This is a genomic window from Streptomyces sp. NA04227 (assembly GCF_013364195.1).
Classification (GTDB): domain Bacteria; phylum Actinomycetota; class Actinomycetes; order Streptomycetales; family Streptomycetaceae; genus Streptomyces.
The window spans coordinates 5,458,322-5,515,992 of record NZ_CP054918.1; the positions used below are offsets into that span (position 1 = coordinate 5,458,322).

At 67.8% G+C, this 57,671-nt stretch carries 43 protein-coding genes (1 of these 43 cut by a window edge); 22 read left to right on the forward strand and 21 right to left on the reverse strand.

Going from position 1 to position 57,671, the window contains the following annotated elements:
* Together HUT18_RS23405 and HUT18_RS23410 are read left to right on the forward strand one after the other, a co-directional pair.
* Positions 1 to 366, forward strand: the final stretch of a protein-coding gene (locus HUT18_RS23405) for a transglycosylase SLT domain-containing protein (RefSeq protein WP_176102525.1). It extends 369 nt beyond the left edge of the window; only the last 366 of its 735 coding nucleotides appear in the window; the start codon falls outside the window, past its left edge; it ends in the stop codon at positions 364 to 366.
* Positions 367 to 539: 173 nt separating this feature from the next.
* Positions 540 to 1,961: an AI-2E family transporter gene (locus tag HUT18_RS23410; protein ID WP_176102526.1), complete on the forward strand. Its 1,422-nt coding sequence runs from the start codon at positions 540 to 542 to the stop codon at positions 1,959 to 1,961.
* A 174-nt stretch (positions 1,962 to 2,135) separates the two neighbouring features.
* On the opposite strand, the gene HUT18_RS23415 is transcribed toward HUT18_RS23410, so the two are convergent.
* Positions 2,136 to 2,669: an alkyl hydroperoxide reductase gene (locus HUT18_RS23415; protein ID WP_176102527.1), complete on the reverse strand. Its 534-nt coding sequence runs from the start codon at positions 2,667 to 2,669 to the stop codon at positions 2,136 to 2,138.
* 17 nt (positions 2,670 to 2,686) lie between these two features.
* On the reverse strand, positions 2,687 to 3,241 hold the full coding sequence (locus tag HUT18_RS23420) for a peroxiredoxin (RefSeq protein ID WP_176102528.1): 555 nt from the start codon (positions 3,239 to 3,241) through the stop codon (positions 2,687 to 2,689).
* Between the two features lie 198 nt (positions 3,242 to 3,439).
* On the opposite strand from HUT18_RS23420, the gene HUT18_RS23425 reads away from it, so the two are divergent.
* Positions 3,440 to 4,342: a LysR substrate-binding domain-containing protein gene (locus HUT18_RS23425; protein WP_254878770.1), complete on the forward strand. Its 903-nt coding sequence runs from the start codon at positions 3,440 to 3,442 to the stop codon at positions 4,340 to 4,342.
* Positions 4,343 to 4,399: 57 nt separating this feature from the next.
* Here the strand turns inward: HUT18_RS23425 and HUT18_RS23430 are convergent, their stop codons facing one another.
* Together HUT18_RS23430 and HUT18_RS23435 are read right to left on the reverse strand one after the other, a co-directional pair.
* The gene (locus HUT18_RS23430) at positions 4,400 to 4,696 is read right to left on the reverse strand and encodes a hypothetical protein (RefSeq protein ID WP_176102530.1); all 297 of its coding nucleotides are present in this window, start codon (positions 4,694 to 4,696) and stop codon (positions 4,400 to 4,402) included.
* Complete coding sequence (locus HUT18_RS23435) at positions 4,693 to 5,583, reverse strand: SPFH domain-containing protein (RefSeq protein ID WP_254879080.1); 891 nt, start codon at positions 5,581 to 5,583, stop codon at positions 4,693 to 4,695. Before HUT18_RS23435 ends, HUT18_RS23430 begins: the two co-directional genes overlap by 4 nt.
* Before the next feature lie 552 nt (positions 5,584 to 6,135).
* Here HUT18_RS23435 and HUT18_RS23440 point away from each other — a divergent pair.
* Positions 6,136 to 8,391, forward strand: a complete 2,256-nt coding sequence (locus HUT18_RS23440) for a transglycosylase domain-containing protein (RefSeq protein WP_176102532.1) — start codon at positions 6,136 to 6,138, stop codon at positions 8,389 to 8,391.
* A 129-nt stretch (positions 8,392 to 8,520) separates the two neighbouring features.
* On the opposite strand, the gene HUT18_RS23445 is transcribed toward HUT18_RS23440, so the two are convergent.
* The 5 genes from HUT18_RS23445 to HUT18_RS23465 all read right to left on the reverse strand — a co-directional run bounded on the left by HUT18_RS23445 (position 8,521) and on the right by HUT18_RS23465 (position 15,630).
* Positions 8,521 to 9,984: a catalase gene (locus tag HUT18_RS23445; RefSeq protein WP_176102533.1), complete on the reverse strand. Its 1,464-nt coding sequence runs from the start codon at positions 9,982 to 9,984 to the stop codon at positions 8,521 to 8,523.
* 454 nt (positions 9,985 to 10,438) lie between these two features.
* A complete protein-coding gene (locus HUT18_RS23450; RefSeq protein WP_176102534.1) occupies positions 10,439 to 12,436 on the reverse strand; it encodes an ATP-binding SpoIIE family protein phosphatase in 1,998 nt (665 codons plus the stop codon).
* 59 nt (positions 12,437 to 12,495) lie between these two features.
* On the reverse strand, positions 12,496 to 13,170 hold the full coding sequence (locus tag HUT18_RS23455; protein WP_176102535.1) for a class I SAM-dependent methyltransferase: 675 nt from the start codon (positions 13,168 to 13,170) through the stop codon (positions 12,496 to 12,498).
* A 119-nt stretch (positions 13,171 to 13,289) separates the two neighbouring features.
* The gene (locus tag HUT18_RS23460; RefSeq protein ID WP_176102536.1) at positions 13,290 to 14,018 is read right to left on the reverse strand and encodes a DUF402 domain-containing protein; all 729 of its coding nucleotides are present in this window, start codon (positions 14,016 to 14,018) and stop codon (positions 13,290 to 13,292) included.
* Between the two features lie 184 nt (positions 14,019 to 14,202).
* Entirely contained in the window at positions 14,203 to 15,630 is a 1,428-nt protein-coding gene (locus HUT18_RS23465) for an aspartate ammonia-lyase (RefSeq protein WP_176102537.1), read from the reverse strand.
* A gap of 509 nt (positions 15,631 to 16,139) precedes the next feature.
* On the opposite strand from HUT18_RS23465, the gene HUT18_RS23470 reads away from it, so the two are divergent.
* The 5 genes from HUT18_RS23470 to HUT18_RS23490 all read left to right on the forward strand — a co-directional run bounded on the left by HUT18_RS23470 (position 16,140) and on the right by HUT18_RS23490 (position 20,400).
* A complete protein-coding gene (locus tag HUT18_RS23470) occupies positions 16,140 to 16,457 on the forward strand; it encodes a hypothetical protein (protein ID WP_176102538.1) in 318 nt (105 codons plus the stop codon).
* A 1-nt stretch (position 16,458) separates the two neighbouring features.
* A complete protein-coding gene (locus tag HUT18_RS23475; protein WP_176102539.1) occupies positions 16,459 to 17,757 on the forward strand; it encodes an enoyl-CoA hydratase/isomerase family protein in 1,299 nt (432 codons plus the stop codon).
* A gap of 21 nt (positions 17,758 to 17,778) precedes the next feature.
* Positions 17,779 to 18,669, forward strand: a complete 891-nt coding sequence (locus HUT18_RS23480) for a hypothetical protein (protein ID WP_176102540.1) — start codon at positions 17,779 to 17,781, stop codon at positions 18,667 to 18,669.
* A 30-nt stretch (positions 18,670 to 18,699) separates the two neighbouring features.
* Positions 18,700 to 19,389: a hypothetical protein gene (locus HUT18_RS23485; protein ID WP_176102541.1), complete on the forward strand. Its 690-nt coding sequence runs from the start codon at positions 18,700 to 18,702 to the stop codon at positions 19,387 to 19,389.
* A 468-nt stretch (positions 19,390 to 19,857) separates the two neighbouring features.
* Positions 19,858 to 20,400 (forward strand): hypothetical protein, encoded by a 543-nt coding sequence (locus HUT18_RS23490; RefSeq protein WP_176102542.1) that lies wholly within the window; start codon positions 19,858 to 19,860, stop codon positions 20,398 to 20,400.
* Between the two features lie 202 nt (positions 20,401 to 20,602).
* On the opposite strand, the gene HUT18_RS23495 is transcribed toward HUT18_RS23490, so the two are convergent.
* Positions 20,603 to 22,264, reverse strand: coding sequence for a fumarate hydratase (locus HUT18_RS23495; protein WP_176102543.1), 1,662 nt, complete (start codon positions 22,262 to 22,264; stop codon positions 20,603 to 20,605).
* A 375-nt stretch (positions 22,265 to 22,639) separates the two neighbouring features.
* On the opposite strand from HUT18_RS23495, the gene HUT18_RS23500 reads away from it, so the two are divergent.
* On the forward strand, positions 22,640 to 23,290 hold the full coding sequence (locus tag HUT18_RS23500) for a DUF1707 domain-containing protein (protein ID WP_176104755.1): 651 nt from the start codon (positions 22,640 to 22,642) through the stop codon (positions 23,288 to 23,290).
* 339 nt (positions 23,291 to 23,629) lie between these two features.
* Entirely contained in the window at positions 23,630 to 24,007 is a 378-nt protein-coding gene (locus HUT18_RS23505; protein WP_176102544.1) for a WhiB family transcriptional regulator, read from the forward strand.
* A gap of 217 nt (positions 24,008 to 24,224) precedes the next feature.
* On the opposite strand, the gene glpX is transcribed toward HUT18_RS23505, so the two are convergent.
* On the reverse strand, positions 24,225 to 25,256 hold the full coding sequence (glpX, locus tag HUT18_RS23510) for a class II fructose-bisphosphatase (RefSeq protein ID WP_176102545.1): 1,032 nt from the start codon (positions 25,254 to 25,256) through the stop codon (positions 24,225 to 24,227).
* Between the two features lie 264 nt (positions 25,257 to 25,520).
* Here glpX and HUT18_RS23515 point away from each other — a divergent pair, with 264 nt between their 5' ends.
* A complete protein-coding gene (locus HUT18_RS23515; RefSeq protein WP_176102546.1) occupies positions 25,521 to 26,048 on the forward strand; it encodes a DUF4245 domain-containing protein in 528 nt (175 codons plus the stop codon).
* Between the two features lie 122 nt (positions 26,049 to 26,170).
* On the opposite strand, the gene HUT18_RS23520 is transcribed toward HUT18_RS23515, so the two are convergent.
* The 3 genes from HUT18_RS23520 to xseA form a co-directional block, all read right to left on the reverse strand.
* The gene (locus tag HUT18_RS23520) at positions 26,171 to 26,761 is read right to left on the reverse strand and encodes a malonic semialdehyde reductase (protein ID WP_176102547.1); all 591 of its coding nucleotides are present in this window, start codon (positions 26,759 to 26,761) and stop codon (positions 26,171 to 26,173) included.
* A 161-nt stretch (positions 26,762 to 26,922) separates the two neighbouring features.
* Complete coding sequence (locus HUT18_RS23525; RefSeq protein ID WP_176102548.1) at positions 26,923 to 27,201, reverse strand: exodeoxyribonuclease VII small subunit; 279 nt, start codon at positions 27,199 to 27,201, stop codon at positions 26,923 to 26,925.
* A 61-nt stretch (positions 27,202 to 27,262) separates the two neighbouring features.
* Positions 27,263 to 28,525 carry an exodeoxyribonuclease VII large subunit gene (xseA, locus tag HUT18_RS23530; RefSeq protein ID WP_176102549.1) on the reverse strand — a complete coding sequence of 421 codons (1,263 nt, stop codon included), beginning with the start codon at positions 28,523 to 28,525 and terminating at the stop codon, positions 27,263 to 27,265.
* Positions 28,526 to 28,672: 147 nt separating this feature from the next.
* On the opposite strand from xseA, the gene HUT18_RS23535 reads away from it, so the two are divergent.
* Positions 28,673 to 29,752 carry a 4-hydroxy-3-methylbut-2-enyl diphosphate reductase gene (locus HUT18_RS23535; RefSeq protein WP_176102550.1) on the forward strand — a complete coding sequence of 360 codons (1,080 nt, stop codon included), beginning with the start codon at positions 28,673 to 28,675 and terminating at the stop codon, positions 29,750 to 29,752.
* Between the two features lie 54 nt (positions 29,753 to 29,806).
* Positions 29,807 to 30,571, forward strand: coding sequence for a polyphosphate--glucose phosphotransferase (gene ppgK / locus HUT18_RS23540; protein WP_176102551.1), 765 nt, complete (start codon positions 29,807 to 29,809; stop codon positions 30,569 to 30,571).
* Between the two features lie 55 nt (positions 30,572 to 30,626).
* Here ppgK and HUT18_RS23545 read toward each other — a convergent pair whose 3' ends face one another.
* The gene (locus tag HUT18_RS23545) at positions 30,627 to 31,289 is read right to left on the reverse strand and encodes a DUF6542 domain-containing protein (RefSeq protein ID WP_254878772.1); all 663 of its coding nucleotides are present in this window, start codon (positions 31,287 to 31,289) and stop codon (positions 30,627 to 30,629) included.
* 699 nt (positions 31,290 to 31,988) lie between these two features.
* Between HUT18_RS23545 and HUT18_RS23550 the strand changes: the two genes are divergently transcribed.
* Complete coding sequence (locus HUT18_RS23550; RefSeq protein ID WP_176102552.1) at positions 31,989 to 32,882, forward strand: extensin family protein; 894 nt, start codon at positions 31,989 to 31,991, stop codon at positions 32,880 to 32,882.
* Between the two features lie 164 nt (positions 32,883 to 33,046).
* Here HUT18_RS23550 and HUT18_RS23555 read toward each other — a convergent pair whose 3' ends face one another.
* Positions 33,047 to 36,310, reverse strand: coding sequence for a BTAD domain-containing putative transcriptional regulator (locus tag HUT18_RS23555; RefSeq protein WP_176102553.1), 3,264 nt, complete (start codon positions 36,308 to 36,310; stop codon positions 33,047 to 33,049).
* Positions 36,311 to 36,771: 461 nt separating this feature from the next.
* On the opposite strand from HUT18_RS23555, the gene ychF reads away from it, so the two are divergent.
* Positions 36,772 to 37,860, forward strand: coding sequence for a redox-regulated ATPase YchF (ychF, locus tag HUT18_RS23560; protein WP_176102554.1), 1,089 nt, complete (start codon positions 36,772 to 36,774; stop codon positions 37,858 to 37,860).
* 116 nt (positions 37,861 to 37,976) lie between these two features.
* Here the strand turns inward: ychF and HUT18_RS23565 are convergent, their stop codons facing one another.
* A complete protein-coding gene (locus tag HUT18_RS23565) occupies positions 37,977 to 39,008 on the reverse strand; it encodes a polyprenyl synthetase family protein (protein WP_217710517.1) in 1,032 nt (343 codons plus the stop codon).
* Between the two features lie 10 nt (positions 39,009 to 39,018).
* Positions 39,019 to 40,326: an MFS transporter gene (locus tag HUT18_RS23570; RefSeq protein ID WP_176102555.1), complete on the reverse strand. Its 1,308-nt coding sequence runs from the start codon at positions 40,324 to 40,326 to the stop codon at positions 39,019 to 39,021.
* Between the two features lie 368 nt (positions 40,327 to 40,694).
* Here HUT18_RS23570 and HUT18_RS23575 point away from each other — a divergent pair, with 368 nt between their 5' ends.
* The 6 genes from HUT18_RS23575 (at position 40,695) to HUT18_RS23600 (ending at position 54,337) form a co-directional block, all read left to right on the forward strand.
* On the forward strand, positions 40,695 to 45,134 hold the full coding sequence (locus tag HUT18_RS23575) for a non-ribosomal peptide synthetase (RefSeq protein WP_176102556.1): 4,440 nt from the start codon (positions 40,695 to 40,697) through the stop codon (positions 45,132 to 45,134).
* A gap of 11 nt (positions 45,135 to 45,145) precedes the next feature.
* Positions 45,146 to 46,465, forward strand: coding sequence for a carbamoyltransferase C-terminal domain-containing protein (locus HUT18_RS23580; protein WP_176102557.1), 1,320 nt, complete (start codon positions 45,146 to 45,148; stop codon positions 46,463 to 46,465).
* 196 nt (positions 46,466 to 46,661) lie between these two features.
* Positions 46,662 to 47,750: an amidinotransferase gene (locus HUT18_RS23585; RefSeq protein ID WP_176102558.1), complete on the forward strand. Its 1,089-nt coding sequence runs from the start codon at positions 46,662 to 46,664 to the stop codon at positions 47,748 to 47,750.
* The gene (locus tag HUT18_RS23590) at positions 47,740 to 48,498 is read left to right on the forward strand and encodes a thioesterase II family protein (protein WP_176102559.1); all 759 of its coding nucleotides are present in this window, start codon (positions 47,740 to 47,742) and stop codon (positions 48,496 to 48,498) included. Before HUT18_RS23585 ends, HUT18_RS23590 begins: the two co-directional genes overlap by 11 nt.
* Before the next feature lie 35 nt (positions 48,499 to 48,533).
* A complete protein-coding gene (locus tag HUT18_RS23595) occupies positions 48,534 to 53,546 on the forward strand; it encodes a non-ribosomal peptide synthetase (RefSeq protein ID WP_176102560.1) in 5,013 nt (1,670 codons plus the stop codon).
* 59 nt (positions 53,547 to 53,605) lie between these two features.
* Positions 53,606 to 54,337 (forward strand): GNAT family N-acetyltransferase, encoded by a 732-nt coding sequence (locus HUT18_RS23600; RefSeq protein WP_254878773.1) that lies wholly within the window; start codon positions 53,606 to 53,608, stop codon positions 54,335 to 54,337.
* Positions 54,338 to 54,690: 353 nt separating this feature from the next.
* Here the strand turns inward: HUT18_RS23600 and HUT18_RS23605 are convergent, their stop codons facing one another.
* The 3 genes from HUT18_RS23605 to HUT18_RS23615 all read right to left on the reverse strand — a co-directional run bounded on the left by HUT18_RS23605 (position 54,691) and on the right by HUT18_RS23615 (position 57,670).
* On the reverse strand, positions 54,691 to 55,665 hold the full coding sequence (locus tag HUT18_RS23605; protein WP_176102561.1) for a class I SAM-dependent methyltransferase: 975 nt from the start codon (positions 55,663 to 55,665) through the stop codon (positions 54,691 to 54,693).
* Positions 55,666 to 55,758: 93 nt separating this feature from the next.
* A complete protein-coding gene (locus tag HUT18_RS23610) occupies positions 55,759 to 56,811 on the reverse strand; it encodes a TauD/TfdA family dioxygenase (protein WP_176102562.1) in 1,053 nt (350 codons plus the stop codon).
* Positions 56,812 to 56,839: 28 nt separating this feature from the next.
* Positions 56,840 to 57,670, reverse strand: coding sequence for a DUF6071 family protein (locus HUT18_RS23615; RefSeq protein WP_176102563.1), 831 nt, complete (start codon positions 57,668 to 57,670; stop codon positions 56,840 to 56,842).
* Position 57,671: the final 1 nt, after the last annotated feature.

Below are 57,671 nucleotides of genomic sequence, written 5' to 3' on the forward strand. Positions count from 1 at the left end.
GCGAAGGCGGCCGAAGAAGCGGCCAGCCGTTCCGCCTCCCGGGACTCCTCCGACTTCCCCGTCCAGGGTTCCTACAGCATCGCCGAGGTTCAGGCGATGGCCCGGCAGATGGTCCCGGCCGACCAGTTCCAGTGCTTCAGCAACATCGTGGACCACGAGTCGAGCTGGAACTACCGGGCGTCGAACCCGTCTTCGGGCGCGTACGGCCTCGTCCAGGCCCTGCCCGGATCCAAGATGTCCTCCGCGGGCGCCGACTGGCAGACCAACCCGGCGACCCAGATCAAGTGGGGCCTCAACTACATGGAGGACCGCTACGGCGGTCCGTGTGGAGCCTGGAGCTTCTGGCAGGCCAACAACTGGTACTAGAGGGCCGGTCGGGCCCCGGCCCGCAAGCGCACCGTTTACCCAATCGAAGCCCCTCGCCGTTCGACGGCGGGGGGCTTCGTGCGTGTAGGTTCGTCTGGTCAACGGCGACCGGGGGATCACGGGCCACACGACGAGCGGGGGCCGACGGGACCCCAGGGGGAAGAGGACCAACGATGTCGCGACTGCCAGCGTGGCTCGGCAAGGTCGGCGGCGGGCTCACCGATCTCGGCGAACGCCTCGGTGAACGCCGCGCCGAGGCCGAACGCCGCGCCGCGGACGACAGTTTGCCCACCACCGCGGGCGCCACCGCCGAATCGGCGCAGCCGCCGCCTCCGCCACCGCCGCCCGCTCCGCCCAAACCCGATCCGGTGGCCGCCGTGCCCTGGGGCCTGCGGGTCGCCGCAGAGGCGGGCTGGCGACTGCTCGTCCTCGCGGGAACGCTGTGGATCCTGATGCGGATCATCAGCGCCGTACAGCTCGTCGTACTCGCCTTCGTGGCCGCGCTGTTGGTGACCGCCCTGCTCCAGCCGACCGTCGCCCGGCTCACCCGGCTCGGGCTGCCGCGCGGGGTGGCCACCACCGTCACGGCGGTGCTCGGCTTCGTGGTGATGGGCCTGGTCGGCTGGTTCGTGGCCTGGCAGGTGATGGAGAACCTCGACGACCTGTCCACCCAAGTCCAGGACGGCATCGACGAGTTGAGGCGCTGGCTGCTCGACAGCCCGTTCCATGTCACCGAGGACCAGATCAACGACATCGCCAAGACGCTGCGCGAGTCGATCGGGGACAACACCGAGGAGATCACCTCGGCCGGTCTCGAAGGCGTCACCGTCATAGTGGAGACCCTCACCGGGATACTCCTGGCGATGTTCTGCACCCTGTTCCTGCTCTACGACGGACCGCGCATCTGGCAGTGGGTGCTCAAACTCGTGCCCGCGCAGGCCCGTCCGGGCATCGCCGGAGCGGGGCCGCGGGCCTGGCGGACGCTGACCGCCTATGTGCGCGGCACGGTGATAGTCGCCCTCATCGACGCCATCTTCATCGGCCTCGGGATCTACTTCCTCGGGGTGCCGATGGCGGTGCCGCTGGCCGTGTTCATCTTCCTGTTCGCGTTCATCCCGCTGGTCGGCGCGGTCGTCTCCGGCGCGCTCGCGGTGGTCGTCGCACTCGTCACCCAGGGCGTGTTCACGGCCGTGATGACGCTGGTCGTGGTCCTCGCGGTGCAGCAGATCGAGGGGCACATCCTGCAGCCCTTCATCCTGGGCCGCGCGGTACGTGTGCACCCGCTCGCGGTGGTCCTCTCGGTCGCCGCGGGCGGCCTGGTCGCGGGCATCGGCGGTGCCGTGGTCGCCGTACCGCTGGTCGCCGTGACCAATACGGTGGTCGGCTATCTGCGCGCGTACGCGCGCGAGAGCGCACTGCGGCAGTCACCCGCCCCGCACGGCTCGTCGGCACTCGACGTGGCTCCGGCGGCGGCGCCCGTGGGCGGCGGCGGTGCCGGTGCCGGTGAGCCCGGGACCAAGAGCGCGGCGGACAAGGAGAGTTCGGACAGCGGTGTGCGGGGTGCCGAGCCGCCCAAGGACTCCCCGGAGAGCTGAACCCGCACCGCCAGGAGAGCTGAACCAGCCCTGCGCACAGACGACTTCGGCCCTTCCCGGATCAACTCCCGGGAAGGGCCGAAGCTTTGGTGCTGTATTGCCAGGCGGTTTCGCAACTCCACTGCTGAATCTGTGGAGTTACGGTCCCGCCTCCTCAGCGACCGGCTCGTGGGCTCAGTCGGTGAGGGACTTTTCCGCGTCCAGGGTGACGGCGACCGCCTGGATCACCGAGGCGATCTTGAACGCCTCCTGGATGGTCTCGCGGTCGACACCCGCCTTGCGGAGTACCTGCTCGTGCGAGTCGAGGCACTGACCGCAGCCGTTGACCGCGGAGACCGCGAGCGACCAGAGCTCGAAGTCGACCTTCTCCACGCCCGGGTTGCCGATGACGTTCATCCGCAGACCGGCGCGCAGCGTCCCGTACTCCGGGTCGGAGAGCAGGTGGCGCGTGCGGTAGAAGACGTTGTTCATCGCCATGATCGCGGCGGCGGACTTGGCCGCCGTGTACGCCTCGGGCGACAGGTTCGTCTTGGCCTCCGGCTCCAGCTCGCGCAGCACGATCTCGGAGCGCGAGGCGATGGCGACGGCGAGCACCGTGCCCCACAGCTGCTGCTGCGGGAGGTCGGAGTTGCCGATCACCGAACCGAGGTTCAGGCGAAGGTCCTTGGCGTAGTCCGGTACCGCGGACTTCAGTTCGTCGAGTGCCATGAAGTAATCAGCTCAGATCATTCGCCGGAGAGAAGCTTGACCGGGTCCAGGGTGTCCTCGCCCTTGCTCCAGTTGCAGGGGCACAGCTCGTCCGTCTGGAGAGCGTCGAGGACCCGCAGGACCTCCTTGGGGTTACGGCCGACGGAGCCGGCGGTCACCATGGTGAACTGGATCTCGTTGTTCGGGTCAACGATGAAGACGGCGCGCTGGGCGAAGCCGTCCTCGCCCTCGACACCGGCGCCGCTCATCAGCTCGTGCTTGGAGTCGGCCAGCATCGGGAAGGGCAGGTCGCGCAGGTCGTCGTGGTCCTTGCGCCAGGCGTGGTGCACGAACTCCGAGTCGCCGGAGACACCGAGGATCTGCGCGTCACGGTCGGCGAACTCGTCGTTCAGCTTGCCGAAGGCGGCGATCTCGGTGGGGCAGACGAAGGTGAAGTCCTTCGGCCAGAAGAAGACGACGCGCCACTTGCCCTCGTAGGTCTTGTGGTTGATCTGCTCGAACTCCTTGCCGCTCTCCAGCGACACACAAGCAGTCAGGTCGTACTCGGGGAACTGGTCACCAACAGTGAGCACACGCTCTCCTTGGGAAAGTAACCCCCTTGTGAGGGGTCCTTGCGGGTTGGACGGATCTTGATGTTGGCACACCGGTCATTGATTAGTGAAATAGCTAGACTGTGTCGTGCTGATCGGAGGAGCTTATTGGTTACCCAGGGAAAGACAGGCGGTAAAAGGGGTGCGGCGGGACGTTCCCGCCAGCCCACGCTCGCGCAGTTGCGGGCCTTCGCCGCGGTCGCCGACCATCTGCACTTCCGGGACGCGGCCACCGCGATCGGGATGAGCCAGCCCGCCCTGTCCGGCGCGGTCTCGGCCCTGGAGGACGTGCTCGGCGTCCGTCTCCTGGAGCGCACCACCCGAAAGGTGCTGCTCTCGCCCGCGGGCGAGCGGCTCGCGGTCCGCGCGAAGACGGTACTGATCGAGGTCGCCGCGCTCATGGAGGAGGCCGACGCGGTGCGTGCCCCGTTCACCGGGCAGGTGCGGCTCGGGGTGATCCCGACGGTCGCCCCCTATCTGCTGCCGACCGTGCTGCGGCTGACCAGGGACCGGTACCCCGATCTCGAACTCAAGGTGCACGAGGAGCAGACCTCCTCGCTGCTGGACGGACTGCACACCGGGCGGCTCGATCTGCTGCTGCTCGCGGTGCCTCTCGACGTACCGGGGATCACCGAACTGCCGTTGTTCGACGAGGACTTCGTGCTCATCACCCCACGCGACCATCCGCTCGGCGGCCGGGACGCGCTCGCGCACACGGTGCTGCGCGATCTCGATCTGCTGCTGCTCGGCGAGGGCCACTGCCTGCGCGACCAGGCCCTCGACGTCTGCCGGGAGGCCGGGCGCGCGGACACCCCGGTGACCACGGCGGCCACCGGCCTGTCCACCCTGGTCCAACTGGTCGCGGGCGGCCTCGGTGTGACCTTGCTCCCACGTACCGCCGTCGAGGTCGAGACGGGCCGCGGCGACCTCCTGCGCACCGGCTACTTCGAGGCCCCCGCCCCCACCCGCCGGATCGCCCTCGCCATGCGCACCGGGGCGGCCCGCGGCGCGGAGTACGCGGAACTGGCGGCCGAACTACGGGGTGCCGTACGGGAGTTGCCGGTGCGGGTGGTCGAGGCCTGAACGGGAAGTCCGTACGGGCGGGCGTGGCGGCACGGCGGGCGCGGCGGCGCGGCGGGCTCAGTGGCGTCCGTGGTCGCTCTCGTCGGCGGGCGGCTCGGTGGGTCGCTCGACAGCCCGCTCGACGGATCTCTTCGGCGGGCGGCCCCGGCGCCGGATCGGCTCCACCGCCTGGGGCAGCCGCCCCGCCTCGCGCAGGGCGTGCCGGAGCAGGAACTCGATCTGGGCGTTGGTGCTGCGCAGTTCCTCGCCCGCCCAGCGGGCCAGGGCGTCGTGGACGTGCGGATCGAGCCGCAGCAGGACCTGCTTGCGCTGCTGCGGCCGCCGCTTCTCGGGCCCCTCGGCCTCCGGGCTCACTGGTAGAGGGTCCCCGTGTTGACGACGGGCTGGGCGGCGCGGTCACCGCAGAGCACCACCATCAGGTTCGAGACCATCGCCGCCTTGCGCTCCTCGTCCAGCTCCACGAAACCGTCCTGGCCGATCCGGGTGAGCGCGGCCTCCACCATGCCGACCGCCCCGTCCACGATCTGACGGCGGGCCGCCACCACGGCTCCGGCCTGCTGGCGCTGGAGCATCGCGGAGGCGATCTCCGGAGCGTACGCGAGGTGCGTGAAGCGCGACTCGATGATCTGTACACCCGCGGCCTCCACCCGTGCGTGGAGTTCGACGGCGAGCTTCTCGGTGATCTCCTCGGCGTTGCCGCGCAGCGAGAGCGCGTCCTCGTCGTGCGCGTCATAGGGGTACTCGATGGCGATGTGCCGTACGGCCGCCTCGGTCTGGGTGGAGACGAACTCCACGAAGTCGTCCACCTCGAAGCTGGCCTGTGCGGTGTCCTCCACCCGCCAGACGACCACGGCGGCCAGTTCGATCGGATTGCCGTAGGCGTCGTTGACCTTGAGGACGGCGGTCTCGTGGTTGCGTACCCGGGTGGAGATCACCTCGCGCGAGGTGAGCGGATTGACCCAGCGCAGCCCGTCGTGCCGGATGGTCCCGGTGTAGCGGCCGAAGAGCTGGACCACGCGGGCCTCGCCGGGCGCCACCATGTTGAGCCCGCACATCGCGAACAGCGCCGCGACGGCGATCGCCGCACCGAGCAGGATCAGCGCCACCTTGACCCCGCCCGAGGCGAGCGCGCCGAGCACGATCGTGCAGATGCCGAGGGTCAGCCCGAACAGGCCGAGGAGCAGGGCCAGTCCACCGCCCACGCTGTGCGCGGGCTTCTCGCGCACCCTCGGGCGCGGCATCTGCGGAGTGTCCGCGTCCGCCGCGGCGCCGCCTCGCCGGGACGGCACGGACGGCTTCGGGTGCGGGTCAGGGCTCGCTCCGGCGGTACCGGTCTCGTCCATGGGCATCTGGCTCCCCCAATTTGTTCGCTGTGCATGTGGATTGGCGCACTTCGTATGCGGCGGGCACCCGTCACGCCGGTCGCGTGCGACGGCGCACGCCCGTCGCAGGGCACGCCCGTCCGAAAGCGTCCGGTGTGGGACACGTCACGGACGTGACCCGAGTGAGGGCTCGCGGCACTGGTCAGGGCCGCAACCACACCTTAGCTCAGATCTAGCAAACTGCTATCACTTAATTTCTGATGGCAACCTTCCGGACACTTCGCTCGTCGGAACCCATAGGGACAGGTGCTGATTGTCACGTCCGGAAAAGTCCGGACGGAGGATGTATGTCCGAGGTGCGGTGTTAGCTTTCAAAGCTGGCCGGACCGGGAAACGGACGGACGGGACGACACCGGCAAGGGCATCGGCAAGGCATCGGCGACCAGGTCGCGAAGGGAAACGGGGAAACCCATGGCACAAGCGGGATCCGGGCGAGCGGGGCGGAGCGGGATACGCCGCTTCCTGTCCTGGAAGAAAGTCCTCGGCACCTTCTTCGTGCTCTGCCTGATGGTGATGGGCGCCTTCGTGGTGCTGTACATGGTCGTCGACATCCCCGAGGGGAACGCCGCGGCCAAGGCGCAGAGCAACGTCTACAAGTACAGCAACGGCAAGACCTTCGCGCGTACCGGCGACGTCAACCGCGAGCTCGTCGAGCTGTCAGAGGTGCCGATAGACGTCCAGCACAGCTTTGTCGCCGCCGAGAACAAGTCCTTCTACAAGGACCAGGGCGTCGACCTCAAGGGCACCACCCGCGGTCTGTTCAACACCCTGAGCGGCAACGGCAAGCAGGGTGGCTCGACGATCACCCAGCAGTACGTCAAGAACTACTACCTGACGCAGGAACGCACCGTCAGCCGCAAGCTGAAGGAGCTGGTGATCTCGCTCAAGGTGGACCGCAAGATGTCCAAGGACGAGATACTCGCGGGCTACCTCAACACCAGCTACTACGGCCGCGGCGCGTACGGCATCCAGGCCGCCGCCCAGGCCTACTACGGCGTCGACGCCCGCGATCTGAACGTCGCCCAGGGCGCGTATCTCGCCGCCCTCCTCCAGGCCCCGAGCGCCTACGACTGGCACGCCGCCACGGACAACGGCAAGGCGCGCGTCAAGGCCCGCTGGAACTACGTCCTCAACAACATGGTCGAGGAGGACTGGCTGGACAAGGGCAAGCGCTCGGGTCTCACCTTCCCGGTGCCGAAGGACCCCAAGGGCGCGCCCGGTCTGGAAGGCCAGCGCGGCTACCTGGTGAAGGCGGCCAACGCCCAACTGGTCAGCCAGCTCCAGTCGCAGGGCGTCTCCCGCGAGGACGCCGTCGCCCTGGTCGACGCGGGTGGCTGGAACATCACCCTGAACGTCGACGAGAAGAAGCAGCAGCAGTTGGAGAAGTCGGTCAAGAAGCGGCTGACCTCCCAGCTTTCGCCGAAGACCCGGGCGGTCGACGGGGATGTGCAGGCGGGCGCGGTCTCGGTGGACCCGAAGACCGGCAAGGTCCTCGCGATGTACGGCGGCGAGGACTACCTGAAGCACTACACCAACAACGCCACCCGCATCGACTACCAGCCCGCCTCCACCTTCAAGCCGGTCATCCTCGCCGCCGCGCTCGCCGCGGGCGCGGTCACCCAGGACGACGAGCCGATCACCGCCGACACGGTCTACGACGGCACCAGCAAGCGGCCCGTCCAGGGCAGCGACATCCCCTTCGCGCCGGAGAACGAGGACGACGAGAGCTACGGCCCGGTCTCCGTGCAGCGCGCCATGAACAAGTCCGTCAACTCCGTGTTCGCGCAGATGGGCGTGGACGTCGGGATGGACGAGGTGATGGAGATGGCCGAGACCCTCGGCATGCAGACCGAGGGCCAGGAGGCGGTGCCCGCCCAGACACTGGGCACCATGGGCGCGAGCCCGCTCGACATGGCCGGGGTGTACGCGACCTTCGCCAACCACGGCGAGAAGGTCAGCCCGGCGATGATCAAGGAAGCCGACCACATGGACCACCAGGTCGACTTCCCGGACCCGATCGGCGAGCAGGTCCTGGACCGCGAGGTCGCCGACTCCCTCACCTCGGTCCTCCAGGGCGTGGTCGACGACGGTACGGGCTACGCGGTGCGCAACCCGCTCCAGGAGGTGGCGGGCAAGACGGGTACCTCCGACGACAACAAGTCGGCCTGGTTCACCGGGTACACGCCGGATCTGGTCACCTCGGTCGGCCTGTTCGGCGAGGCGGGCAAGAGCCGTACCGACGACAGCGGCAAGAAGATCCAGAAGGGGGCCCAGGTCACCCTGAGCGGAGCGGCCGGCGGCGGCCGCGTCAACGGCGGTGGCTTCCCGGCCCAGATCTGGGCCGCGTACACCTTCGACGCCATGGGCGAGCCGACCCCCTTCGACCTGGAGACCGACATGGGCGCCGGGATCGACACCCCGCCCACGGAGGAGAGCCCGCTGCCGGAGGAGACCCCCGACGACCAGGTGCCGCCCACCCAGGAGCCGGAGGAGCCTCCGACCACCGAGGAGCCCCCGCCCACCGACGAGCCGCCGACGGACTTCCCCACGGACCCGCCGACCACCGACGAGCCCACCGACCCGCCCACCATCGAGCCGCCGCCGACCGCGGACCCGACGTGGGGGATCCCGGAGGACCCGGACGGGCGGCGCGCACGCCGGGGCTAGCGGCCCACCTACGGGAACGGACAACGCGCGTACGGAAACGAACAACGCGCACACGGGCGCCCGAAGCCGTCAACCGGCTCCGGGCGCCTGTGTGTTGTGGCCCTCCCGCCGATGGGCGAGAGGCGGGGCTCAGGCCCCGTTGAACTTCGCGGCGATGCGGTCGCCGAGGTTCTTGTCGACGTTGCGCCAGTACTCGAAGGCGCGCTGGAGCACCGGGGGCGTGACGCCCTGGGCGAGGTGGCCGCTGATGTTCGAGGCCAGACGCTCGCGCGCCGGACCGTCCAGGACCTCGCGGACCATCGTGCCCGGCTGCCCCCAGTCGTCGTCCTCGCGGTGCAGCGAGTACGCCTCGCGCACGATCTCGCCCGCCTCGGTGTGCCAGCTCGCGGGCCGGTACCGCTCGGAGTCGGCGGCCGGGCCACCGGCGGAGTTCGGTGCGTACGGGGCGCTGACATTGGCGGGTTCGTAGCGCATGGGGCCGTCCTTGGCGTACGAACGGACCTCGACGCGCGGGCGGTTGGGCGGGAGCTGGGTGTAGTTCGGGCCGATCCGGTACCGGTGGGTGTCCGGGTAGGAGAAGAGGCGGCCGAGCAGCATCTTGTCGGGGGAGGGGCCGATGCCGGGCACCAGGTTCGAGGGCTCGAAGGCGGCCTGCTCGATGTGGACGAAGTGGTCCTCGGGGTTCTTGTCGAGGGTCATCCGGCCGACCTCGATCAGCGGGTAGTCGCCGTGCGGCCACACCTTGGTGAGGTCGAAGGGGTTGAACCGGTAGTCGGCCGCGTCCTCGAAGGGCATGATCTGCACCTTCAGCGTCCAACTCGGCGCGTTCCGGGCCTCGATGGCCTCGTACAGGTCGCGGCGGTGCTTGTCGGCGTCGGAGCCCGCGAGTTCGTCGGCCTCCTCCTGGGTGAGGAAGGCGATGCCCTGGTCGGTCTTGAAGTGGTACTTGACCCAGAACTTCTCGCCGCCGCCGTTGATCCACATATAGGTGTGGGAGCTGTAGCCGTTCATGTGCCGGTAGGTCTTCGGGATGCCGCGGTCGCCCATCAGCCAGGTCACCTGGTGCGCGGACTCGGGGGACAGGGTCCAGAAGTCCCACTGCATGTCGTTGCTGCGCAGGCCCGTGCGCGGGTGGCGCTTCTGGGAGCGGATGAAGTCCTGGAATTTGATCGTGTCCCGGACGAAGAAGACCGGGGTGTTGTTGCCGACCAGGTCGTAGTTGCCCTGCTGGGTGTAGAACTTCAGCGCGAAGCCGCGCGGGTCGCGCCAGGTGTCGGGGGAGCCCATCTCGCCCGCGACGGTGGAGAAGCGGGCGAGCATGTCGGTGGTGCGGCCGGGCTGGAAGACGTCGGCCTTGGTGAACTGACTGACGTCGTTGGTGACCGTGAAGTGCCCGTAGGCGCCGCTGCCCTTGGCGTGCACCACCCGTTCGGGCACCCGCTCGCGGTTGAACTGGGCCATCTTCTCGATGGTGTAGTGATCCTGAAGGAGGATCGGACCGTCTGGGCCGATCGTCAGCGAGTGCTCGTCGCTCTCCACCGGGATGCCTGCGTTGGTGGTGGTGAAGGGAACCTTGCGGGCTGCCGAGGTCACGAGCGTCCTCCCAGGGGGATCGGGTGCGCGAGGGTGTCGGGTGGCTTCGTCTCGACAGCAGTCAACGCCCGGGGCGGGAGGTCGGCAACATTTGCCCGACTTATTGATTACGCCTTGTTACGGGGCGCTTGGTCGTGCTAGTGGGAATTGCGCACCGTGGTCATCAGTACGCGTACGCCCGTACACGTACGCCGTTGGCTCTCCGCTCCACTTACTCTTGGACTCTTGGTAAGTGGTCATGGCCTCGGTCCTTGGTTGCGGTCCGCCCGGCTCCCTGGGGTGCCGGAGGGTGCGGACGGGTGACGGCGGACCCGGTCGGCACACGGTGTGGCGCGCCCCACGGCCGATCCGCACAGCACACCGGATCGATCAGAACAAAACGAGGGCAGCCGCGGCCGAGTGCCGCGGCTGCCCTCGTGGGCGGCGTCAGTGGGAGGCGCCGGTGGGCGGGGCCTCAGGCCCGCCGCGGCACCTCGAACCACACCACTTTGCCGGTGCTGAGCCGGGTCGCGCCCCAGCGCCGGGCCAGCTTGTTGACCAGGTACAGGCCGCGGCCGCCCTCGTCGGTGGCCCGGGCCTGGCGCAGCCGCGGGAGTTGGGGCACGTCGTCGCCGACCTCACAGCGCAGCACGTCCGTACGCAGCAACCGCAGCGTGATCGGACGCGTCGCGTACCGGACCGCGTTGGTGACGACCTCGCTGACCAGCAACTCCACCGAGTCGCTCAGGTCCTCCAGATCCCAGCGGGCCAGCGCGCTGCGTGCCAGACGGCGGGCCCGGCTCGGAGTGGCGTCCTCCGGTTCCAGGAACCAGTACGCGACGTCACTGGGCGCGATGCCGTCGAAGCGGGCGGCGAGCAGCGCGATGTCGTCGTCCCGGTCGCCCGGGCCGAGCATGTCGAGCACCTCGTCGCACAGCGCCTCCAGCGGCGGCGGGTGGTCCGGTCCGGTCAACTGCGCGGTGGCGGCGAGGCGTTCGCGCAGTTGCTCTATGCCGGTCCATACGTCGCGCAGCCGGGACTCGACCAGGCCGTCGGTGTACAGGAGCAGGGTGGCCCCGGCCGGCGCGTCCAGCTCCACCGCCTCGAAGTCCACGCCGCCGACACCGATCGGGGCGCCCGGCGGCACCCGAAGCACCTCCGCGCGCCCGCCGAGGTGCAGCAGAACGGGCGGCGGGTGGCCCGCGTTGGCGATCGTGATGCGGTGCGAGACCGGGTCGTAGACCGCGTAGAGGCAGGTGGCCATGCGGTCGGTACCGAGCCGCTGGGCCTGTTCGTCGAGGTGGTGCAGGACCTCCTGCGGCGGCAGGTCGAGACCGGCGAGGGTCTGCGCCGTGGTCCGCAGCTGGCCCATGATCGCGGCGGAGGTCATGGAGTGGCCCATGACGTCGCCGACGACCAGGGCGACCCTGCTGCCCGGCAGCGGGATCGCGTCGTACCAGTCGCCGCCGACCCGGGCCGTCTCGGCGGCCGGGAGATAGCGCGAGGCGAGCCGTACGCCCATGGCGCGCGGCAGCGTCTCGGGGAGCATGGTGCGCTGCAACTCGTCGGCGATATAGGCCTCACGGCCGTACAGCACGGCCTTGTCGATGCCGAGCGCGCTGTGCGTGGCGAGCTGCGCCGCCACCAGCAGATCGTCCGGTTCGAAGGCCGGACGGTCGGGCCTGCGCAGGAAGATGGCCGCGCCGATCACCCGGCGGCGGCCCCGCAGCGGCGCGAGCACGGCGTGCTTGCCGTCCGGCACGGCCAGCCCGTCGCCGAGCAGTTCGGGCAGCGCGGCCCGGGCGGTCGCGGCGTCGGCGAACACCGGCCGGACCCCGCGCAGTACCTCGGCCAGCGCACCGCCGGGCTGCACCTCGCACAGCTCGGCGGTCGCGGACAGGTCCGGCTGCACCTGGAGCGGCGGCATCGGGGTGCCCTCGGTGTCCTGGTCCTCGGGGATTCGGTCGGTACGGCGCAGCCGCAGTACCACCGGACCCGCCGGGCGCTCGTCGCCGACCGGCAGCGGGTCGCGCAGATAGACCAGGATCGCGTCGGAGAAGGTGGGCACCGTCGCCCGGCACAGCCCCATCACGATCTCGTCCAGGTCGATACCGCGTGCGATCCGCCGGGTCGCCGCGCCCACGAAGCGCAGCCGGTCCCCGTCGCGCCGCATCGCGGCACCGGCCTGCCGCGGGGCCGGGGCGCCCGCCGGACCTGGCACCCGGCTCAGGCTCTCGCTGCCCGCTTGCATCTCCACACCCTCCGGTGTCGGTCGCGGGCGGGGCGCATCTGGCTCGGCCGTCGACGATTGCGAATGCTCATCACTGCCGGTGCCCGCGCCGGGCGGGGCCGCAGGGTCGCCGGACCTGCCCTGTGCCGGGGTACGCAGCAGCGCCCCGCGCGGGTCCGCGGGGGCCTTGGGCCGGGCAGCGTTCGGCTGCCGGGCCTCGTGGGAGGTGGGGTGCTCCGTCACGCGTGTCGAATCCGTCCGTCCGGGGCTGCGCGTCGTGCGCGCACTGCGTGCTCGTGCGCCTAGGCGCGTCGGCAGTTCAGGAAGAGCTGGTGCTCGGGGTGTGCATCCGTACTCGCCGGGGCGTACGCGAACGACTCCTCACCCGCGATCTCGAAGCCCGCCTCGCGCACCACCCGGCGCAATTCGTCCCGCAGAAATCCCGATACCCGGATTGAGTGCCCCAGGAACGGAATTTCCGCGTCGTCCAGGTCTGCCTCCACCATGGACAGCGTGAACAGGCCACCCGGTCTGAGCAAACGGTGCAACTGCCGCAGTGCGTAAGGGATTTCCGCACGGGGAAGCATCAGCAGCGTGAAGAAGCAGGCTATACCGTCGAACTCGCCGAGTCCCTCCGGGCCCGCCACCCGCAGTGCGGCCAGATCGAGCTGGTGGAACTCGCCCTCGGGGACATGCGCACGGGCCAGGCTCAGCATGCCCGCGGACAGGTCTATCCCGGTCACCTTGTGGCCCGCGTCGGCGAGCGCCCGCGCGGTCGGCAGGCCGGTGCCACAGCCCACGTCCAGGACCCGGGAGCCGGGCGGCAGCGAGGCGGCCAGCCAGGCGCCCGCGGCGAGCTGGCCCTCCTTGTGCGGGAAGGCCACGTCGTACCGCGCACCGATGGCGTCGAAGGCCTCGGCCTGACCCGTACGGTCGACGGCGGTGTCCCCGCCGTATCCCTCGTAGGCCTCGCTCACGTCCTGCCGCCCCTCGATGACTGATTGTCAGGCTCCGCGCCAGCCGGAGGAGTTGTGGCAGCGCGACCTTGCGGAGGACGATCCTACGTTTGAACCATGGGGGCGCATCAAGGGTCTCATCAGGACACATGCGCGGGCGTACGGTCCCAGTTGTCCGGCAGGGAGGGGATCGTCCACGCGGGATCCGGCCGCCAGTTCGGCCAATCCTCGTCGAACGGCGGGCCCCACTCACCGATCCGCGCCACCGCGCGCCACCCCGCCTCACGGACCCGCAGCGCCTGCGCGGCGTTCATCAGACCGGCCCGCTGGGCCTCGGCGAACTCGTCCTCGTCGCGCCAGTGCCAACTGCGGTCCGGAGATACGGAGATGTCGAGGAAGTGGTCCTCCGAGTCCACCCCGCCCGGCCAGCGCACGAGCGGCTCCTCCAGGTTCACGTACCAGTTCTTGAACCGCCAGCCCTGCTCCCAGAACAGCCATACGGACCACGGTTCGCCCGGCCGTGCGAGCTTCAGCACTCCGGTGCCGAACCAGCGGTCACGGGCGACCGTACGCGGCTTGGTGTACCGGCTCCGCAGCGGTTCCGCGTGCACCGCCGTGCCGTCCGCCATCAGCGGCTTGACGCACTCGGTGCCGGGGGCCAGCCAGACGGCGAGCAGTTCCGCGGTGTCCTGGACGACGGTCACTGGGCGGCAGATGTGGATGTGCGCGCCCGCGTTCTCGCGGTAGCGCCACAGGATTCGGTCGCCGCTCGCCCAGCGCGCGACCTCACCGGTACGCACCCGACGGGGTCTTCCGGAGGTGCCGTCCGTACCGTCCGCGCTGTTCGCTCTGCTGTCCTCGGCCGTCATGAGCAGAGTTTAGGAGCCGCCCTCGTGGCCCGCTGCGGTACGCGTCACCAGCCCTCGCCGGGGGCTCAACGACCGATCGTTTTCAGCCAGTTGTCGGCGAGGGGCGGGCGAGCGTGGGTGAATGTGGTCACAACGGGCCTCGGGCGGGGCCCGTGAGGCGGGGCCCGCGCCCTGGGGCTGTGCCCTACGGGCGGGTCATCCGCAGCACGTCCAGCGCCGCGTCGAGCTGCTCGACGGTGAGATCGCCCCGCTCCACGTACCCGGACTCCAGCACCACCTCACGGATGGTCTTCCGCTCCGCGAGCGACTTCTTGGCGACCTTCGCGGCCTCCTCGTACCCGATGTACTTGTTCAGCGGCGTGACCACCGAGGGCGAGGACTCGGCGTACTCGCGGGCCCGTTCACGGTTGGCGGTGATCCCGTCGACCGTGCGGTCGGCGAGCAGCCGGGAGACGTTGGTGAGCAGCCGGATCGACTCCAGTACGTTCTTGCCGATCACCGGCAGCATCACGTTCAGCTCGAAGTTCCCGGCCGCGCCCGCTGTCGCGATGGTCGCGTCGTTGCCGGTCACCTGGGCGGCGACCATCAGCACCGCCTCGGGGATCACCGGGTTGACCTTGCCCGGCATGATCGAGGAGCCCGGCTGGAGGTCGGGCAGGGCGATCTCGGCGAGCCCGGTGCGCGGACCCGAGGCCATCCAGCGCAGATCGTTGGCGATCTTCGTCAGGCCGACCGCGATGGTCCGCAGTTGCCCACTGGTCTCCACGATCCCGTCGCGCGCGCCCTGCGCCTCGAAGTGGTCGCGCGCCTCGGTCAGCGGCAGCCCGGTCGCCCGCGCGACCTCCGCGATCACCGCCGACGGGAACCCGGCCGGGGTGTTGATCCCGGTGCCCACCGCCGTTCCGCCGAGCGGGAGTTCGGCCAGCCGCGGCAGCGAGGCCCGCAGCCGCTCCACGCCGTAGCGCACCTGCGCCGCGTACCCCGCGAACTCCTGCCCCAGCGTGACCGGCGTGGCGTCCATCAGATGCGTACGCCCCGACTTCACCACGTCCGCGAACTCCTCCGCCTTGCGCGCCAGCGAGGCGGCGAGGTGGTCGAGGGCGGGAATCAGGTCCCGGGTCACGGCCGCGGTCGCGGCGATGTGGATGGAGGACGGGAAGACGTCGTTCGAGGACTGCGAGGCGTTCACATGGTCGTTGGGGTGCACCTCGCGCCCGAGCCGCTCGGTGGCCAGCGTCGCGAGCACCTCATTGGTGTTCATATTGGACGAGGTGCCCGACCCGGTCTGGAACACATCCACCGGAAAGTGCTCGTCCCACCGCCCCTCGGCCACCTCACGCGCCGCCTCCTGCACGGCCTCGGCGACCTCCGCGTCCAGCACGCCCAGTTCGGCGTTCACCTTGGCCGCCGCCCCCTTGATCCGCGCCAGCGCCTCGATGTGCGCCCGCTCGATGCGCTGCCCGGACACCGGAAAGTTCTCCACGGCCCGCTGCGTCTGCGCCCGCCACTTGGCGTGGGCGGGCACGCGGACCTCGCCCATGGAGTCGTGCTCGATGCGGTAGTCGACTTCGGCGGGGCTCTGGTGGGGTCCGCTGCCGGGTTCAGTGGTCATGGGTGGTGTACCTCCTGAAAGGGGAGCGGGCGTGGGGGGCTGGGTATTCCCGGGCAGTGGCGCCGCGCGGGACGGCCCAGTAAAGCAACGCGGGAATGCTCGGTGCGGGATGCGCGACGCCGGAGGGCGAGAGGGAGTGAACAGATCGTCAAGAGAGTGAGAAGGGTGACTACTTGACTGTCGAGAGTGATCGAATTTGGTGTGCGGAGTTCCGTTTCGGCGGGGAGGCTGGGACGGGTGCGATGGTCCCGAGCTCGGCTGCCGAAGTGATCGGCGGTCCGTCCGGGGCCGTGGCCCGCACGTACTGCCCCATCGACGAACACGACGAGGAAAAGGGGAGAGGCAGCACACGTCACGCCAAGGAGGTCGTCGCGGCACAGAAGTCCGGTACCGCCGCGCCACCGCTCTCCAAGCATCTGACCGAGCCCGTCCAGCTGTCCGGCCGAGTTCGTCGGCAGGCGCTGTCTCACCCTCTCGCAATCACCTTCGAACCATCTGTGGAGCACCGTATGAGCGATCTGCGGATCGACGGCACGATCTTCGAGGACTTACGGAAGACCTTCGGCAACGTCTCAGGCCGTATGGGCGACGCCCGCACCGCCCTCAAGCACACTGACGCCTCCGTGGTCGGCGCCCCGAAACTCGTGGAGGAGCTCCACGACTTCGCCGACGAGTGGGGCTACGGCATGAAGCAACTGGGCAAGCACGCACAGGGCGCCGTGAAGATGATCAACACGATAGGCAAGACCTTCGACGAACTGGATCACGAGCTCGCCGAGGCCCTGAAGTCGAAGAAGTCGAAGAAGTCGCAGGGGAAGGGCAACTGACGTGACGCGCCCCCAGTTACCCGCCATCGGCCGCGACCCGACGCCCGGCGACGTCCTGGAGACCAGGAACCTCGCACGCCGCATCAACGGGTTGGCGACCGATCTGGGCACGACCGTCCGCGAGTTGGAACAGGTCAGCTGCGGTGCCTGGAAGGGCAAGACTGCGGTGGCCTTCGCCGGCCACGTCGGCGAGGACCTCACGCCCCTGTTCAAGAAGAGCCACGAGTCCTTCAGCAAGGCGGCGAGCGCGCTCAGCCGTTGGGCGACGCAGTTGCAGGAGTTCCAGGACGAGACCGACCGACTGGAGAAGGCGGCACAGAAAGCCCTGGATGAGCGCGACGACGCCAAGACTCGCGAGGACGCGAAGTCTGCGGAGGGCGGCAAGGGCGACGGCAAGGGCGAGGGCGCCGACAAGGGCAAGAGCCTGGCAGACGCGGAGATCGCGGTCGGCGAGGCCATGAGCTGGCTCCACGACCTGGACGACCGCTACGCCAAGGCCGCCAAGAAGATCGGCGAGGACCTGGAGAAGGCCGGCAACATCGCCCCGAACAAGCCGGGCCTCTTCGACCGCATCGCCGACGGCTTCAAGGGGATGGCGGAGTGGGTCAAGGACCACGCCGACATCATCGCGCTGGTGGGTGATCTTCTCAGCGATCTGACCGCGATCCTCGGGCTGTTGGCCATCATCACCCTGCCGTTCCCGCCGTTGGCAGCGATCTTCGGGACGGCTGCGCTGATCACGGGCGGACTGGCGCTCGGGGCTCATTCGTTGGCGAAGCTGGCCGGTGCGGATGTGAGTTGGGCGAAGATCGGGCTTGACGCGGTGGGCCTGCTCCCCGGTATCGGGCTGTTCGGCAAGGGGGCGAAGCTGGCGAAGGGGGCCGATGATCTGGTGGGGACCGCGGCGAAGTTCGGCAAGGGCTTCACAGCGGCCAAGGTGACGTCCGCCAAGAATATCCTCGCGATGGGTGAAATGGCGGGGAAGGTCAAAGGGGGAGTCAACCTTTTCCAGAAGGTGGCCATCGGAGGCACGGCCAAGAAATTCGTCCTGGTCTCTCATGAAAGCAGCGGAACGATGAGCAGGCTCGCGGGTCTCGCCCAGGGCGGATATCACGAAGGGCAATGGCTGGGAACCAAAGGGCTGAAGCTGATAACCGGAGGAAAGGCCGATCTCGATCCTTTCAGCGCCGGAGGGCGTGCCCTTGATGGCGCCCTGAAGATCGCACCCAAACTGCAGAGCATTCCCCAGCACGTCGGCGAGGCGATCAATCCCGGCGATCGATTCGCTGCCGCGCACTGACTCCAGGAGAGGTGAAGGAAAATGCCAATCTGGGAACCGGAACCGGGCGAAACCATGCTGGCCCGAGTTCAGGTCGTGTTCGCCACCGGTGCCGCAACCGCCGTCAAAGGGATGCGTTGGTTCCGGGACACCGAACGGCGGGATATCCAGGACCGGTTGCCGGGCTGGCCCGCAGGTCCCGAGTTCGTCGCACGTGGCAAGTCCGCCAAGGGTGTGCGGGGCGTGGGTGGCGTTCTTGGACGTATCGGCTACGTCGCGGTGATGATCGTGCTCACCGCGGCTGGCGGGCTCGGCCCCGGCCCTGGCACACTCGGCAGGCCCGACGAGCCGGAGAACGAGGTGGACGACTTCCCCGTGCTCTGGGGCGACCCCGACAGCGTGGCCGCGACCCTTCCCTGGCAGATGGACCTGGGCCGTCGTCCGCGCGGATACCGTACTCATCTCATCGTCACGGACTCGCGCCTGGTCGTGGTGGGCTTCACGACGTCGGACACCATCGACGACGAGGTCCTCTGGGAGATCGACCGGGCCCGTGTCGCCAAAGTGGAAACCAGGGACTTCAGTGCCATTCCGTTGAGAGTGAAAGATCTCGCCGGCAACCAGTGCGATCTGCGCATCGACTTTACGGACGGCTCGTGGTGCCGCGTGGCCTCGAACTATCGGGAGGATTTGGCGCCCTACTTGGTGGGTTCCCCTGAACTGGTCCCCCTCTCTGAGCTCACCGAAGGGCAAAGGCAACGTGTCGATCGCTTCAGTGAGAACTACGACTTGATGGGCGATCCCGTAGTGCTTCGTCTGGACAACGGAAACTTCCGCATGGCCGGCAGGGGTGCGGTGGAAGTCAGCGACTTCTCCGGGATGTTCGCGCCGAGCGACCTCATGGACTCGCAAGGAAGCAGCCCGGGCCGCTGACCGTACGGCACGAACAGAACGGCAAGAATCATGACCATTCCTTCGGAGATATCCGCGTCGGATGCCATCAGTGACATACCGCCGGTGTGGTTCGATGTCCCGTCGACGTTTTTCGCTCTTCCTCTGGCAGAAACGCCCGAAGAACGCGCCGAACGCGCCGAGACTTTCGTACGGCAGTTGTACTCCCAGGGCGACGAATCTATCTGGGAACCCGCGGCCCCGTACTACGAGGCCCTCGCCGAACACTTCTCGGACAGCGGCCTCTCCTACTCCGCGATGGGGCTCTTCTCCACGGACGAGGGCGCTGTCGTCCAATGTGCCTTCACCCTGGCCGCCGTCGAGACCGGGCACGCGGACCCCGACATCGCGGCCCAGGGAACCCTCGCGACGCTGTCGGTCGACTCGGACAACGACGCGCGCTGGCTGGATCTGCCCTGTGGCCCGGCTATCTCCTGCGTCACCCTCACCGAGCTGGTTCTCAATGCGGGGATCACCGCCTCGGGGGAGCAGGAGAAACTCCTGACCGGTCAGATTCAGGTCCATGTCCCGTTCCCCAACGCCCCGTACACGGCGGTGTTCACCATGCACACCGCTTCGATGGACTACTGGGGCGAGATCTGCGACATGACAGCTGCAGTGCTGGACACGGTCTCCTTCGAGGAGCCCGAGGTGAGCAGCCGCGGGGTGGCTCAGGACGGCACGGACACCGTTACGACCTGAGGCCGCCCCCCTCAACTCCCGTTAAAGTGGCGCAACTTGGCGCACCAGATCGCGTGCCACACCACGCACGGGTCGGTGAGCGTGTTCATGGGTACCAGGAAGCCGCGAGGACAGGTCCCGGGCGGGCTCCGGTGCCAGTCCTCGGTACCGGGCGGCATTGGTGCGGGAGATTCGGCGGGGGCGGCAATGGACAGAGACAGCGACGGGCAGCAGCCGTACGGGCAGCCGCCTGAGCAGGGCGGGAACCAGGGTGACCAGGGGGCGGGCGCCGGAGCTGGTGCCGGAGCTGCGGCGGACCGTGACGGCACCGGACTGGGGAGCGCGCCGCCTCCGGGGTGGCCGGCCCCGCCGTCCGAAGCGCCGAGCGGTCTACCTTCCGCGCCGCCATCCGCCCCACCGCCCGCACCGCCGTGGTCCGCCCCACCGCCGCGGCCGGGTCTGAGCACTCCCTGGATATGGGTGCTCTCGGTGGCCGGTCTGCTGATGGGTGTCCTCGGGCTGGTGGTCCTGGTGGGGGTGGTCGGGGACGAGGACGAGGGCGAAGGTGAGAAGAAGCGGCCCGAGCGCACCACGGTGGCACCCCAAGGGACGCTGAGGTTCGTGCGGGTGGTCGCCGTGGACACAGGTGCCTGCCCGGCGGACAAGGGGCCCGAGGAGTTCACCGGTACCGATGGCCGTGAGTGCCTGACCGTCGACTCGGGGGCGGACACCGCCATGGAGGTCGAGCGGCTGGAGTCGGTGGCCGCGAGTTACCGGGCCGAATCGGCCGGGTGGACGGTATCGATGAGCTTCAACTCCCGTGACGCGGAGCGTTTCCGGGCGCTGAGCGCGAAGGTGTCGGGCAGTGCGCCGCCGAACAACCGCGTGGCGACGCTCCTCGGCGACCGCCTCCTGAGCGCCCCCGCGGTCCTGAGCGTGATCTCCGGTGGCAAGGTCGAGATCTCCGGCGGTCTGACCAAGGAGAAGGCGGAACGCCTGGCCTACGACCTCGGTGCCCGCAGCGGGAGCTGAGCCGGAGCCCACCCGTGCGATGCGGGCTGTCGAGAGCTGTGTGGTGCGGCGCGGTGCGTGCGACGCGGGCCGTCGGTCCGTACGGCACTGACCTGGTCCGTCCGTACGGCACTGCCCCGGTCCGTCCGCCCGTACGGCACTGCACCGTGCCGTACGGACGAGCGGATCCGTATCCGTATCCCTATCCGGATCCGTCCGGGGATCAGGCCCCGTGCCGCACCGGGATATGCGTGAACGTCGGCTCCGGCGCCGGGTTCTGGAAGAAGTCGTTGCCCTTGTCGTCGACCACGATGAAGGCCGGGAAGTCCTCGACCTCGATCTTCCAGACCGCTTCCATGCCGAGTTCCTCGTACTCGACGACCTCGACCTTCTTGATGCAGTCCTGGGCCAGACGCGCGGCCGGGCCGCCGATGGAGCCGAGGTAGAAGCCGCCGTGGGCGTCGCAGGCGTCGGTGACCTGCTGGGAGCGGTTGCCCTTGGCGACCATCACCTTGGAGCCGCCCGCGGCCTGGAACTGGGCGACGTAGGAGTCCATCCGGCCCGCGGTGGTCGGACCGAAGGAGCCGGAGGCGTAGCCCTCGGGGGTCTTGGCGGGGCCCGCGTAATAGACCGGGTGGTCCTTGAGGTACTGCGGCATCTCCTCGCCCGCGTCCAGGCGCTCCTTGATCTTGGCGTGGGCGATGTCGCGGGCCACGACCAGCGGGCCGGTCAGCGAGAGGCGGGTCTTGACCGGGTACTTGCTCAGCTCGGCGAGGATCTCGTCCATCGGCTGGTTCAGGTCGATCCGTACGACGTCACCGCCCTCGTCGAGGTGCTCGTCGGTGGTCTCGGGCAGGAAGCGCGCCGGGTCGGTCTCCAACTGCTCGAGGAAGACGCCCTCGGCGGTGATCTTCGCGACCGCCTGGCGGTCGGCCGAGCAGGAGACCGCGATGGCCACGGGGCAGGAGGCGCCGTGCCGGGGCAGGCGCACCACGCGGACGTCGTGGCAGAAGTACTTGCCGCCGAACTGGGCGCCGATGCCGATCTTCTGCGTCAGCTCGAAGACCTTCTCCTCCAGGTCCTTGTCGCGGAAGCCGTGGCCGAGCGCGGAACCCTCGTCGGGGAGCTCGTCCAGGTAGTGCGCGGAGGCGTACTTGGCGGTGCGCAGGGCGTACTCGGCGCTGGTGCCGCCGACGACGATCGCGAGGTGGTACGGCGGGCAGGCGGACGTACCGAGGGAGCGGATCTTCTCCTCCAGGAACTTCATCATGGAGGTCTCGTTCAGGACCGCCTTGGTCTCCTGGTAGAGGAAGGACTTGTTGGCGCTGCCGCCGCCCTTGGCCATGAAGAGGAACTTGTAGGCGTCGCCGTCGGTCGCGTACAGCTCGATCTGCGCGGGCAGGTTGGAGCCGGTGTTCTTCTCGTCCCACATGGTGAGCGGGGCCATCTGCGAGTAGCGCAGGTTGAGGTTCTGGTACGCGTCGTAGATGCCGCGCGACAGGGCCTCGGCGTCCCCGCCCTCGGTGAGCACGTTCTGGCCGCGCTTGCCCGAGACGATCGCGGTGCCGGTGTCCTGGCACATCGGGAGTACACCGGCGGCCGCGATGTTCGCGTTCTTCAGCAGGTCCAGGGCCACGAACTTGTCGTTCGCGGAGGCCTCCGGGTCGTCGATGATGCGACGCAGCTGGGCGAGGTGGGCCGGGCGCAGATAGTGCTGGATGTCGTGGATGGCCTCCGCGGCGAGCTTGCGCAGCGCCTCCGGCTCGACCTTGAGGAAGGTACGGCCGTCCGCCTCGAAGGTGGACACGCCCTCCGCGGTGACCAGGCGGTAAGGAGTGTTGTCCTTCCCGGTCGGGAGCAGATCGGTGTACGCGAACTCCGGCATTTTCGGCGATTCCTCACTCGGCGGGGCTTCCGCTGGCCTCTGGGCAGCGCCCACCAGGGTAGAACCTGCGCGGGGCGCCGGATCTGTGAGGTAAGGCTCAGTGGGCGGGGTCCGTGGTGGCGGGCGCCGGTGGGTGGTGACTCGTGTATGTGTCGCGAGTGCCGCACGGATTCCGGCCGGGAGGCTTCCCGGGGCGTCGGGACGCTAGTCGCGATCTATCGCGTTCGGTAGGCTGGGGTGGTGGACCTGGAAAAGCACGCGCGCACGCCGGGGCAGTTGTCGGAGCGGACTTCGGGGGAGTCGGGGGAACCGGCCGAATCGAGGGAACCGGCCGGGGAGCCCGCGCGGGCTTCGCTGGCCGAGCCCGGGTCGTCGATGCGCGCCTCGGACGCCGACCGTGACCGCGTCGCGGACATCCTGCGGGAGGCGCTCGCCGAGGGGCGGCTGACGCCCGAGGAGCACGCCGAACGGATCGAGGCGGTCTACGACGCCAAGACCGAGGGCGAACTCGCGCCGTTGGTACGGGACTTGCCGGGGGCGTACGACGGCGCGGGGGCGAGCGGTCCGGGCGCGTACCCGATGCCGGTCGCCGGACGGCCGGTGCCGGGGACGATTCCGGCGGAGGCGGACGAGAACCTGGTCGCGGTGTTCAGCGGCTCCGTGCGCAAGGGCCGGTGGCGGGTCGGTCGCAGGACGCACGCGTACGCGATCTTCGGCAGCGTGGAAATCGACCTCAGCGAGGCCGTGTTCGAGTATCCGCAGGTCGTCATCAAGGCGGTCTCGGTCTTCGGCAGTGTGGAGGTCCGGGTGCCCGAGAACATCTCCCTGCGCGGCAGTGGTGGCGGTGTGCTCGGCAATTTCGAGGTGGACACCCTGGATTCCACCGAACCGGATGCACCTGTCGTCTACATCGAGGGCATTTCCGTACTCGGCAATATCGAGGCCAAGCCCAAACGCGGCAAACTCGTCCGCAATCTTCAGCGCAAGTCGCACGGCAAGGGATTCGGGCGGCATCTCGGGCACTGAGCCGGTGCCCGAACCGGTGCGGGCCGGTTGCGGGGCCGGTGTCCGCCGCGCGGAGACGGGCCCGGCCGTGGGGCGAAGTGGGGGTGCGGGATCCGCTTGTGGCGGTCGACCTTCGGCTCTTCGGGTGCCAAAGTCGTTTGCGGTTGTCAAGCGACTTTCCGGCATCCCGCGGCAATGGGCGAGGGCTCAAGCCCCGTTCCAGTGACGCGCGTTGGATTTTCCTGGCCGTAAAACGCCGTAAAAGCCCTCTCGCGGTTGTGCGGGTGCTTAGGGGCGTGCAGGGCGGGTAGTTCTTGCTGCATCGTCACTCGCTCGCGAAGCTGTCGTCAGGAGTAGACCGTGCTGCAACCGCCGCATAAGCCCCTGCAGGTCGCTGCCGTTCGGCCCCAGCGGGTGCCAGTGCGAGAGCGCGACCAGGAAGCCCCCTGGCATTCGGACGCGGTCTGCCGCCGCGACGAGGCCGGTCTCTTCTTCGCCCCCTCCAAGGAGCCCACCGCCGCCCGGCTCTCGCGCGAGGAGGCCGCGAAGCGGGTCTGCGCGCGCTGCCCCGTGATGGTCGAGTGCCGCGAACACGCGCTGCTCCAGCCCGAGCCGTACGGCGTCTGGGGCGGACTGACCGCCGCGGAACGCCGCGTGGTCCTCGCCCGCCGTCGCCGCCGCGACCTCGAACTCCAGAAGGCGGCACGCAGCACGGGCCGGATCGCGGCCGCGGGCTGAGCCCCTCTCGTCCGGAGCCGTACGGCCGTCGCACGGCTGTCGTACGGCTCCGAGGTGTGCCCCGGCGATCTTGGTGCGTGCCGCTGTACGGCTGGGATGTACGCGCGCGTGCGCCCGGGCGTACGCGCCGGTTGTACGCACACAACGGGCGCCCCCCCCTCGCGGGAGGCGCCCGTCGGTGTGCTCGCGGTATGCGGTGCGCGCTTGCTCGGCGCCGCTACTTGGCGCGGTCGAAGTCGATGGCGCTGTAGGCGCGCAGCTTCTTCAGGCGGTGCGTGGAGTCGATCTGGCGGATGGTGCCGGAGCGCGAACGCATCACCAGGGACTGGGTGGTGGCCGTCTCGGCGCGGTAGCGGACGCCGCGCAGGAGTTCGCCGTCGGTGATGCCGGTGGCGACGAAGAAGACGTTGTCGCCCCAGACCAGGTCGTCGGTGGACAGCACCCGGTCGAGGTCGTGCCCGGCGTCGATGGCGCGCTGCTTCTCGGCCTCGTCCTTGGGCCAGAGCTTGCCCTGGATGGTGCCGCCGAGACACTTGATCGCACAGGCCGAGATGATGCCCTCGGGTGTACCGCCGATGCCCATCAGCATGTCCACGCCGGTGCCCTCGCGCACCGCCATCACCGAACCGGCCACATCGCCGTCCGCGATGAACTTGATCCGCGCGCCGGTCTCCCGGATCTGGCGGACGATGCCCTCGTGCCGGGGGCGGTCCAGGATGACGACCGTCACGTCCTCGGGGCTGGAGTTCTTCGCCTTGGCCACCCGGCGGATGTTCGCCTCGACCGGGGCGTTGATGTCGACGAAGTCGGCTGCCTCGGGGCCGGTGACGAGCTTGTCCATGTAGAAGACGGCGGACGGGTCGAACATCGTCCCGCGGTCCGCGGCCGCCAGTACCGCGATCGCGTTGGGCATGCCCTTGGCGGTCAGCGTGGTGCCGTCGATCGGGTCCACGGCGATGTCGACCTCGGCGCCGGTGCCGTCGCCGATCTGCTCGCCGTTGTAGAGCATCGGGGCCTCGTCCTTCTCACCCTCGCCGATGACGACGACGCCGTTCATCGAGACGGTGGAGACGAGGGTGCGCATGGCCCGTACCGCCGCGCCGTCGGCGCCGATCTTGTCGCCCCGGCCGACCCAGCGGCCCGCGGCCATCGCGGCGGCCTCGGTGACGCGGACCAGTTCGAGAGCGAGGTTGCGGTCGGGGGCCTCGGGAGAGACCTCGAGTTCGGAGGGGAGATGATGCTCGGTCATCGGAGCGCACCTTTCTGATGACGAAGAGAGCCGCTCCGCGAGGGGCGACCTCGGTGGGAGGCGGGCGCAGGACGGCCGGGCGTTCCCGGAGGTCGTCCTTCCTTGTGGGCGGGGGACGTGTGGGCGGCGGGAAGAGGATGTGTCCATGACTCTATCCGCCCGCCGCCACAATGAGCAGAGGGCCCTACGCATGAGCGGCGTCAAGGCCCGCCGGGAGCGCGCACGTCAGGGGCGGTGCCAGAGCGGGGACGGCGACCTGCGACCATGGGGGGCGTGGCAGGAAGAAACAGGAACCAGACGGTCCGCGACATGGTGTTGTCGCTGGTCGTCATTGGCGCGTTCGTCGCGGTGATCTGGTCCGTCCTCCCGCACGACGCCACGGAGAAACCACCCAAGGCGGTCACCTACGAGGTCGAGCTGGTCACCGCCCGCCGCGCCGCCGACTATCCGGTGGCCGCGCCCGAGGGCCTGGCCAAGACCTGGAAGGCGACCTCGGTCCGCTACAACGGCGCCGAGTTCAGCTCCTGGCACCTCGGTTTCCACGGCTCCGACGACAGGTACATCGCGATCGAGCAGTCCAAGGAGCGCGCCTCGCGCTTCATCGACCGCGTCGCCCGCCGAGCGGACGAGACCGATGTCACCAAGGAGATCGGCGGCAAGAAGTGGGTGCGCTACGAGGGCAGTGACTACGACGCCCTCGTCCTGAAGGAGAAGGGTTCGACCACCGTGGTCACCGGCAAGGCGACCTTCGCCGACCTGGAGCACATGGCCGGCCTGCTCAAGATGGCCTGAGGACGGCGCTCCGAGCGCGCGTACACGGATACGAGTACGGCACGAACGGACACAAGCGGAGGGGCCCCGGCGTGCTGCCGGGGGCCCTCCGTCGTTCCGTGCGCGCTCGGTTGGTCGCCGACTCAGACGGTCTTGACGACGTCCTCGTACGCCAGGCGCGGTCCGCGCGGCTTCTGGGCGGCCTCGCCCGGCTTGCCGATGTTGATCACGATCAGCGGGGTGTGGTCGTCGTCCAGGAACTCCTTGCGGACGGCCTCACCGTCGAAGCCGGTCATCGGGCCCGCACCCAGGCCCGCGGCGCGGACCCCGATGATGAAGTACGCGGCCTGCAGTGCGGCGTTGAGCTTCGCGTCCCGCTCGCGGGCCGAACGCTCGGTGTAGAAGATGTCCTTGGCCTGGGGGAAGGCCGGGAATAGGTGCGGGAGTTCCTCGTGGAACTCGTTGTCCGCGGACAGGATCGCGGTCAGCGGCGCGGTGCTGGTCTTGGGGCGGTTGCCCTCGGACATGAGCGGCACCAGACGCGCGCGAGCCTCCTCGGAACGGACCAGGGTCACCCGCAGCGGTGTCTGGTTGAAGGCGGTCGGACCGAACTTGACCAGGTTGTAGATCGCCTGGACCTGCTCCTCGGTGACCGGTTCGTCGGTGAAGGTGTTCGCCGTGTGGGCCTCGCGGAACAGCAGGTCCTGGGCGGCGGCGTCGAGAACGAGGGACATGAAGCAACCTTCTCGTGGGCGGGCGGCGTGCGGTGGCACGCCATTGGTCGAGCATGCCCGACCGTACGAGAATGAGCTTTAAAGTTCAACAAATCCCTGCTTGCGGGTGAACGACCTCACAGCGGCAGGGCGCCGGTGGGCCCGTCTCAGCTTCCGTCCCCTCAGCTCTCGTCCTCCCCGTTCCCGCCGGCCTCCTCGGCCGTCTCCTCCGCCGCCAGTGCGGCGTCGAGGCGGGCCCGGGCGCCGTCCAGCCACCGGCGGCAGATCTTGGCCAGTTCCTCGCCGCGCTCCCACAGCGCGAGGGACTCCTCCAGCGTGGTCCCGCCCGCCTCCAGGCGGCGTACCACCTCGATGAGTTCGTCGCGCGCCTGCTCGTAGCCGAGGGCCTCGGCGGCCGCCGTCGCGCCGCCGTTCGCGGGCGCCTGTGTCTCGCTGGTCATCCGTTCCTACCGTCCGTCCCGTTGCTCACACCGTGCACTGTCCGTCGTACGCCGCTGCCTGTCACCGTTCGCCCTCCGGCGTCGCCGCTGCCCGCCCGGTGCCCTCGTCCTCGCCCTCCGCCGCCCGGACCACGTGGAACTCGCCGCCGGACACACGCGCCCGCAGCCGTGCCCCGGCGGGGGCGTCAGCCGGCTCGCGCACCACCGCGCCGTCGGGCGTCTGCAGTACGGCATAGCCGCGGCGCAGGGTGGCCGCGGGGGAGAGGGCGACCACCCGGGCGTGGGTGTGGGCCAGTTCCGAGGAGGCGCGGTCGAGCAGGTGGCCGAGGGTGCGCCGGGCCCGGTCGGTCAGGTCGCCGACCTCCTTGGCGCGGTCGTCGGTCATCCGGTGCGGATCCTGTATGACGGGGCGGGCCAGGGCGTGCGCGAGACCGCGTTCCTCGCGCTCCAGGAAGGCGGTCAGACAGCGGCGGGCCCGGTCCTGGAGCCACCGCACGCGTTCGTACTCCTCGCCGACATCCGGTACGACCTTCTTCGCGGCGTCGGTCGGGGTGGACGCCCGCAGGTCGGCCACGAGGTCGAGCAGCGGGCTGTCGGGTTCGTGACCGATGGCGGAGACCACCGGTGTGCGGCAGCCCGCGACCGTCCGTACGACCTGCTCGTCGGAGAAGGGCAGCAGGTCCTCGACGCTGCCGCCGCCGCGCGCCACCACGATCACGTCGACCTCGTCGTGCGCGTCGAGCTCCTTGACCGCCTGCACCACCTGCGGCACCGCGTGCACCCCCTGCACCGCGACATTGCGGACCTCGAAACGGACCGCGGGCCACCGGTGCCGCGCGTTCTCCAGGACGTCACGCTCGGCGGCCGAAGCGCGTCCGCAGACCAGGCCGATCAACTGCGGCAGGAAGGGCAGCGGCTTCTTGCGCTCGGCCGCGAACAGGCCCTCGGCGGTGAGCGACTTCTTCAACTGTTCGAGCCTGACGAGCAGTTCACCGACGCCCACCGGCCTTATCTCGGTGGCCCGCAGCGAGAGCTGCCCGCGCGGCGCGTACCACTCGGGCTTGGCGAGGACCACCACGCGCGCGCCCTCGGAGACGACATCGGCGACCGCCTCGAAGACCTGGCGGAAGCAGGTCACACTCACGGAGATGTCGTGCGAGGGGTCGCGCAGCGTCAGGAAGACCACTCCCGCGCCCGGCCGCCGCGAGAGCTGTGTGATCTGTCCCTCCACCCACACGGCACCGAGCCGGTCGATCCAGCCGCCGATCAGGCGGGAGACCTGACCCACGGGCAACGGCGCCTCGGCGGACGTGTTCACAGCCATGCGCCCGAGCGTATAGGCCGCCACCGACAAAGCGAGGCCTCGTGTTCACCCGGAGCCGGGCACTCCGCACACCACCCCCCAGAGGGGGACCGGCAGTGCCCCCTGCGGGGGATCCGCACGCACTCACGGCGCCCTACGATGGGGGCCATGACTGCTTCTCCTGCCGGTGCAGCCGGTCCGTCCACCGCCGAACAACAAGGTTCCGCCGCCACCGGCAAGCGGGTCCTGCTCGCCGCGCCCCGTGGTTACTGCGCGGGCGTCGACCGTGCCGTGATCGCTGTCGAGAAGGCCCTGGAGCAGTACGGGGCCCCGGTCTACGTGCGCCACGAGATCGTCCACAACAAGTACGTCGTCCAGACCCTGGAACGCAAGGGAGCGATCTTCGTCGAGCGGACGGAGGAGGTTCCCGAGGGCTCCATCGTGATGTTCTCGGCCCACGGCGTGGCCCCGGTCGTCCACGAGGAGGCCGCCGAGCGCAAGCTCGCCACCATCGACGCCACCTGCCCGCTGGTGACCAAGGTCCACAAGGAAGCCGTCCGCTTCGCCAACGAGGACTACGACATCCTCCTCATCGGGCACGAGGGCCACGAGGAGGTCATCGGCACCACCGGCGAGGCGCCCGACCACATCACGCTCGTGGACGGCCCCGGCGACGTCGCCAATGTCGAGGTGCGCGACGAGTCCAAGGTGGTCTGGCTCTCGCAGACCACGCTCTCCGTCGACGAGACGATGGAGACGGTGGGCGCCCTCAAGGAGAAGTTCCCGCAGCTCATCTCCCCGCCGAGCGACGACATCTGCTACGCCACCCAGAACCGTCAGCTCGCGGTCAAGCAGATGGGCGCCGACGCGGACCTGGTCGTCGTGGTCGGCTCGAAGAACTCCTCCAACTCCAAGCGCCTGGTGGACGTCGCCCTGGTCGCGGGCGCCCGTGCCGCCCACCTCGTCGACTTCGCCGAGGAGATCGAGGAGAGCTGGCTGGAGGGCGTCACCACGGTCGGCGTCACCTCCGGCGCCTCGGTGCCCGAGGTCCTCGTCGAGGGCGTACTGGAGTGGCTGTCCGCACGCGGCTTCGAGGACGTCGAGATCGTGAAGGCCGCCGAGGAGTCGATCCACTTCTCGCTGCCCAAGGAACTCCGCCGCGACCTGCGCGCCGAGGCCGCCGCTCTCGGCGCGGGCAGCGCCGCCGCCGACGGCACGACCGCGGCCGGGGCAACGCCGGGCGAGTAATCCACAGCGCCCGTCGGCACGTGCGGACGGGAGCCAGGTCGTAACGTAGCGTCCATGGAGATCTTCGGCGTGGACATCGGCGGTTCCGGGATCAAGGGGGCTCCCGTGGACCTGGATCGGGGCGAACTGGCGGCCGAGCGCTACAAGGTGCTGACCCCTCAGCCCGCGACTCCCGAGGCGGTGAGCGAGGGAGTGGAGCAGGTCGTCCGTCACTTCGACTGGAACGGCCCGGTGGGTGTCACCTTCCCCGGAGTCGTCGCCGGCGGTGCGACGATCCGCAGCGCGGCCAATGTCGACAAGAGCTGGCTCGGCGTCGACGCGCGAAGCCTGCTCTCCGAACGGCTCGGCGGACTGCCGGTGGTCGTACTCAACGACGCCGACGCCGCCGGGGTCGCCGAGATGCGGTTCGGCGCGGGCCGCGACCGACAGGGCACGGTCATCCTGCTCACCCTCGGTACCGGCATCGGCAGCGCCGTCTTCTCCGAGGGCATCCTGATCCCGAACACCGAACTCGGCCACCTCGAACTGCACGGCCACGAGGCCGAGAAGCACGCCTCCACCAAGGCCAAGGACGATCACGAGCTGAGCTGGGAGCACTGGGCCCACCGGCTGCAGAAGTACCTCGCCCATGTCGAGATGCTGTTCTCGCCGGAACTGTTCATCATCGGCGGTGGCGTGAGCCGCAAGGCGGACAAGTTCCTGCCGCTGATCAAGCACATCAAGGCCGAGATGGTCCCGGCCGAACTGCGCAACAACGCCGGAATCGTGGGCGCGGCGATGCGGGCGGCGGGCACGCACGGGGAGAGGCGCGGGGCTTAGCCGCCCCGGGCGATCCCGGCACGGGCGGCGTCAGGACCCCGGCTTGTGAGCGGCCTCAGGCCCTGGTCGGTCGGGTCGGTCGGGTGGGACGGGCCGGGCGGCCGCCGTTCTGGGCGGGCGGGCGCGGTCCGCGCGGTCGTGGCGGGGCGTTGCGGCGGGCGGCCGCACGACGGGCCATGAGCCGCAGTTTGCGTACGGAGACGATGATTCCGGCGACGAGTGTGCCGCCGTAGAGCCAGCCCGCCTGGAGCGCGAGGGCGGTGAACAGGCCCATCAGGAGCCCGCCGACGCCGCCGTCGGTGTCGGCGACCGGAATTACCCCGACGGCGAAGGCGATCGGGACCACGACCGGCGCCAGGACCAGGTCCGCATTGCGTACCCACAGCGCGGTCAGGGCGGCGACGGGCACGAAGAAGAATCCGTAGACGGTCTGCGAGGAGCCGAGGACCAGCGAATCCGCGTAGGCGATCAGGAACATCGCGAGGGCGCAGAACAGCCCGCCGCCGAGCCCCGTGAGGCGGGGGTTGGGAAGGCGTCGCAGCCGGTCGGCGAGTGTGGGGACCGGGCCGCGCGGTGTCCGGGCGCCGGGTGCGACGGCGGCCGGAGCCGCCGGGGCGGTACGCCGGACCGGCGCCGTGCGGCGCGGTCCGCCCTGCGGAGGCAGGGGCGCGGTCCGGCGCTGCCGGTTCTGGGGGGTTCGGGTCCTGTGTTGCTCCACCGGACCAACGTAGATCCGATGATGTGCCGGATGTTCGCTGGGACACGCGCCTTTCGCCGACCTTGGCCAAGCATTCGGCGGTCCTTCGCACAGGTGGAGGCCTTGCGTGGGTGCGGGGGCCGATGGGGGGGACGGTGTGCGGGGGGTTGTGCGGGCGGGTGGGTGCGCTCCCGGCGTACAGGAGTGCCGGGCTGGTTGGGGGAGTGCGCGCGGGCGTGGAGCGGTGTGCGGTTCGGCGGGGGTGGTGGCGGTGGCTGTGGCGGGGCGGGAGCGCTGTCGTGGGTGCGGATGGAGGAACGGGACGCGTACTGCCAGCGGGGTGCGGTGCGGCGCGGTTTTCGAAGTCGCGGGCGTCACGGCTGCTACCGGCACGGCCAAGCATCGAACCGAACGGAACCGTCCTGCCCTGCCCCGCCCGTCCCTGCCCGCGCCGACAGCAGGCGAGTACCCGCCTGGTTCTCCGCCACCGCGTGCGGCCCTCGCAGTCCTCCGCCCCGGACCTCGCACCGCTGCCGCTACCGCCGAGAATGACGCCAACTCTCCTCCTATCAGCGGAAGTTGTGCACAAAACGCGGTACGAGCACCCGAGTTAGGGGCGAATGAGGTCCGGGTTAGGCGTGGCGCGAATCATTCCGGTGTCCGGTTCGCGGGCGCCCGTCGTACGCAGACGGGTCGCCGAGGCACCGCCGTGGAGGAGCGATGAGCATGCAGGACCCGGCAGGATCACAGACCGGCCCGGTGGGCCTCCCGGAAGCGGACGGACCCGCGCAGTCCGCGGGCACCGCACGGATCGACCGCCGCCTGTTCCTCGGCGGCGTGGGCGCCGTCGCGGCCGGTGCCTTCGTGGCGCAGTCGGCCACACCGGCCGGTGCCGCGGACGAGCCCGTCGGCGCGCTGCCGCGCGAGATGCAGGCGTCCTCGGCGCTGGCGATGCGCACCTTCAGCAAGATCGACGGTACGCCCGTGTACTACTGGCGCGGCGACCGCGGCAACACCACGCTGCGCGACTGGCGGTGCACCGAGGCCTTCTACGACCGCCTCGTGCTGTGGATACGCGACCTGCGCCAGCTCTCCGCCGACGGCGGCATGGGCGGCGTCAACTTCCTTGTCTCCGCCGGTTTCTACGTGAACAAGCCCGGCCAGCACGGCGCCGGTACGGCGATGGACCTGGACCTGGTCGAGTGGGCGGGCGGCCGCCGCAGCGCGCCGCTGGACGGCCACCACGCGGGCGACCGCACCCAGCGCCGCCGCTACCTCGCGGTGGACGCCACCTGCCGCCGCCGGTTCCGGTACGTCCTCGACGGCTGGTACAACTCCGACCACCACGACCACATCCACTCCGACTTCGCCGGACTGCCCACCACTTGCGAGACGGGCTCCTCCAGCGACACCGTCTTCGTCCAGGCCATGTGCAACAACTTCATGGGCTCGGGCCTCGCGGTCGACGGCATCTGGGGCCCCAGGACCACCGACGCCTTCCAGCAGGCGAAGTCCCGCCTCGGCATCACCGGCGACCCGCACAGCAGCATCGACTCCTGGCAGAACATGCTGGCGCGCATCGCCCGCCATGGGTTCGGGGACCAGGCGATCTGACGTACGCGGGAGTCAACTTCCGTATGGGGCCGAGCTCTTGACCTGAACGGAAACTGGAACCGGGACCGGCGCCGGAAGCGGCAGCACCGGCACTCCGAAAACCAACAAGCCTCTGTGACAGGGGACTTGGGCGCTCAGGCTTCCGCTCCACCCTGCCCCCTCTGTCAGCTCTGCCCGCCCTGCCCGGCCACGTCCCCCGCCGCCAGTAGCCGGTGGACGTGGCCAGGCAGGCGCAGGCTGGAGGTGGGGAGGCGGAGGCGGTCGAGCAGGTCGCGGTAGGCCCGGGTGTGCCGGTCGGCCGGGGCGTTCTCGCCGCACAGGCGCAGGGCGACGGCGAGGCGGGCCTCGGTCCGTGCGATCTCCACGGGCAGGGCCATCCGAAGGTGCAACTCCCGTGCCTCGCCCAGGTGTTCGCGGGCGGCCGTCCACTCGCCGGCGCCGAGTGCCGCGTCGCCGAGGGTGCGCACGGCCAGTGCCGTACCGGAGCGCTCCCGGTGGGCGCGCAGTGTGCCGAGTGCGGAGTCGAGGAGGGCACGGGCGCGCGGCCAGTCGCCGTCGGCCAGGTCGGCGAGGGCGTGCACGCGTGCGACGTGGGCCGCGCCGACCTCGTCCCCGATGTCTCCGACCAGTTGCCCGGCCTCGGCCAGCAACTCCCGTGCCCGTAGGCCCTGTTCACCATCGGCCAAGGCCTCCGCGCAGCGCAGCAGCATCACCACACGGGTGCGGTCCGGTGTGCGGTGCCGGTCGAGGGCTTGGTCGTAGTGCTGCACGGCGGCGGTGGTGTCGCCGAGGTCGGCGAGGACGTTCGCGAGGCCGGTGAGCGCGTACACATGGGCGCGTTCGGACAGGCCGAGGTGTTCGGCGCTGCGGACGGTCTCGCGGTAGTAGGCGGCGGCCTCGGGCAGGGCGCCGCGCAGCGCGGTGGCCCGGCCGAGCTGCCAGGAAGCGTCCGCGACGACCTCGGGATCGCCGAGATCCGTCGCCACCCGCAGCCCGCGCTCGGCGGCCTGGGCGAGCTCCTCGTAACGGTCCTGCTGGTACATCGCCCAGCACAGCAGAAAGTACAGCCGCGACAGCCTGCGGTCGGTCGCCGGACCCTCGCCGCAGGAGGCGATCGCCGCCCGGATCACGGCCTCTCGCTCCGCCTCGTAGAAGCGGATGACCAGATAGCTGTCGAGCTGAAGGGCCAGGTCGCAGGCGAGTTCGGCCCGGCGAAGCCGGCAGGCGAGGTGGACGGCGCCGATCAGGCTCGCCTGCTCGGCCGCGAACCAGCGCTCCGGCTGCTGCCGCACCAGCAGGGCGACCGCCGCGGGCGCCTCCTCGTTCAGGGGTACCGGGTCGAGTACCCCGCCGTGGCCGAGCCGCCCCGCCGCCTGCGAGGCGAGCGACAGCCAGCCGCCGAGCAGCCGCTCCAGCGCAGCCTCCCGCTCCGCCCCGGAGTCCTCCGCGAGTACCCGTTCCTGAGCGAAGTCCCGTACCAGAGCGTGGAGTTGGTACCGGCTCTGGCCCGCCTGGTCCACGCCGCACGCCTCCACCAGATGACGCTCGACGAGCTGGTCCAGGAGCCGGGCGGCGCGCTCGAAGCCCACTCCGGTCAGGCTGCCGAGCACCCAGCCCGGCACGCTGTGCGCGTCCAGGAGCCCCAACCTCCGTAGGGCGACGCGTAGTTCGGGGGTGAGGGAGCGGTAACTCAGATCGATGCCCGCCCGTACGTCCAGGTCCCCGACGGCGAGTTGGTCCAGGCGCTGGTGATGTTGCGCGAGCCGGTCGCGGAAGGCGCGTACGGTCCAGTCCGGCCGGGCGGCCAGCCGCGCTCCGGCGATCCGCAGCGCGAGCGGCAGATGACCGCACAACGCGGCGACCTCCGCGGTGGCCTCGGCCTCCGCCCGCGCGCGCTCCTCCCCGGCGAGACCCGCGAGCAGGGACACCGCGTCCCCGGGCGCGAGCGTGGACACCCGGAACACCCGCGCGTCCGCGAGCGCGGTCAGCGCGGTGAGCCGGTTGCGGGAGGTGGCGAGTACGGCGCAGTCGCCGGTGCCCGGCAGCAGCGGCCGTATCTGGTTCTCGTCGTGCACGTCGTCCAGGACGAGCAGCATCCGGCGCCCCGCGAGACGGCTGCGCAGCTCGGCGGCCCGTTCGTCCGGATCGGCGGGCACGTCCTGGCCGTCCACCCCCAGACTGCGCAGAAACCGGGCTGTGGTCTGCGCCGCGTCGGCCGGTACGGCCTGCGACCCGCGCAGATCGGCGTACAACTGCCCACCCGGGAACCGCCCCGCCATCCGGTGCCCCGCATGCAGCGCGAGCGCGGTCTTGCCGACGCCGCCCGGGCCGGTGAGTACGACTACGGGGGCGGCAAGCCCGCGCCGGTGCAGGGCGGTGTGCAGCTCGGTGAGGAGGTGGGCGCGGCCGTAGAGGGTTTCGGGGGTGGGAGGGAGTTGGCGGGGGGTTGGGGGTGGAGGGGGCGTTGAGGGTGCTGGGGATGCGGGATTTATTCGGGTTTCGGTTTCGGTGGGGGTGGGTGTCGGGGGGTGAGGTTGGGTGGGGATGCGGTTCAGGGGAGTGAGGGGTGCGGGCCCGGTCGTCGGTCCCGGTCCGGGCGTGTGTGCGGGAGTGGGATCGAGTGTGGGCCTGGTCGTCGGTCCCGGTCCGGAGGCGGGCGCGGGGACGGGGGCAGGTAACGCTCCGAGGAGGATCTGTTCCTGAAGTCGGCGCAGGGAGGGGCCGGGGGCGACGCCGAGGTCGTCCTGGAGGCGGCGGTAGGCGCGGCGGTAGGTGGCCAGGGCGTCGGCGCGGCGGTCCTGGGCGGCGAGTGCGTGCATCTGGCGCCGGTACAGATCCTCGCGGTGCGGCTGCCGCTCCAGCCACGGGCCGACCTCGGCGAGTACCTCCTCGTACCGGCCGAGACCGAGCTGTACGTCGAGCAGCGCCTCCAGCGCGCGCAGCCGCTCGTCCTCGAGCCCCTGCCGGGCGGCGGCCGCGAACGGCGCCGCGCAGTCGCCGAGCGCCTCGCCGCGCCAGCGGCCGAGGGCGACGGTGAGGAGTTCGGCGGCCGATTCACTCGCGCCTTGGTCGGCGGCGCCGCGCCCGCGCGTGGACGCGGTCCGGAACTCCGCCAGATCGCTGGAGTGCGCGGCGGCCTCCAGCCGGTAACCGCCGTCGACGGTGAGCAGGATCTCGGGGCCCAGCGCCCTGCGCAGCCCGCTGACCAGGTTGTACACCTGGGCCCGCGCACTCCCCGGAGGGTCCTCCCACAGCATGTCCACGACGCGTTCGGCGGTGAGCAGACGACCCGCGTTCAGTACGAGCAGGGCCAGCAGCTCGCGCTCGCGGCCGGGACGCAGCCGTACGGGCTCCGGACCTCGGCGGGCCTCCACCTGCCCCAGAACCCCGAACCACACCCCGCTCGGCGCCTCACAAACATCCCGCACATTCCGCGCATACCGGGTGTCAGGTGTGTCCCGTACGCCCCGCACGTTCCGCATTCGGTGGCCCCTCCGTACGCCGATGCCGCCACATCGCCCGCCGCCCGCGCTCGCATCCTCGGCCCCCAGGACTGCGAGCATGCGAACACCAGGTACTTCCAGGGTGTCCGGGCAACTTTACGGTCGGGGTGGTGGCTGTGAAGTACCTGGATCCTGGGGGGAGTTGGGGTGGATTCGGGGAGGGGGCGGGAGGCCGTCCGCCGGGTCGGCGCCTCCCGCGGCGACCCGGCACCGGGCGGCCGGCATCCCTGGGCCCCGGGACTTGGGAGCCCAGGTCCCGGGGGGCCTGGATCAGGTGCTCGGCGGTCGGAGGCCTCGCCCCCGCACGCCGTAGACTGGTGGACCGGTCCGCGCGTGCCTGCGCCGCCCGGGCCCTCCACCAGACCTCACGTACGGGAAGTCGCAACGTGTCGCTCACGATCGGAATCGTCGGCCTGCCGAATGTCGGCAAGTCGACCCTTTTCAACGCCCTGACCAAGAACGACGTGCTCGCGGCCAACTACCCGTTCGCCACGATCGAGCCCAACGTCGGTGTGGTCGGCGTACCGGACTCCCGTCTGACGAAGCTCGCCGAGATCTTCTCCTCGCAGCGGCTGCTGCCCGCCACGGTCGACTTCGTGGACATCGCGGGCATCGTGCGCGGGGCGAGCGAGGGTGAGGGGCTGGGCAACAAGTTCCTCGCGAACATCCGCGAATCGGATGCGATCTGCCAGGTCATCCGGGCCTTCAAGGACGAGAACGTGGTCCACGTGGACGGCAAGGTCTCGCCGAAGGACGACATCGAGACGATCAACACCGAGCTGATCCTCGCCGACCTGCAGACCATCGAGAAGGTCCTGCCGCGCCTGCAGAAGGAATCGCGGATCAAGAAGGACATCCAGCCGAAGGTCAAGGCCGTCGAGGAGGCCCAGGCGATCCTCGAACGCGGCGACACCCTCTTCTCGGCCGGCATCGTCCAGGGTTCCGGCAACGAAGAGCTCCTGCACGACCTGCACCTCCTCACGACCAAGCCGTTCCTCTACGTCTTCAACGTCGACGAGGACGAGCTGACCGACGAGGACTTCAAGAACGAACAGCGCGCCCTGGTGGCCCCCGCCGAGGCCATCTTCCTCAACGCCAAGCTCGAGGCGGACCTCGCCGAACTGGACGAGGACGAGGCCCTGGAACTCCTCCAGTCCGTGGGCCAGGAGGAGCCCGGCCTCGCCAACCTGGCCCGCGTCGGCTTCAACACCCTCGGCCTCCAGACCTACCTGACCGCAGGCCCGAAGGAATCCCGCGCCTGGACGATCAAGAAGGGCGCCACGGCCCCCGAGGCGGCCGGTGTCATCCACACCGACTTCCAGAAGGGCTTCATCAAGGCCGAGGTCATCTCTTTCGAGGACCTGGTCGAGACCGGCTCGGTCGCCGACGCCCGCGCGGCCGGCAAGGCGCGTATGGAGGGCAAGGAGTATGTGATGCGGGACGGGGATGTGGTGGAGTTCCGCTTCAACGTGTAGCGGCTTCCGGAGCCCCGCTCCTGGTCACTACCAAACCTGCGTGTCGAACGGCCGCGTCCCGAGTGGTGGACGCGGCCGTTTCAGGTCGTTGCCGGGGCGCGGTCTCCCCTGTTGAGTCAGCCGCTCTTGGTCCTGTCAACGACGAAATCGCAGAGCATCTCAAGGACGTCACGCGCTGGTGAGTCGGGCAGGTTGGTGATCTCCTGCCTGGCTATGCCCGCCCACTTCCGTACTTCCGCCCGTGTCATGTCGACGGCTGGATGCTCTTGGAGGAGCTTGAGTGCCTCGGCGTGCAGGGCGGGGTCTGTCAGTTGGCCGGACCGCATCAACTCCACGAGCCGGGCATCCGTGGCGAGGGACGAGCGAGAGGCGTAGATCATCGGCAGGGTGGGGACACCCTCGCGGAGGTCGGCCCCCGGGGGCTTGCCGCTCTGGTCGGTCCCGCTGGTGATGTCGAGTACGTCGTCGGACAACTGGTAGGCGATCCCCCACGCTTCGCATGCTCTCCCGATCCGCGCCACGATCTCGCCCGGCGCACCCGAGAGGAGGCCGCCGAGCTCGCCCGAGGCGGCGAACAGCGATGCGGTCTTGTTGGCGAGGACGCCGAGATAGTGATTGAGCCTGTCGGCCTCGGACTGCGGGCCTGCCGTCTCGGCCGACTGCCCCTCGCAGAGTCGAATGAAGGTCCGTGCGTGGAGACGGATCGCCTCATCCCCAAGTTCTGCCAGGAGTTGGGACGCGCGTGCGTAGAGGAAGTCTCCGGTCAGTACGGCGACTTTCGTGCCCCACAGCACGTGCGCGCTCGGCACCCCGCGCCGGATGGTGGCCTCGTCCATGACGTCGTCGTGGTACAGCGTCCCGATGTGAGTGAGTTCCATGGACGCTGCGGCCGACAGGATGCGCTCGTCTCGATGAGCTCCGAACTGGGCGCCCAAGAAAACAAGAAAGGGCCGAAGTCGTTTTCCGCCGGCGCTGATCAGGTGGCGCGCAGAGGCGGCCAGCAGGTCATTGTCTGTTTCCACAGCAGCGAAGAGACGTTCCTCCACCAGCTTCATGCTTTGGGTGAGCTCGTCGGCCAATTCCGCATCGGCAATGTTCAGGGGCAGATCAGGCCTCACGAAAATCTCCAACTGTACCCAGTAAATCAAGCATCAACGGTCACATCTCATGGTGCTGAACGTCTTGACGTTCAGCAGGAGCATCTCCATGCCCACCCCCCACTGACTCGGCGGCAGAAGTGCCCGGTGGCCGCCCGCGCAGGTTTCTGATCTCGGGAACCAGTGGAGCAGTGGCGCTGAGCAGCACGATGAGAACGCCGCTGCAGGTGAGGATGACTGGGAGGCCGAACGCGTCGGCCAGCCCACCAGCCGCTGCGGTTCCCGCCGGGCTGAGGGCGTAATTCCCGAATGCGTCGTACGAGGAGATACGAGAGAGCTCCTCCGGCGGGATCTCCTGCTGTAGCGCGATGGCCCAACCCACCTCGAAGATTTCGAGGAATGCCCCGGCGAGAAAGGACAAGGCAATATTGACCGGTGTTGTCAAGGGAATCGCGAGCGCGAAGAACAGCAGGGACAGGGCAGGAAAGGAAAGAATTCCCGCCAGGAGTATGCGGCGTGGCCGGAATCTGAGCAGCACCATGCCGCCGACAACGGCTCCGAAGCCGTACGCGGCGACGATGAATCCCCAACTGCGCGCACCGCCGAGGTGGAGATCGGCGGCCAAGGGTCCCAATACCGCGATCAGGGCCGAGCTTGCGGTGGTGAAGACCCCGGACAGGGCCACTGTCACCCACAGCCAGCGCCGAGAAGTGAACGTCCGCCATCCCTGGCGGAGTTCGGAAATCATGTTGGACTTCCGGACCTGAGGCAGGTTCGTGAAGCTCATGCGAAACCTGAGGGCCGCGGCGATCGCGAAGCTCGCGGCGTCGATGCCGAGACCCAGCCCCGCACCCCAGAACGCGACGAGTAGACCGCCGAGTGCGGCACCGACGATCGATGCCGTGTTGCGGGACATGCGATCCAGCGCGACAGCCTGCTGCCGGTGTGCGGCCGGTACCGTGTGGGGGAGCAGCCCCTGCGCGGCCGGGTAACTGACGGCCACGCCCATGCCGCCGATCGCGGACAACACGCCCAGGTGCCACACCTGGGCGTGACCGCTGACAACCAGACCGGCCGCGGCACCTTCGGCGGCGGCCTGCGCGACGTTCGCGGCGACCAGGACTCGGTGACGGGGCCAGCGGTCCGCGATCACCCCGCCGATCAGAAGGAAGGCGATGAGAGGGACGAGCTTGGCGGCCGCGATGAGTCCGACGTCGCCGGCCGAACCGCCAACATCGAGGACTGCGAAGGGTATTGCCACAGTCGCAATCGAAGTTCCCGTAACCGAGATGGCATTACAGGTTACGAGCAGCCGGAAATTACGACTCTGAAGAGGGCCTTGCAAAGTGGGGAGCTGAAGGAACTGCACTTGCTGCGCTCCCTCGCGGGCCGTGTCTGCTTCGACTCACTTGCGACGACGGCCTGTTGTCTAACACTCGGCGAGGCCGCGAGCCATCAAACTCGTGGTTCGGATGGCTGTCAAGGTGTCGTCGATTGCAGAGGCTAAGAGACCTCGAATCGCGAAGTGATCTCAGTCACTTCATGAGTGTGCGCGTACCGAACACCCGGAATCAGTCACTCCGTTAAGCCTGTAGGCGGAGGCTTGGGGTCCCCTCCGGCCTGTACCTCTCAAGCGTCGGATCAAGCCCTCTTGCAACTCGGTGCTCGCTGGTAAGGTCCAATAAGGGAAGGGCTGTTCGACAGATAGCCCCACGGGGGATGCGAGAGGGGCTCGAGTTGAACTCGGAAGACCGCAGGGTCGAGTTGTCGTTCGGGCAGCGTCGGTTGTGGCTTGCCGATCAGGTTGCGCCGGGGAGTTTGGCTTACAGCACTCCGTTCATTTTGCGGTTGCGGGGGCGGGTGCGTCCTGATGTGTTGCGGGCGTGTTTGAGTGAGGTTGTCCGGCGGCACGAGGTGTTGCGGACGACGTTTGTTGTGGAGAGTGGCGTTCCGGTTCAGGTGGTGGGTGCGCCGTTCGAGGTGGGTCTTCCGGTTGTGGACTGTCGTGGTGGGGGTCGGGGGGCGGTGGATTCGGCGATTCGTGAAGAGTTGTCGGTGCCGTTCGATCTGGCGCGGGGTCCTTTGTTGCGGGGTTGTCTGATCCTGGTTGATGAGGATGACAGTGTGTTGGTGCTGAATATGCATCACATTGCTGTTGATGGTTGGTCTGTTGGTGTTCTGCAGGATGAGTTGCTGGCTCTTTATCCGGCGTTGTGCCGGGGGGAGGCGGCGCCTTTGGCGGAGTTGCCGGTGCAGTATGCCGATTATGCGCTGTGGCAGGTGGGGGAGCTTGCGGGGGAGCGTCGGCGGGAGTTGGAGTCGTTTTGGCGTGAACGGCTTGCGGGGGCGCCTGCGTATATGAGGTTGCCGTATGACCGGGAGCCGGCGGCGGGTGCGGGGTGGGAAGGGGATACGCACAGTTTCACGCTGGATGCGGAACTGGTCGCGGGGTTGCGTGTGTTGGCGCGTGAGGAGGGGTGTACTCCCTTCATGGTGTTGCTTGCCGGGTACAAGGTGTTGTTGCATCGCTTGACCGGTGAGACGGACATTGTGGTGGCGACGCCGGTTGCGGGGCGGAATCATCCGTCGTTGGACCAGCTCATCGGGTTCTTCGTCAACAACCTGGTGTTGCGTACTGATCTCGGTGGCGGGGCCGGTTTTCGTGAGGTGCTGCGGCGAGTGCGGGAGACCGTTCTCGAGGCGCAGGATCATCAGGATCTGCCCTTCGACATGGTGGTGGCCGCTACCCGCCCACCACGCAAACCCGATCGGACCCCATACCTTCAGGCAACGCTCGTTCACCAGCCGGAACCGGTGTCCGAGTACCGCATCGGCGACCTCGTGGCCACACCGACCCAGGCACCACTGCCGGGTGCCCCGGTGGACCTGGTCTTCTCCGTTTTCGAGGGAACCTCCACAGATATCCAGGTCAACTACCGAAGTGACCTGTTCGACGCCGACTCGGTGAAATCGATCAGTGACCAGTTCGTCGAAGTGCTGCGTCAGGGCGTGTCCGGCGACAAGGGAGCGGACCGCGACCTACGAGCCCTGGAGAGCGCGGAGCAGCCCGCCTCCGTCCTCGTCGGTCCGACACGGCCCGATCTGCTGAACCTCGACCTCGAGAAGGCGTTGGACGCCGTTGCCCATCGGCAGCCGGATGCGACCGCGCTGCAGAGCGCGGGTGACAGCCTGACGTACTCCGAACTGATCGCGGCGAGCGATGAGGTGGCCGCTTCCCTGCGAGCCGCGGGGATCGGCAGGGGGCACGTGGTCGGAATCTCCCTGGAACCAGGGCTCGCCCTGGTGGTCGTCCTGGTCGCCACCGTGCGTATCGGCGCGGCGTACATGTGTCTGGACACGGCTGCGCCCGAGGAGCGCAATGCCTGGCTGCTCGATGACGCCGGATGCTCCGTCGTGGTGTCGCACACCGGTGAATCGGCACCCAATGAGTGGGCGTCCCTCGCCTATGACCGGTTCTCCGAAGAACGAAGGCCGTGGAGCGGCGGGGACGACTTTCCCGCATCCAAGCGTCCGGCGTACATCGTTTACACCTCCGGTTCCACTGGGGAACCGAAGGGCGTTGTCCTCGTGCACGACGCGGTGTGCAACTGGGCACTGGGGATGGGCGAGGCCATGGGCGTCGGCCCTCGGACGAACCTTGCCCAGCTGGCTGCCCCGTCGTTCGACGTCATGTCCGCAGAGGTGTGGATGGCGTTGCTGACCGGCGCCAGGCTCAGCGTCATACCTCGGCACGAGCGACGCGGTGCGAGCGTTACCGCCGAGGCCTTGAGGCGTGAGGGTGTCACGCTCTACATGGGCACACCCGGACCGCTCACCGTGATCGAGCCCGACGACGTGCCGTTGATCGACAAGATCGTCGTGGGCGGCGACGTCCTGTCGGACACCCTGGTCAAGAAGTGGCTGCCGCAGGCGGACGTGGGCCAGGTGTACGGAGCCAGCGAAGGCACCATGTCCACGACGATCGGCGTACTTGACGCGGGCTCACCAGCCAATCGGGCCGGCCGGCCGCTGCCCAACACGTCCATCCACATCCTGTCGGAGACGCTGGAGCCGTTGCCCATGGGGACGGTGGGCGAGATTTTCATCTGTGGCGTCGGTGTAGGCCAGGAGTACTTCGAGCGACGGGCCCTGACCGCGGAGAAGTTCCTGCCCGACCCGTTCAGCGGCGAACCCGGCAGCCGTATGTACCGCACCGGCGATCTGGGCCGTATATCGCCCGGCGGTGAACTGGAGTTCATCGGTCGTTGCGACGACATGGTCAAGATCCGGGGTGTCCGGGTCGAGCCCGCAGAGGTCGAAGCGGCCATCAGTGCCCTTGCCGGGGTATCCGCCTGTGCGGTGGCCGCGGACAAGGACAAACACGGCGCAACGATTCTCCGCGCATACGTGATCATGAAGGACCCGACGATTGATGAAAGGTCACTGCGCGCGCTCACGGAAACCGCTCTTCCCGCCAGCATGATCCCGCATTCGATCGTGTACGTCGATTCCTTCCCGCTGACCACGAATGGGAAGGTCGATCGCGCCAGCTTGCTGGAGATCTCGCCCGCGGAAGCGAAGAGCGGTGGCAGGGAATCCCTTTCCGAGGCAATGAACATTGTTCTCGACGTGTGGGAGGAAGTTCTCGGTCACAGCCCCATCGCAGTGTCCGACAACTTCTTCGAACTCGGCGGCGACTCGCTGGGAGCGATCCGGATCATCGCCAGGTTGGAGCCGGCGTTCTCGGTGCAGATCGAGTTCTCCGAATTCCTGAGGAACGCTACTGCGCATGGCCTCCTCCGCCACATCGAGGGATTGCGGGGAGTGGGTGCCAAGACCGCACCCCTGCCGAGGACTTCGCCATCCTCCAAGGCCGAGTTGTCGTTCGGGCAGCGTCGGTTGTGGCTTGCCGATCAGGTTGCGCCGGGGAGTTTGGCTTACAGCACTCCGTTCATTTTGCGGTTGCGGGGGCGGGTGCGTCCTGATGTGTTGCGGGCGTGTTTGAGTGAGGTTGTCCGGCGGCACGAGGTGTTGCGGACGACGTTTGTTGTGGAGAGTGGCGTTCCGGTTCAGGTGGTGGGTGCGCCGTTCGAGGTGGGTCTTCCGGTTGTGGACTGTCGTGGTGGGGGTCGGGGGGCGGTGGATTCGGCGATTCGTGAAGAGTTGTCGGTGCCGTTCGATCTGGCGCGGGGTCCTTTGTTGCGGGGTTGTCTGATCCTGGTTGATGAGGATGACAGTGTGTTGGTGCTGAATATGCATCACATTGCTGTTGATGGTTGGTCTGTTGGTGTTCTGCAGGATGAGTTGCTGGCTCTTTATCCGGCGTTGTGCCGGGGGGAGGCGGCGCCTTTGGCGGAGTTGCCGGTGCAGTATGCCGATTATGCGCTGTGGCAGGTGGGGGAGCTTGCGGGGGAGCGTCGGCGGGAGTTGGAGTCGTTTTGGCGTGAACGGCTTGCGGGGGCGCCTGCGTATATGAGGTTGCCGTATGACCGGGAGCCGGCGGCGGGTGCGGGGTGGGAAGGGGATACGCACAGTTTCACGCTGGATGCGGAACTGGTCGCGGGGTTGCGTGTGTTGGCGCGTGAGGAGGGGTGTACTCCCTTCATGGTGTTGCTTGCCGGGTACAAGGTGTTGTTGCATCGCTTGACCGGTGAGACGGACATTGTGGTGGCGACGCCGGTTGCGGGGCGGAATCATCCGTCGTTGGACCAGCTCATCGGGTTCTTCGTCAACAACCTGGTGTTGCGTACTGATCTCGGTGGCGGGGCCGGTTTTCGTGAGGTGCTGCGGCGAGTGCGGGAGACCGTTCTCGAGGCGCAGGATCATCAGGATCTGCCCTTCGACATGGTCGTGGCCGCTACCCGCCCACCACGCAAACTCGACCGGACCCCGTACACGGAAGTCTGGTTCGCTTTGAGCCGAAGTCATCATTTCGAAAAAGAACTGGAAGACATCTCGGTCTCGAACGAGGACTACACACAAGGCCGCGACAGTGTTCGGCACGACTTCACTCTCGATGTGTGCGCAGACGAAGACACCATGCAAGCCACGCTCTTGTGCCGTGACGGAATGTACTCCCGGGCAGAGATCGCGCAATTGATGGCTCTGTGGAAAGAAATTCTCGTTGGCGGCCTCCGTGCGCCGGACCGCCCGATACGTGAACTTATCGCCGACTAGGGAGTATGGACTTGGCCCTCATCGCAGGCTTTTCCGAAGGCTTTCATGATGCGGCACTGTGCCTGCTCGACGACACGGTGATCGTTCATGCCTCACACAGCGAGCGCTACTCCAAGGAAAAGGGGGACCGCTGGCTGCACCCGACGCAACTCGAACTCATGAAACAGGCCGAGACCACCGCCTACTACGAGCGGCCGTGGCTCAAGGCCACCAGACGCCTGTATTCAGGACAGAAGCTCGCACGGCGACGCACGCCCGCTGACGTCTGCTTCTCCCATCATGAGACGCACGCCGCCGCGGGGTACTACACAGCGCCATTCGATGACTGCAACATCCTGGTTGTCGATGCGATCGGCGAGTGGGACACGATCTCCATATGGGACAACATGCGGAAGATCCGCAGTTGGAAATATCCCTACTCGCTCGGTCTCCTGTACTCGGCGATCACCAAGCGAGTCGGCCTTCAGCCGAACTCGGACGAGTACATCACCATGGGAATGGCAGCCTACGGTGAGCCGCGCTACGACCTGAGTTTCCTCCTCGAGGAGAATCTGCATCTCGGGTGCGATGATCTGTACCCTGACGCCCGGCCCGAGGACCTGGCGGCATCCGTGCAGAAGCTCTTCGAGGAGAAGCTGCTGGAGCTGGTCGCTCTCTGTCCGAAAGAGAACCTGGTACTCATGGGTGGCTGCGCCCTGAATTGCGTTGCCAACTCGCGAATACAGGGAAAGAACCTCTGGATCATGCCCAACCCGGGTGACGCCGGCAGTGCCCTGGGCGCTGCGGCACTGGTTCGGCGTGCCAAGCTGCAATGGGTCGATCCCTATCTGGGGACGCAGCTGCCGAGGGCAAATCCATCGGACATAGTCAAGGAACTACTTGCCAACAAAGTGTGTGGCGTCGCTTCGGAGAAGGCAGAGTTCGGACCGAGGGCGCTCGGTAACCGGAGCTTGCTCGCCGACTGTCGTTACGACGTCAAAGACACCGTGAACAACATCAAGCGCCGTCAGCTCTTCCGGCCGTTCGCTCCGGCAATTCTCGAAGAGTTCGCCAGTGAATACTTCACTGGTCCCATGAACGAGTACATGCAGTTCACGAGCCGTGCGTTGCACGACTATTCGAGCGTCACGCACGTCGACGGAACTGCTCGTGTCCAAGTCGTCAAGAAGGACTGCTCGTCGGTTCTGCGCCACGTACTCGAGGAATGGTACGAGGCGACCGGTGTCCCGATGCTTCTGAATACCTCGCTCAACATCAAGGGCGAACCGATAGTCGACTCTGCCCACGATGCTCAGAGGTTCACAGAGAAATACGGAGTCAATGTCTTCTAAATCCACTCTTGCAGGAAAGCTGACCTGGCCGATCCGTTCGCTGCGCAGGTACATCAATTTCCGTCGGCGAGCAAAGCGTCTGTCCAAGAAGGATGCGTACATCTACGACTGACGCGGTCGGCCCTTGAACCCGATGGCGCAGAACCGTTGCGCCGCGAATGAAAAATTTTCCTTAACTCTTTAGGGGGGCACGTTGATGCGAGATGCAGGGAAGAAGTACGAAGGTAGTCAGGTCAGTTCCTACACCGAATGGGACCCGCTGGAGGAGGTGATTGTCGGAATCCTGGACGATGCGCGCTTCCCGCAATGGCATCCGTCTTTGGAGCCGGTGATACCTACCCAACAGCACGAGACGTTCCGTCAGCGCGGGGGTGAGGAGTTCCCGCCGGAGATCGTCAAGGCCGCCAACGAGGAACTCGAAGAATTCGTCCGGATTCTGGAGGGCGAGGGCGTCACCGTCCGCCGCCCCGAGCCGATCCCGCAAGGGCAGCTCTACTCGACGGGCGCATGGGCGACCACCGGGATGTATGCCGCGATGCCGCGCGACACCATCCTGGTAGTGGGCGAAAAGATCATCGAATGCCCCATGGCCTGGCGTTCGCGCTACTACGAGAACCTGGCCTATCGCCCTCTGCTCAAGGAGTACTTCCACAACGGGGCGCAGTGGATCGCCGGTCCCAAGCCGGAACTCACGGACGAGATGTTCGACCTCGACTGGAAAGAGCCTGCGGAGGGCGAGCCGACACGCTTCGCGATAACCGAGTTCGAACCCACCTTCGATGCTGCCGACTTCCTCCGCCTCGGGCGCGACATCATCGGACAGAAGAGCAACGTCACCAATGAGTTCGGCATCGAGTGGCTGCGCCGCACCCTGGGTGATGAGTTCCGGGTCAGTGTCTTTGAATTCAATGACACCCACCCCATGCACATCGACGCCACGCTGGCTCCGCTGGCACCGGGCAAGTTGCTCATCAACCCCGAGCGCGTGCCCGAGGTCCCGAAGATGTTCAGGAACTGGGAGGTGCGGGCTGCGCCCGCGCCGATCATGCCTGATGCGCAGCCGCTCTACATGACGAGCAAGTGGATCAACATGAACATCCTCATGCTCGACGAGCAGCGCGTCATCGTGGAGGCTCAGGACGAGCCGATGATCCAGTTCTTCAAGGAATGGGGATTCACTCCGATTCCTTGCAACTTCCGGAACTTCAACAGCTTCGGCGGCTCCTTCCACTGCGCCACCCTGGATGTGCGCCGATCAGGTTCGCTCGAGACATATGTCGACTGAGCACCCCATACTGAAGAACCTGACCCCCGGCCGCCCGGTGTCCCTGTGCACGGTTGTCTGCTTTCCCTATGCGGGCGGCGGGGCTCGGGTCTTTCGTGGCTGGCAGCGGCAACTGTCACCACTGGTGAACGCCTTCGCGGTCCAACTACCGGGTCGCGAGGAGAGGCTGTCGGAAGCACCCGAGTCCGACGCCGAGCGAGTGGTCGCCGAACTGTGCACGGCGATCGAACCTGTCGCCACATCGAAGGTCATACTCTTCGGCCACAGCCTTGGCGCCGTGCTCGCGGCCCGGGTGGCGCAGGAGTTGCTGGGAGACCGGATTGAGTCCGACGCGGTGCTCTTCGTATCCGGGCGGCGCTCCCCATGGAGCGGTCCGGTGTCGTCGGAGGCGCGGGGGCTTGCGGACAGTGAACTCCTCGAACGGCTCAGGTCCGAGGGAGGGCCCAGGGCCGAACTGGCGTCCAACGGGGAGTTCGCCCAGCTGATGCTCCCCGCGCTGAAGGCCGATCTGCACCTCTCGGATGCGGCGCACGGAATCCGTGAGCAGGGTGTGCGGATTCCGGTCATCGGTCTCTACGGTCGGCACGATGAGGGTACGCCGCCAAGTTACGTCCGGCCGTGGTCGCGATTTACAACGGGTGGTTTTCGCAGCGTCGAGATCGACGGTGACCATTTCTTCGTCGAGACGAAAGCATCAGACGTAGTCGAAATCGTCGATGCAACGGCTCGTAGTTTGATCGGGCTCTGAATCGTTTTTTGCCCACAAGGACAAGGTGTTCTGACGTGACGTCGATTCCATGTGATTCGTTCCGTGATTCTTCTGGCGCTGTCCCCGCGTCTGGTGAGTTGGGTGGGGTGACGGTTTCTGGGTTGTTCGGGGCGCAGGTGGCGCGGACGCCTGATGCGGTGGCGCTGGTGGAGGGTGACCGGCGGTGGACGTATCGGGAGTTGGATGCGGCTGTGGGTGTGGTGGCGGCGCGTCTGGGTGCGGTGGGTGTGGGGCCCGGTCGTGTGGTGGGTGTGTGTTCGGGTGTGCAGTCGGAGATGGTGGTTGGCCTGCTGGGGGTGTTGCGGGCCGGGGCTGCGTATGTGCCGTTGGATCTGTCGTATCCGGTTGAGCGGTTGGCGTTCATGCTGGAGGACAGTGGTGCTGAGGTGATGGTCGTTGGTGCGGATGTGCCGGCGGCTGTTGCGGGGCGTGGGGTTGTTGTGGATGTCCCTCGGGGTGAGATCCCTGTGGGGGAGGTGGGTGTCGGTGGTGTTCGGGGCGAGGTGGCGGGTCCGGACGACTTGGCGTACGTGATCTACACGTCCGGCTCGACCGGGAAGCCCAAAGGCGTCGAAGTCACCCACACCAATCTGGCGTCCATGCTGCGTGAGTTGCGCCCGTGCCTCGGTTCCGAGGTGCTGCTGCTGGCGTCCCTGACCTTCGACGCCTCATGGCGGGCGGTGGGCATTCTGCTCACCGGGGGTTGCCTGCACGTACTGGACAACCGCAGGGACCTGCCCGCCGCCTCGCGCTACCTGAACAAGCACGGCGTCGACACGGTGAGTTGCACGCCGTCGCAGCTCGCGGCTCTGCTCGCGGCCGGGCCGTTGCCCACACCGCTGCGCATCATGGCGGGCGGAGAGCCTTTCCCCGCCGACATGTGGCGGCGTCTGAGTGACACGCCCGACGTCGTGGCCTTCAATTTGTACGGGCCGACGGAGTGCACGGTGGATGCGACGTTGGCGCGGGTTGAGGGTGATCGGCCGGTGATCGGGCGGCCGTTGAACAATGTGCGTTTGTATGTGCTGGACGTGGATGGTGCGTTGGCGCCGGTGGGTGTGCCCGGTGAGTTGTACATCGGTGGTCTTGGGGTGGCGCGGGGTTACCGTAATCGGCCTGGTTTGACGGCGGAGCGGTTTGTGCCGGATCCGTGGGGGGCTCCGGGTGAACGGCTTTATCGCAGTGGTGACTTGGTGCGTTATCGGTCTTCGGGTGAGGTGGAGTTCCTGGGGCGGATTGATGATCAGGTCAAGATTCGTGGTTATCGGGTGGAGCCCGGTGAGGTCGAGTCGGTGCTGCGTCGGCAGGCGGTTGTGGAGCAGGCTGTTGTTGTCGCGCATGGTCGGGAGTCCGAGGATCGTCGGCTGATCGCGTATGTCACCGTGGCGTCTGGTCATGAGGTCGAGCGTGGGGTGCTGGGTAGTCGGTTGCGTGAGGATCTGGCGGGGTTCTTGCCTGATTTCATGGTGCCTTCGACGGTGATGGTGTTGGACGCCATGCCGGTGGGGCCGGGTGGGAAGTTGGACCGGCAGGCGCTTCCGGAGCCCGATGGGAGCCGGCCCGAGCTGGCGGCGCGTTTCGAGGCTCCGCGCACGCGGACCGAGGAGGTTGTCGCGGAGATCTGGTCGGAACTTCTTGGGGTTTCCCCGATCGGTCTGCACGACGACTTCTTCGAACTCGGCGGGCACTCGATGCTTGCCATCCAGGTCATCGCCCGTATCAACGACACCCTCGACACCGACGTCAACCTCCGGGTGATTTTCGAGAGCCCCACCGTGGCCGCACTGTCAAAACACTTGGACGGCCTGATAACGGATTCCTCCCGCGCAGCGCTCCAGCCGGTTCCCAGGACCGGCCGCATGCCGCTGTCGCACGCCCAGCAACGGTTGTGGTTCCTGGACCAGTTGGTCGAGAACAACCCGTTCTACAACGTGCCCGACGCCGTCCGGATGCGGGGGCCACTGGACCTGGACGCGCTTGCCAAGGCGCTGAGCGCGGTGGTCGCGCGGCACGAGGTACTACGCGCCACGATCCACGAGGAGGCCGGACACTCCTGGCAGGAGTTCGCGCATCCGGCGCCGATGACGCTTCCGCTGGTGGATGTGTCGGGAGAAGCGGATCCGGAATCGGCGGCACGCCGACTGGTCCGGGAGGAAGCACGTACGCCATTCGATCTTTCCGCCGGGCCGCTGCTGCGTGCCGATGTGGTGCGGCTCGGCCCCGATGATCATGTGCTGCGGGTGACGATGCACCACGTGGTCGCCGATGCGTGGTCCCGACTCGTCCTGATGCGTGAACTGAGCTTGTTCTACGCGGCGTTCGTCGAAGGCAAGGACGCGGCTCTGCCGGCACTGTCGGTTCAGTACGCCGACTTCGCGGTCTGGCAGCGTCGTTGTCTCGAGGAGAGCGGGCCCGCGTCGCAGGTCGACTACTGGCGGGGAGCGCTGGCGGGTGCGCCGCCGTTGTTGCAGTTGCCGACGGACCGGCCGCGGCCGGTGGTGCCCTCCTACCGGGGAGCTGCATGGGACTTCGCGGTTCCGGCGGAGGTGTGCCGTCAGTTGCGCCGGTTGGGCCAGGCGCACGGCGCGACGTTGTTCATGGTGGGACTGGCCGCGTTCCAGGCTGTGTTGGGCAGGTTCGCCGCGACGCGGGACGTGGTCGTAGGGGTACCGATCGCGGGCCGGCACCGTCCGGAGCTGGAGTCGCTCATCGGTTTCTTCGTGAACACCTTGGCGATGCGCACGGATTGTTCGGGCGACCCGCGCTTTGAGGATCTGCTCGGCAGGACCCGGGACACGGCGTTGGGTGCCTACGAGCATCAGGATCTGCCGTTCGAGCAACTGGTCGAAGAGTTGGCGCCGGTGCGAGACCTGGGCCGGAATCCGATTGTTCAGGTGATGTTCCAGCTGAACGATGTTCCGCAGCCGGAGCTGGATCTGCCGAGCCTGCGGGTGGATTCCTTCGCTCCCCTCGACGAGGTGACGCGGTTCGACCTGTCGATGTTCCTGGCGGAGTCGGGGGAAGGCCTCGAGGGGCAGGTGGTCTATGCGGCCGAGCTGTTCGACGAGTCGACGGTCGCGCGGTTGGCCGAGGGATTCGTACGGGCGTTGGAGGCGGTGGCGACCGATGCGTCGGTGCGGTTGTCCCAGTTGCCTGTGCTGGGTGAGGCCGAGCGCGATCGTCTGCTCTCCGAGTGGAATGTCCCCGCGTCTGGTGAGTTGGGTGGGGTGACGGTTTCTGGGTTGTTCGGGGCGCAGGTGGCGCGGACGCCTGATGCGGTGGCGCTGGTGGAGGGTGACCGGCGGTGGACGTATCGGGAGTTGGATGCGGCTGTGGGTGTGGTGGCGGCGCGTCTGGGTGCGGTGGGTGTGGGGCCCGGTCGTGTGGTGGGTGTGTGTTCGGGTGTGCAGTCGGAGATGGTGGTTGGCCTGCTGGGGGTGTTGCGGGCCGGGGCTGCGTATGTGCCGTTGGATCTGTCGTATCCGGTTGAGCGGTTGGCGTTCATGCTGGAGGACAGTGGTGCTGAGGTGATGGTCGTTGGTGCGGATGTGCCGGCGGCTGTTGCGGGGCGTGGGGTTGTTGTGGATGTCCCTCGGGGTGAGGTCTCCCCGGAGGAGGTGGCGGGTGCGGATGCCGGTGGTGTTCGGGGCGAGGTGGCGGGTCCGGATGATCTGGCGTACGTGATCTACACGTCCGGCTCGACCGGGCAGCCCAAAGGCGTCGAAGTCACCCACCGCGCATTGGCCAACCTGATGACGGCGCTCCGCGATGAGCTGGCCGGCGACCGACTCCTCTCGCCCGGCCTGCAAGGCCTGCTGCTCTCGCCGCTGTCGTTCGACTCGTCCGTCAAGCAGCTGCTCCTGATGTGTGAGGGTGTCACGCTGCACGTGCTGAACGAGTCGACACGCAAGGACCCCGCGGCTGTCGCCGCCTATGTGTGCGAGCAGCGGATCGACGAATTCAACTGCACGCCGACCATGCTGCGCGCGCTCATCGACTCGGGCCTCTTCGGCCGGGAGCACACACCCCGTTTCAGCCTGATCGGTGGCGAGGCCATCGACCCGGAGCTTTGGCTCATGCTCTCCGCGCTCTCGGCCCGGTACGGCCACAGTGCCTTCAATTTGTACGGTCCGACGGAGTGCACGGTGGATGCGACGTTGGCGCGGGTTGAGGGTGATCGGCCGGTGATCGGGCGGCCGTTGAACAATGTGCGTTTGTATGTGGTGGACGTGGATGGTGCGTTGGCGCCGGTGGGTGTGCCCGGTGAGTTGTACATCGGTGGTCTTGGGGTGGCGCGGGGTTACCGTAATCGGCCTGGTTTGACGGCGGAGCGGTTTGTGCCGGATCCGTGGGGGGCTCCGGGTGAACGGCTTTATCGCAGTGGTGACTTGGTGCGTTATCGGTCTTCGGGTGAGGTGGAGTTCCTGGGGCGGATTGATGATCAGGTCAAGATTCGTGGTTATCGGGTGGAGCCCGGTGAGGTCGAGTCGGTGCTGCGTCGGCAGGCGGTTGTGGAGCAGGCTGTTGTTGTCGCGCATGGTCGGGAGTCCGAGGATCGTCGGCTGATCGCGTATGTCACCGTGGCGTCTGGTCATGAGGTCGAGCGTGGGGTGCTGGGTAGTCGGTTGCGTGAGGATCTGGCGGGGTTCTTGCCTGATTTCATGGTGCCTTCGACGGTGATGGTGTTGGACGCCATGCCGGTGGGGCCGGGTGGGAAGTTGGACCGGCAGGCGCTTCCGGAGCCCGATGGGAGTCGGCCCGAGCTGGCGGCGCGTTTCGAGGCTCCGCGCACGCGGACCGAGGAGGTTGTCGCGGAGATCTGGTCGGAGCTTCTTGGGGTTTCCCCGATCGGTCTGCACGACGATTTCTTCGAACTCGGTGGGCACTCGATGCTTGCCATCCAGGTCATCGCCCGGATCAACGACACCCTCGACACCGACATCAACCTCCGGGTGCTCTTCAACACGCCCAGCGTCGCGGCGCTTGCGAAGCATGTGCGGAGTGCGTCCGGCGGCCAGGGCGCCTGACGCCTCGTGGTGGACCGACAGGGGAGAAGACGGGGATTGTGAACCAGGGCATACACGTAGTGACGTTGGCCGAGCGACCCGACCTGATGGGGAAGGTCCTGGCACTCAAGAACAGCTGGCCGGAGTTCATGCGGCACGAGCCGATCGGCGAGCGGTTCCACATCGACGCCCATGCGGACTATCCCGAGTACGTCCTCGTCGCCGTGTCGGCGGAGGATTCGGGGGAGGTGCTCGCGCGGGCGTACTGCGTGCCCGTCGGCCTCGACGACGTGCCTCCCAAGGGCCTGCCCGACAGCGGATGGGACGGAGCCGTGCGTCAGGCTCACCTCGCGCGGCTGGCAGGGTACAAGGGCGATGCGGTCTGCGGGCTCGAGGTCGTGGTCCGCCAGGGCCTCCGCGGGACGGGAATCGGCACCCGGATGCTGCGAGCCATGCACGATCTGGCGGAGGCGAGGGGCTTCCGTCACTTCGTCGCGCCGGTGAGGCCACCCGGCAAGGCAGAGGTTCCCGAGCTTCCGATGAGCGAGTACATCCAGCGGACCAGGAACGGGCTCCCCGAGGACCCGTTGCTTCGCGCGCACGTCAGGCTGGGCGCGGACATCGTGGGGGTGGCTCCGGCGTCGATGGTGGTGGTGGGATCGCTCGACAACTGGCGGGAGTGGACGGGGCTCCCGTTCGACACGCATGGTCCGACTGTCGTGCCGGAGGCATTGACCCCGGTTCACTGCGACCTGCGCCACGATTCGGCGGCCTACATCGAGCCCAACGTCTGGGTTCATCGGCGTCTTTAGCGTGCCGTGACAAGCAGAGTTGCCCGACGCGTCGCGAGTACGGATTGACCGGTCGAGGGCCGCTGTCTTGAGCCCGGCCCGATCACCACAGCCGGATCCCGCCGACGTGTCCACGCCCCTCCGGCGATGGCGCATCCGTCAACTGCCCGGCGTGGAAGACGAGTTCGCGTACCAAGAGAAACGCGCACCGAGGCCACCACGGATCCTCCGCGGCCGGGCACACTCCACGGAGTGTGCCCGGCCGTTCACGAAGGCGCGTCAACTCGACTGCCCACAGCTGCCGTTACGCGAGCACGACATCGGTGTCGACGACGAGCGCGTCTTGCACCTCCGCCTGCGCATGCCTCGTCGGGTTACTCCGCCGACGCGGGGACCAGTTCGAAGAGGTATCCGTTGGGCGGTGTGGTGGTGGGATGGGTCGCCCTGCACTCCCAGCCGCCCTCGGTGAAGGCTTCCTGCCATTGGTCGTACGTGGGCAGATAGTCGCCCATCAGCGCGTGGACCGCTTCGAATCCGAGCGTGAAGATGGTGGTGTCCGGGCCCGGCAGATCGGTCGTGCGAACGACGTCGCAGATGAAGAGCCGCTTGGCCGCGGGGAAGGCCTTGCGCAGTTCGCGCAGGGTGTTCACACAGCTCTCGTACGGCCAGAAGTCGTGTCCCATGAAGACGCAGGTGATCGTGTCCACATCGGCGAATTCGGGCAGTGCCTCCAGCGCCAGGGCGTTGCCCTGCAGTACGGAGATCTGGCGGGAGAGCCCCGCTTCCCCTACGGACTCGGTGGCCAGCTGAACGGCCGCCTTGGAGATGTCCACCCCCACACCGTGGGCATGAGGATGGTTGCCGACGATCCGGATCAGCCGCTGTCCGGAACCGCAGCCGAGGTCGGCGACCTTCCCGACCTGAACATCAGCGAGAACCTTGTCGAAGAGCTTTTCCACCTCCTCCTCACCGATGTGACGCGACCCCACTGCCACCGCCCTCATGTCGCGGTGGTAGAAGTCGCCCGTCCGCTGGTCCTCGTGGGTCACGTCCGGCGCGATGCTGAAGAGTTCGCCGCACCCCTTGACCAGCCAGTAGAAGTAGCCGCGCGCGGCATACGCTTCTTCGAAGCGCGCGCCGGGTATGACGAGTTCGCCGTCCTTTATCTCTACGACCTGGGCCCAGTGCAGCGTGCGGTAGATGGTGCGCAGCACATTCACGTCGAGTCGTTGGCCGCTGTGGCCGAGGAGCGGAACCTCGCCCTTCTCGGACAACTCGTCGAGGAGCCCGAGCTGGTACGCGCTGGACAATGCCGAAGCAGCCACGTAGGACGAGAAGAGATTCGCCATCGGGCCGCGGGTCCATTCGGCAGGATGTGGAACGCTGCCCGTGGGAGAAGACATCGAGGATACCCCTTCAGTTTGGTCGGCGGACAAGAGAGCTCAGCTGTTGGCTGCAAGCGGCTCAGTCATGCCCACGATGATCCGACGCGGTGGTGTAAACGACTCCCGGCCGTGGGCCACGAGCATGTTGTCGAGCATCAGAATGTCGCCCTCACGCCACGGGACTACGACCTTCTCCGCAAGGTAGGCGGCACGCAGTTCTTCCACGATCTCGGGCTCGATGTCCTCGCCGTCGCCGTAGTAGGTGTTGTTGGGAAGCCGGTCCTTTCCCATGGAGAGCATGGCTTTCCTGGTGCCGGGGTCAAACATCTGAATGTTGAAGAAAACCAGGTGGTTGAACCATGTCGCGTCACCCGTGACCGGGTGATGCGTACTGACCGTGCGAATTTGACGGGTGGTCAGTTTATCCTTCTCGTCCCAGCTGAAGCTGATGGCGTTGCTCCGGCAGTATTCTTCGACCTCGCTCCGTTCCTCGGTCTGGAAAGCCTCGCGCCAACTGAGCCCGAGTGGGCCTCCGAAGTGGCGTACGTAAGAATACTTTCGTTCCTGCAGTTTGCGGCGCGTTTCTTCGGAAATGCGCTGGAACACCTTACGGGAGTCGGCAATCGGTGTACCGCCCCCCGAGCCGGGCTCCGTGACGCAATGGAAGAAGATGAGCTGAGGCCAGGTTATGTTGTAGGACTGCTCGTTGTGCAGGAAGATCTCCTGCCCTGCCGGATAGTCGGTCGACGTATAGACCTTGTCACCCACCTCATGGCGCGGGGAGGTCCGCTCCATGTACTCGAGAGGGTCGCCGGACAGGGCGGTCATGAGGGTGCGAAACGTCTCAGGAGTGGAATTGGCAAAACCGCGGAACAGGATTCCGCCGTACCGGAGCAAGCGTTGCCGGATCTCCGATTTGTACTCAGTGGCCAGCTCGATCAATTGGACGTCGGCGGAGCGGGGTTCGAGAACGAGGGGCAGCTCGTGTCCGGGAGCCGCCCATTTTTCCTCCACGTGCGGCAAGTCGGGTAGTTCCGGTGCGACTTGTGCCGGTACCGGATCGGTCAGATGGATCTCTCTGGGGCTGTGGTGTCCCTGAAGTTCCGACATCCAGAATTCTCCTTCTCCCTCAGGGAACTCAGATAATTTCGCTTTCCAGCAGCTCCGAGTGGAGCAGCCTCGCCCACTGCTGGTGAGCCTCGGAGAGAGGGTGCTGTGCGGATGCGCGAGGGGCGCCCGAACGCACCAGCCACTCCTCGAAAGTGTGCCCGTCCTTGTAGGCCATCTCGTTCTTGCCGGCGGAGTGGACGGAGCGGTGTGCACCCGGCTTGACGAAGTTGATCAAATGCTGCGTTATCAGAGAGAACCGGTTTACGGGTTCAGCGTTCGTCGCAAGGGCGTCGTGGAAGTGGAATCTCACTCCGAGTGACGACAGGAAGAACTGCATGTTGAGCACTTGCTGGACGTAGGTGACGGTGGCCTGTTCCTCGGTGAACAGATAACGGTAATAGAACCGATTCACCTTCAAGCCTGAGCGATCTGCACCATGTTTTTTCGTGGACAGGTTGGTCTTCATCAGGCTCCACCCGTCATCGAATGGCGCGTCGGACCTGACATCGACCCCGGGCATGCTCGTAAAGCGCTCGGTTCTGACCAGGTCCGTGAAACCGATGCAGACGAGGAGTTCTTCGGCCGAGCCGCCGGCCGCGAGGTAGCTGCAGACGTAGTCGTATGTCATGCGTACCGCGCGCGCGTTGGAGCCACCGCTGCGTCCCGCGTTGATGACCGTCTCGACATCCAGGAGCCTGCCCAGATGGCTGGGCCACGCCTTCTTGTTCCGATAGGCGCGCACCTGGGTCTGGGTGAGAATGTCCTTGCTCTGTCCGGCCAGGCGAAGCTCTGGGTCTTCCTCTTCGAGTTCCTTGCCCTCGGTGAAACTGCACCCGTTGGCGTAGAGCGTACGGATCACG

Bases quoted from the DNA above. Each gene is read 5' to 3' on its own strand.
- HUT18_RS23410 (WP_176102526.1), top strand. From the start codon at position 540: ATGTCGCGACTGCCAGCGTGGCTCGGCAAGGTCGGCGGCGGGCTCACC.
- HUT18_RS23415 (WP_176102527.1), bottom strand. From the start codon at position 2,669: ATGGCACTCGACGAACTGAAGTCCGCGGTACCGGACTACGCCAAGGAC.
- HUT18_RS23435 (WP_254879080.1), bottom strand. From the start codon at position 5,583: ATGCCGCGCCCGAGGGTGCGCGAGAAGCCCGCGCACAGCGTGGGCGGT.
- HUT18_RS23440 (WP_176102532.1), top strand. From the start codon at position 6,136: ATGGCACAAGCGGGATCCGGGCGAGCGGGGCGGAGCGGGATACGCCGC.
- HUT18_RS23460 (WP_176102536.1), bottom strand. From the start codon at position 14,018: ATGACGGCCGAGGACAGCAGAGCGAACAGCGCGGACGGTACGGACGGC.
- HUT18_RS23465 (WP_176102537.1), bottom strand. From the start codon at position 15,630: ATGACCACTGAACCCGGCAGCGGACCCCACCAGAGCCCCGCCGAAGTC.
- HUT18_RS23470 (WP_176102538.1), top strand. From the start codon at position 16,140: ATGAGCGATCTGCGGATCGACGGCACGATCTTCGAGGACTTACGGAAG.
- HUT18_RS23480 (WP_176102540.1), top strand. From the start codon at position 17,779: ATGCCAATCTGGGAACCGGAACCGGGCGAAACCATGCTGGCCCGAGTT.
- HUT18_RS23485 (WP_176102541.1), top strand. From the start codon at position 18,700: ATGACCATTCCTTCGGAGATATCCGCGTCGGATGCCATCAGTGACATA.
- HUT18_RS23495 (WP_176102543.1), bottom strand. From the start codon at position 22,264: ATGCCGGAGTTCGCGTACACCGATCTGCTCCCGACCGGGAAGGACAAC.
- HUT18_RS23500 (WP_176104755.1), top strand. From the start codon at position 22,640: ATGCGCGCCTCGGACGCCGACCGTGACCGCGTCGCGGACATCCTGCGG.
- glpX (WP_176102545.1), bottom strand. From the start codon at position 25,256: ATGACCGAGCATCATCTCCCCTCCGAACTCGAGGTCTCTCCCGAGGCC.
- HUT18_RS23515 (WP_176102546.1), top strand. From the start codon at position 25,521: ATGGGGGGCGTGGCAGGAAGAAACAGGAACCAGACGGTCCGCGACATG.
- HUT18_RS23520 (WP_176102547.1), bottom strand. From the start codon at position 26,761: ATGTCCCTCGTTCTCGACGCCGCCGCCCAGGACCTGCTGTTCCGCGAG.
- HUT18_RS23525 (WP_176102548.1), bottom strand. From the start codon at position 27,201: ATGACCAGCGAGACACAGGCGCCCGCGAACGGCGGCGCGACGGCGGCC.
- xseA (WP_176102549.1), bottom strand. From the start codon at position 28,525: ATGGCTGTGAACACGTCCGCCGAGGCGCCGTTGCCCGTGGGTCAGGTC.
- HUT18_RS23535 (WP_176102550.1), top strand. From the start codon at position 28,673: ATGACTGCTTCTCCTGCCGGTGCAGCCGGTCCGTCCACCGCCGAACAA.
- ppgK (WP_176102551.1), top strand. From the start codon at position 29,807: ATGGAGATCTTCGGCGTGGACATCGGCGGTTCCGGGATCAAGGGGGCT.
- HUT18_RS23550 (WP_176102552.1), top strand. From the start codon at position 31,989: ATGAGCATGCAGGACCCGGCAGGATCACAGACCGGCCCGGTGGGCCTC.
- HUT18_RS23585 (WP_176102558.1), top strand. From the start codon at position 46,662: ATGCGAGATGCAGGGAAGAAGTACGAAGGTAGTCAGGTCAGTTCCTAC.
- HUT18_RS23590 (WP_176102559.1), top strand. From the start codon at position 47,740: ATGTCGACTGAGCACCCCATACTGAAGAACCTGACCCCCGGCCGCCCG.
- HUT18_RS23605 (WP_176102561.1), bottom strand. From the start codon at position 55,665: ATGGCGAATCTCTTCTCGTCCTACGTGGCTGCTTCGGCATTGTCCAGC.
- HUT18_RS23610 (WP_176102562.1), bottom strand. From the start codon at position 56,811: ATGTCGGAACTTCAGGGACACCACAGCCCCAGAGAGATCCATCTGACC.